Raw genomic sequence first — 57,671 nt, forward strand, 5'->3', positions numbered from 1 at the left:
CAGCGCTGCGTAGCCGGACTGCAATCGCAGCTTGCCTGCCTTGTCGACCTCGCCAGCCAGAACCTCCAAGGGCTGGAGGGAACGCCCAAGGTCAGGAGGACAGTCGTAGTCAGCCATGATTCTGCGAAGCTCAGGTAGGCAGGCCGATATTCGGTCCGTAGCACTTGGTGAATCAGTAGCGATGCCAAGGACCACAGCTGGGTCGACTTTCAACGCCTCCGAGACGGCCACGGCCAAATCCCAGGTACCCCGACGCTGTCCCGTCTCCACCTTGCTCAGCAGTGATTTCGAAACGCCAGCAGCAGCGGCAAGCTCGCGCTGCGTCAGGTCATTCAGCCGGCGCAGGATGCGCAACCGATCACCAAGATCATCGAGCGACACCACGTCAGGCTCCCCTGTCCGCCGAGGGTCAGCGGCCATCGTATCCTGCACTAGACGTGTTCTACTGTGCACCTTCTGCGACATGGTCCACTGGAGGTATGTATGCCGATCAGGTCTGTCGTCTTCGACGTGGGCGAGACCCTCATGGACGACTCGACGTTCTGGAGCTCCTGGGCAGAGTGGATCGGCGTTCCTCATCACACCCTCGCCGCGCTCGTCGGCGCGGTGACTGCGCTAGGCCATGACAACGCGTATGCCTTGACACTCATCCGGCCCGATTTCGACCTGAAGGCCGAGCGGGCCGCGCGCGAGGCTGCCGGCCATGGCGAATCCATCTCCGAGCAGGATCTCTACCCCGACGTACGGCCGTCGTTAGCCTCCCTCCGCAAGGCAGGCTTCTGGGTCGGCGTCGCGGGCAACCAGACGGTCCGGGCCGCTGAACTGTTGCGGGCACTTGACCTCCCCGTCGATGCCATCGCCACCTCAGGAGAGTGGGATGTTGCAAAACCCGCCCTTGAGTTCTTCACGCGACTCATCGACTGGGCCCCTGGCCAGCCCGACGAGATCGTGTACGTAGGCGACCACCCCGCCAACGACATCATTCCCGCGAAGGCCGCTGGCCTGCGCACGGCCCACCTTCGCCGCGGACCCTGGGGCTACCTTTGGGCGGAAGACCCAATGGTCACGAACCACGCCGACTGGCGAATCGACTCCCTTAGCCAACTGAGCGAAGTCCTGTCACCTTTAGAACCCGCCTAGGACCGCCGAATCCATAGGCTGCGAACAGCTCAGCAAGTCCGTTCGGCCTGCCACTCAGCCAGCCGTTGTCGCGAGGTACATACCGAGTGCAGTCAGGCTCGGGCCATCGGGGACCTGGCCCTTGGCGAGAAGTGCTCGAGCCTCGGCTGGGGTAAACCAGGCAACGCGGTCAGCCTCATCAACCTCGGGCTCACCGATCTTCGTGACCTCTGTAGCGTGGAAGACGGTGTAGGTCATGGTGCTAATACCACTGAGGGGATGGTAGACAGTGAGCTTCGTAAGGTGCTCAGCGTCATAGCCAGTCTCCTCCAGGACCTCGCGCCGCGCTGCCTCAGCCAGGTCTTCGTCCGGCTCAGCCCAGCCGGCGGGGATCTCCCAGCCCGAAGCGTCGGTGATGTGACGATGCCGCCACAACAGAAGGATGCGATCGTCGGTATCCGTAACTACAGCACCGACGGACGCCTTGGGGAACTCGATGACGTGATGGTCGATCCGCAGTCCGGACGGCAGCGTAACGTCGTCAAGTCGGAGCCGCACCCACGCGCTGTCGTAGATCTCGCGAGTGCCGTGGACCTTCCAGCGCATAGCTATGCCTTTCCGACGGGTAGCGTCGACGCCGTGAGCAGTCCTTCGAGTCCCATGACTGCGGCCGTCTGTGACCATCGTGCCAGCTGGCGGCACAGGATCGTGAGACGTGCGCGGATCGGAGCGACCATCTGTTTCTCTGACAGCTCGACAGCAGCAGTGATCCGTGCAACGGCAGATTCGGGGTCGCCGATGTGGATCTGGCATTCAGCTTGGTCGAGCATGAGAAGAGCGATGCCCTTCACGTCCTCGCGATCGCGCCTCGAAATCGCAGCGTCGATTGTTCGCACCGCGTCAGCAGGCCGGCCAAGGAGCAGTTGGGTAGTCCCGGCCATTCCTTCCAGCCGTGCCTCGTCGAAGAATGCCAGCGCGGTAGGCTCCTCCGCCGCTTCGAGTTCGGCATACGCGCGTTCCAAGGCAGACAGTGCGACGTGCTCCTCCCCAGCGCCTGCATAGGCACGGGCCCGCAGGGCGTTTAGCCACGCTTGCTGCCTGCGGGACTGGACTGGCAACGCTGCCGCCTCTTCCGACATTCGGACGGATCGATCAAAGTCCGCGTCAATTAACGAGTCGATGACCCCCATCCCCAACGACCACGCGAGAAGCCCGGGATCCTCCAAGTCCCGTCCTGCCTCGTGGCTAAGCTCCAGGTAACGCCGCCCGTTGGGACGATCGTCAAGGTCCATTAGAAGGTGGGCCGCCGTCCCCGCGAGAATTGCGACTCCGCCCAGCAATGCTCGGTGTGCTCGAAGGCTCGAAGGTCCACGCAGGAGCTTCGTGGCTGCCTGGAGGTCGCGCTGGGTCTCGAACCACAAGCTTGTCGGAGCGTGGTTCGGGTACTCGGCGATACGCATCGTCGCTCGCTCGAGGATCTCTGCGGCCTCGCCGACGTCCAACCTGACCAGCGAACCGAGTTCAGTCACAGGGTCCAGCGGGTTGGCGCGCCGTGACGCGGCGGAACGGACAGGTGATCGCTGCAGAACCGCCTGGACAAGCACACCATCGGTTTCGAGCACGCCGTCCAGTTCGACGGCAAGCTCGGCTGACAGGCGCCGTTCCGCCCGCTCGATCCGTCCTATCAGTTCTGCGCTGACGTGCACACGAGCCGCGATTTGTTTGTGGGAGAGGCCGTGCTGCGTGCGGAAGCGGCGTAGCTCTGCGCCGATGAAGTGTTCTAGCGAGACGTGGGGTGAGAGCTGCCGAGGCTGCTTTCCCATTTTGGCGCCGCCCCTCAAGCCGTCTGGTCCGCAAGACCCGAATGGTCCCTGACGGATCCAGAATGTCAGAGTCCTGCTTTTCGGGGGCGAGTAGAGGCCCGTGCGGCATGCGGACACCTCAAGTGTCCGCGTGCCGGGGTTAGCCAACATGGACCGCCAGGCAGCGCTATTGGTCGCGCAGCCGGGCGCCGAGTTCCTTTCCGAGGGCATCGAGGACGGCCGATCGAGACGAAGAGATGATCTGCGCAGTGAGCGTTTCATCCTGTGGGCGGAGCCTGGCGCGCAGAGTCAGGGAGCGGTGGCCTTCGGGGACCCACGAGCCGCGGAACTCGTCAACGTATTCGACGTCGTGAACGTACCGAGAGGCGCCGCGTACGACCGTGAAGACCTGCGTCCACAGAACGTCATCGGCGAGCAGGACCGAGAGGTCGAACTCGGAATCGGGCAGCTCGGAGAGCTTCTCATAGCGGTTGTCGCGTGAAGCGTGTGCCGACAGCAACGCTAGGTTCAACTCAAAACAACCGACCTGCTGCTCAGCCGCGATTCCAGCCAAACGGCGCGTGCGCTTGGACACAAGTGCCAGCGCGCCGACGGCGCCCCCATGAGCCGTGATTGTCAGGCTGGTGGCGCGATCGGCCCACGCGGCATCCGCACTGGGGGCGAAGTCGAGGTCGACCAAGTGTGCGTAGCGGCGCAAGGATTCCACGATGCCTTTTAGCTGTCGGAAAACCACGACGCCGTCGGCGCCGACCAAGACGCCGGCGGCTCGCTTGCCCTGTGGAGGCATGTCCTCGAAGTTTCCGAGATAGGGAGTGGGTTTCCCACCGGGGAAGACCGTGCCGACCTCGAAGATGCTGAAGGAGCTGCTGTATCGCAGGTTGGAGACAAGGGCGTCAAGGAGGTTCGGGACGAGCGACGGGCGCAGTGTGTCGTGGTCGGGCGCTGGAGCGCCGTCGAACTGGACAAGCCCGGCCTTGTCCCAACCCGTCGCAGCGAGCATGCCGTCACCGCTCCATGGGTACGTGACGACTTCCTGCATGCCGCAGCGGACGGCGAGTTGCTCGCGCACTCGCCTGTCGATGCCACGCTGGTGGAGGCTGCGACTGGTGTTGAGCGAGACAGTCAGCGGCGCGACCGGGAGGTTGTCGTAGCCGTGGATGCGCGCAACCTCTTCCACAATGTCGTGCGGCAGTGAGATGTCGCCTGTGGAGCGCCAAGTGGGCGCGATAACACGGAGACGACCGCTATCCGAGGTGACGGCGAAACCGAGCCGGGAAAGACTGTTGCGGACTTCGTCATCTGGCAGGCGCGTGCCGATGCGGGCCGCGAGGAAGCCTTCGGTGACATCTACGATGGCCGCAGCGGTGGCTTCGAGTTCCACGTCCTGCGCTCCGAGCAGTTGCGTGGTCGGCGCGATAGTGGTGATCAGTGCGAGGAACAGGGCAAGCGCCTGATCGACGCGCTTGGTGTCGAGGCCCTTCTCAAAGCGGGCCGAGGCTTCGCTACGGATGCCAAGTTGCTGGGAGGCCCGGCGGATCGGCTGGGGGCGGAATGTCGCAGCCTCGATGAGGAAGCGGCGGCTTGCCGGAGTCACGGCTGAGTTGGCGCCTCCCATGATGCCGGCGACGCCGACCGGGCCGGTCTGATCGGCGATCACCGGCGTCGAAGCGATGAGCTCCGCCGGGCCGGACAGCAGTTTCGTTTGAGAAGTCGCACCGTTGGCCCGAGCCGAAAGCGGAAGTGTGATGGCGTCCGAGTCGTAGACGTGGTTCGGCTGACCGGTTGTGAACATGACGTAGTTGCTGATGTCGACCAGGAGCCCGACGGAGGCTTCGCCGATGCGTTCCAGCCGCTCGCGCATCCAGTTCGGCGCGTCTGCCGGCATGGCAGGAACGGCGAGGTTCACTGCGGCCATCCGCTGGCACAGCGCCGGGTCGACATCGGCCACGAGCCCGTCGACCGGGTTGGGAAGTGGAGCGCTAGGCAGCGCTCGGAGAGGGACGTCGTAGATCGTCGCGAGCTCGCGGGCGATGCCGTAGTGACCCCAAAGGTCTGGGCGGTTGGTCAGCGACTTGTTGTCGATCTCGAGGATGTGGTCAGTGAGATCACCTGCGGGTGTTGCGACGACGTCCTCGACTTCGACCGTCTTCAGCGTCAGATCGTGGGCGATCTGCTCGGCAGACAGTCCGGCAGGGAGATCGACGTAATCGGAGATCCACTCAAGAGAGATCTTCATCGTGGTGTCCCTGTCTATACGAACTGGCTCAGAAAGCGGAGATCGGCGCTGTGCATATGCCGGACGTCGTCGATGCCGTAGCGCATCATGACCAGCCGGTCCAGGCCGACGTTGACGTAAAAGCCGGTCCACTTTTCGGGGTCCAAGCCGCCGGCACGGAGCACGTTGGGGTGAGGGCTCCCGCCGGGCATGACCTCCAGCCAGCCGACGCCACGGCAGGTACGACAGCCGTCGCCGCCGCAGACCTGGCATTGCATGTCGATCTCGAAGCCTGGTTCGACGAATGGGAAGAAGCCGGTGCGCATGCGAGTCTTGACGGGATGTCCGAAGACTGTGTCCAGGATCGTGTCGACGAGAAACTTCCCGGCGGTCAGCGGTACGTCCTTGTCCACAAGCAGTACCTCGTACTGGAAGAACGCGCGTTCGTGGCGAGCGTCCGTGCTCTCGTTGCGGTAGACCCGGCCCGGGTAGACGAACCGGAACGGCGGGGTGTGTGTGCGCATGTACCGGACGCTCGCGCCCGTCAGGTGGGGTCGCAGGCACAGCCGCTCGGTGCCGTGCTTGCCTTCGGAACTGGCGAGCCAGTAGGTATCCATGCTTTCGCGGGCCGGGTGGTCGGCGGGGAAGTTCATCGCGTCGAACTCCAGCGCCTCCGAGCTGATCTCGGGGCCTTCGTAGATCTCGAAGTTCAGTTCGGCGAACGCGTCGTTGAGGTCGTACATCAGCTGAATCGTGGGGTGCAGACTCCCGTTGGACGGCGGCAGGCCCGGGAGGGTGACGTCCAGTGGCACATCCAGCGCCGGTTCTGAGTCGAGCAGTTCCTCCTCGCGCACCATCAACAGGTCGCTGACCTGGCGCTGGGCGTGGTTCAGCGCCTCGCCTACGGTGCGCCGGGCGTCGGGGTCCAGGCCGCCGATCGCCCGACGGAGCAGCATGAGTGATCCGGTCTTCCCTACGGCACCTCGACGGGCGGCATCCAGGTCGGCCAAGGAGGCGGCGCCGTGGATGCCGGATTCGGCTTCGGTGACGGCGACGGCGATTTGGGACAAGAGATCGGCCCCGGTTGGGGAGGCAGCCATGAGTGTCCGTTCTGCAGAAGGAGGTGGGTGAAGTGGCGAGACAGCAGAACGCCCCCGGACGGAGCCGGGGGCGTCGACTTCACCGCGCTCTTAGCGCTGGAGAGACTTCAGAGCGACACGAGTTGCCCGCCGGCCATCCGGGGGCTGGTAAATCGGAGCTCGCGCGACTGCATACGCAGATCGTGCCATCTGGTTGCGCAGCGTGCAAGCCAGACGCGCCGGGCCTGGTCAGGTAGCGGATCAGCCCCCGAGCGCCGGTATGCGAAGTAGCGCAGTTGCGGAAGCCGTGCCGCTCGTAGAAGCGCTGGGCGCGCAGGTTGTCTCCATGGACTTCGAGGTCCACGACGACACCGGCCAGTTCGGCAAGCGCCACGGTTATCAAGCGGCAAGCGACGCCGCTACCCCAGTAGCTGGGATCGACGTAACAAGACCAGATGCGGTGCGCAGAGGAGCGTCCGCCAGGCCCGCGGCCCCAGGTCAGATGGCCAACGATTGCATCCCCGACCTCGGCGACGAGGGTCGTGGGCCCATCGATTCCGGCAAGTCGGATCCGGCGTTGCTGGATCCAGTCCTTCTCGTCGACGCACATGACTCGAGCCCCGTCCGATTCGACGCTCGCCAGCCATGCGGCGATGTGCGCCGCGGCGATCCCCGGCTCGTCGCCGGCACGTTCCGAACGGATCGTCACATGATCCATGCCTTCGCCTCCCGCCAGGCAAGTTCACCACGCGCCCCCTTTCCCCACCTGTGGTCTCGATGCGGACAGTTCTGTTGTCCGCATCCAACCACTTCGCAGCGTGGCAGCGATGTGGCGCTATGGAGTCGAGGCAATCCGAGCCGAGGAGGTAGGTAGTGGCCACCATAGACATCGCCCTGGAGAAGTTCGACACCTCGAAGGACAAGGTCCGGAGGGAGATCCGGGAGGGGTTCTTCCACCCCGACGGGTCCCTGCGTGTCAGCGAGAGCGAACTGCGCGCCTGGATCGGCGACCGTGCCGTCGACGAGCTCAAGCTCGTTCTGCAGCTGTCGGCCGTGGTTGCCAAGGCCGGGCACCTTCTGCCCGCCCGCATCCTCGCGCAGGTCACCAACCAGATCGCCGACGAGGCCCGGCACTTCGTCATCCTGCGCGGCCTGGTGCCGGTCGAGCTCCAGTCGCAGATCGACCAGAAGGTCAGCGAGCTGCCGGCCACGCTGGCCGAGGAACGCGGCTGGCAGCAGCTGCTGGCCGCTGTCGAGGCCGGGAACCCGTTCGGGGCGCTGCTGGACGTGAACATCGTCCACGAGGGGTACTCGGCCGCGGCGATCGAGGAGCTGGCCGGCGTCCCATTCGACGACATACGCCAGGCCTACGCGAAGATCGGCGCCGACGAGGAGCGACACCACGAGACCGGCCGCGAACTGCTGGTCTGGCTCGCCGGCGCGGACGAGCACGCCGGAATGGCGGCGGCGACGCTGGAACAGACACAGGACCGGGCTGGAGATGGCACTGCGATGAGCTGGAGCTGGCCCGCCGCGAAGCGGGCGTAGCAGAGCACCGACCGCGCCGAGGCATGCCGTGTTGACCGACGCCCAGCGGCGCTCCTTCTGGTCAAGCGGCTACCTGCCCTTAGGGCAGGTAGCCGCACCGCACCAGGCCAGAGCGCTCAGACGCGAGTTCGAGAACCTGACGAACCCCGCCCGCCCTGCTGTCCCCGAGGATCACTTGATGCGTTCCCCGGACGGCGGCCACATCCGGGTCGGGCTCCATCTCTGCCACCTGAGCAGCCTGTTTCGCGCCCTTGCGATTGGCCCCGTCGTCATGGACATGATCGGGAGGCTGTTCGGCGAGGAGCCAGTCGCTCTCACCAGCCTGGTGTTTAACAAGCCGCCGAGGATCGGCGAGGAGCTGCTGGCCCACCAGGACCTGGCGTACTACCCGTACCTCGGCGCCGACGACCTGATCACCTGCTGGATCGCCTTGGACGACGTCGACCTCGCCAACGGCGCCGTGCAGTATCTGCCGGGCACTCACCGCACTGCAATCAAGCACGAGACGACTGGACGGCAGCAAGCCCTCGCGATCAACCCTGCGTCGATCGATGAAGCTAACGCGGTGTCAGTGCCGCTCACCGTTGGGGAGGCGGTCGCGCACCATGGGCTGACAGTGCATCGCAGCGCCCCGAACACCAGCTCGCGGCCTCGGCTGGGTGCGGCGATCCTCTATATCCGAGCCAGCACGACGGTGAGCGCGGCGGACTTCCCGTATCCGGCACTCACACGCGAGGCGGAGGACCGAGCGTGAGCGCAGTGCTCGAACTACTGGACAGCACGGCGCTGATCCCTTTTTGGGCCAGAGCACATGACGCAGCACTTGAAGAGCCCATCCTCGGCGACACGACGGCTTTGGACATGGCCGCCATGGTCCGGCAGCGTTTCGCCGAGCCGCCGGTGCCCACGATCACCCGAGTCGGCTGCTGCCTGCGGAATTTGGCCATGGACTGGTGGCTGTGCCAGCTCGTCGAGCGGCAGCAAGTCGAGACGACCGTCGTCATCGGGGCCGGACTCGATACCCGCCGCCAACGGCTTCCCGAACTCAACAGCAGGTTTGTCGAGGTCGACAGCGCGGCGATCATCGAGCTGCGGGACCGGTGGATCCCGGCGGCTGGTGCCACGCGGCTCGCTGGCGACGGTCTCCACGTCGACACATGGCTGCGCACGACCAACGCAGCCGAACCGGCCAGCGTCGCGATCGTCCTTGAAGGAGTGCTCGCCTACCAGCAGCCCGAACGGGTCGCACGATTCCTCGGCGACATCCGCGAGCACCTGCCCGGCGCGTATCTGCTCTTCGACAGCCCCTCCCCCATCTCCGCACGCAGCGCCAACCGGCCGCAGCCCGGCCGGGAGGCACGCCCCGCGTACAACTGGGCGCCCTGGAGCACGAGCCGCCTGGGCGACCGCAAGGACCGGCTAATGATCATCGAGGAGAAGGGATTCATGGACTTTCCGCGCGCAATGACAAGCTGCTTCAGCAGGCGCGACCGCATCATCCACACGCTGCCCTTGCTCCGGCGCTCCTACCGTATGACTCTGGCCCGAGTCCCGGGCGGTGCCGGAGCATGACCATTCGGGCCGCGATCGCCGAAGCAGAGCGGTTACTCGGGCTTGGCCACGCCGGCAGCGCCATCGAGGTCTTGACTACTGCCCGCGCGATAGCCGCGCCGAACGTAGACCGTTACGCCCTCGGGGAGGCGCTACTGCGTGCCTCGAACTGTCAGGCCGGCTGGGACTTGTACGATCTGCACCCCTCCAGGACCGTGGACCGGCTTCCCATCGGCCAGCGGTGGGACGGCAAGCCTTGTGCCAAGTTGGTGCTCATCGCCGAGCAGGGGTTTGGCGACGCGATCCAGTTCCTGCGCTTCGTCCCGTACGCCGCCGCGCACGTGGACCAGGTCGTTCTGGCAGTCCACGACGAATTGCTCTCGGCGATCCGGACATCACCGCTACTCACCGGGATCGAGATCATCGCAAAGTCGCATGCACGAACAGTCACCTGGCCGCCGAATGCCCGGTGGGAGAGGTTGATGTCGTTGCCAAAGCACATGGACAAGCTGGCGGTCGCGATGCCGATCGCCGGCTACCTCAACGGTTCGACATCGCCACTCTCAGTCTCCTCCGCACCACAGGGGATGTGGAATGTGGGAGTCGCATGGCGAAGTACCCCACGTCATGGGTTCTCGAACCGCTCCATCCCGCGCAAGGTCGCCACACAGCTCGCCGCGACTGGCCGTCTGCGCCCCATCGTCCTGCATCGGGACCAAGACCTAGGCAGCCTGCCGTGGGGCGCCGTCAGCGTCGGCATCCGTGACTTCGCGGACACCGCCGCGGTCATCGCTCAGTGCCGCTACGTCGTGACCTCGGACACCGTCACGGCGCACCTAGCGCCTGCGCTCGGAGTCCCGACAATCATCTGCCTGCGGCATCTGCCCGACTGGCGCTGGGGTGCGCCTGCATCCCCGACGAACTGGTACGACAGCGCTCGCCTCATGTTCCAGAAGGGAGATGAACAGTGGCCACCAGTCTTGGAGGAAGCGGTCCGCGCCGTGCTGACCGCGATGGAGAAACAGTGACTGACCCAGACAGGCCTCTGGAGTTGGCCCTGCGCCTCGCCGACGCTGCCGGCTGTGCAGCCGAGCAAGTCCACGCTTTGCACGCGCTGCATGCCCGCCAGTGGACGTTGGAGGACCTGACGCGGGGAGAAGACAAGTCGATCGGCCAGATCGCGTCGGCCAAGCGTGAAATCGACGCCAGCAACAGCCGCCGGCATCGGCTCATCGATCAGATCGATGGGCACGGTCTGAACGCGGCGTCGGCTCACCGCTTGTACTCCGAGACCGTCGGTGAGCTGATCGACCGTCTTCTCATCCTGGAACTGAAGCAACACGCCCTGCGTAGACGCGAGGACACGGCGGCAGTTGATGAGTCGGCGGAGCTCAATCGACACCTGGCTGAACTAGTCAACGAACTCGTCGCGGATCTCGCCGCAGGCCGAGCGAAGCTGCCGCCCAGGTTCGGGGTGAAGGTATACCAACAGCAACGCGACGTCGGCGCCGCAGCATGACTCTCACACCGGAGACCGGACTACGTCCCGCCATGGACTCCTTTCATGAGCACGGATTTGTCGTCCTGCGGAACATCATCGACAGCGTTCACGTCAGCAACGTGCGTAGTCGGCTCGAAGCGCTCCTCGGCCCCGTTTCTGCCCCCCAACCAGCGCAAGAAATTCTTCCGCGCATCGTCGAACTCGACCCGGGTTTCATTGACCTGGCGGTGAGCAGCGAGTTGTTGACCATGGCGTCGGGCCTTCTCAGGACGTCTCCGCTACTCGCCTGCTCGTACGGACATCGCAAGGCGCCCCAGACGCCAGCGCACACGGGCCCACACTCAGATGTCGCCCATCTGCAGGGGATTCCGCATCACGCCTCTCTGGTGATGATCAAGGCTGTGGTTGCCCTGACGACGGTCGGTCCGGACAGCGGCCCTACCGAAGTACTCCCGGGTTCGCATCGGGGAGATGGCGCTGAGGAGCCGATCCGGGTGACGCTGGACGCTGGCGACGTACTGCTGTTCCACGCCAACCTCCAACACACTGCCACCGCCAACGCATCCTCCGAGAGCCGGTTGGGCCTGTGGTTCGTCTTCGCGCAGCCTTGGATGCGGATCTTCCCGGGCTACGAGTTCGGTGCCGACTTCCTCGCCGCCCAACGTCCACGGATCGCCGCCGATCCGCAGCTTCGTCACCTGTTCGGACTCGCGGATCCCTACGCGACCTGAAGCATGCACAACCCCTCGGAGGCAATCCATGCCGTTTGGCAGCGAAGTCACCACCATCGCGTTCCACCTGCCACAGTTCCATCCGACTCCGGAGAACGATCGGTGGTGGGAACCCGGCTTCACCGAATGGACGCTGACCTCACGAGCAAAGCGGCTGTTCCGCGGCCACGCGCAACCGCGACATCCAGGAAGGCTCGGCTTCTACGACCTCCGCCTCGCCGAGGCCCGTGACGCACAAGGTCGACTCGCAGCTCAGTACGGCGTCGACGTGTTCTGCTATTGGCACTACTGGTTCGGCGACGGTGTCCGGTTCCTCGCCGAGGTGGTGGACGCCGTTGTCGAAACCGGCCACCCATCGAACGGATTCTGCCTCGGCTGGGCGAACGAGGATCTGACGGCAACGTGGCGGGGCCTGCCCGGTTCTGTTTTGCAGAAACAGACGTACCCGAGCGCCGACGACGACCTGAAGCACTTCGATGCAGTCGAGGCTGCGTTCCACAACCCGCGCTACCTTCGCGTCGACGGTAAGCCGCTGTTCTACATTTACCGCCCCGTCGACCATCCGGACCTTGCTGGCTTCATCGAACGGTGGCGCGAGCGGGCAAAATCCTCGGGCCTCGCTGGCATCTACTTTGTCGCAGAAGCAACCGAGGGCAACCTGACGCAGCTGAGCTGCGATATCGACTCTGTTGTCGTGGTCGACTGGACACGAGCGTTCCGGTCCGGCGACCGTATCCGCCGGCCACGACGAGGCCCGCTGCGCGAGTCGTACGCACGGGCCGCAACGCGCTTCCCCGGCCTGGTCGGCCCGGTGAGCAAAACCACGTTCCCCTGCGTCCTCACTGGATGGGACAACACTCCACGCCACGGCCGGGCCGGCGTCGTGCTGACCGGCCGCACTCCTACGTTGTTCGCAGATCAAGTGCGGTCAGCACTCAAGCTCGTCTCCGAACCACCGCTGCTATTCATCAAGTCATGGAACGAGTGGTCGGAAGGGAACTACCTGGAGCCAGACGATGAGAATGACACGCAGTACCTGGAAATGCTCGCATCGGCCTTTCTGGAACCATGAGCCCAATGGTCTCCTGCTGATTGCACCGGTTTGAAGTGGCTCTGGCCCACATTCCGCGAAGAGGCAGGCGCAGTCGAGCGGCCTTTTCTCTCGAGCAGGGCTCCAGCCTCGCGCCGGCTCGCCTTGATGACGGTACCTTTATGGAAAGTGGACCAGAACCGCGTAAGACCGCTACAAACGACGGATACGAGGACCGCAGGTATGGACTTCATCTCCGCCGAGCGATTTCCTCCTTCGTGAGCCATTCGGCGGTCAGGTCCCGGCACACCACGCGTACTGAGCTGTCCCAGAATGCGATCTCGTGCGAGCAGCCATATGGATCCGGCAGGATTTCGTCCAGGGCGAGGCTCTCGAAGCGGGCGCCGTGTTCTGTGCTCGGCGGGGCGACGTCGAGTGCCAGGTTGCTGACGTCCGAGTATCGGAGCACCAGCCATTCGTCGTGCTTCAGCCCGCTGGAGGCCAGGATGATCTGGACGTCCACCGCCTCGTACTCGATCTTGTGTGTGATCGGGCCGAGGGTTAGGTCCTTGACGCAGCGGCGGCTGTAGAAGTCGTAGTGGGCTGGGTCGGTGGCGAAGACGCGTGCCCCTGGCGGTAGTTCCTCGGCCAGCTGCGGGAGCGCGGCAAGGTAGGCATCGGCGGACAGGACGCCGCCTTCGACGCTGACGTATTTCATCCGGGGTAGGTCCCGGGTGCGATTCGCGGTCGTCGCCAGTTGTCGCCGGTGACGTCGTCGACGCCCTTGGGGCCGATGCGCCCCTGGGTTCGCATGGTATCGATGGCGATGCCTTTCAGGTGATTCTCGATGTTCTGTGGCACGGTGATGTCGTCGCCCAGGCTGTGCTTGGCGAACCAGCCGTCGCTGCCGAAGGCGCCAAGTTCGGTCCCGCCGCCCTTCTTACCCTTCCATACGTGGATCTCGAAGTCCTGCTCGCCGGCGGTCTCGAAGCGGTCCAGGTGGAAGGTCCAGCCGTCTGGGTGGTAGAACGTCTTCCGCTTTTGCGCGCCCATCAGGCCGAGCGGGTCGGCGAGGATCAGCGGGTTCCGGACGTATGTGTAGGGGTTCGGTGCCGGTGCCAGGCCCAGTGGATCGGGTGAGGCGAAAGTGCCAGTCCCGCTGTCGTAGTAGCGGAAGTGGCTGTACTCCATCCCGGTTTCCGGGTCGTGGTACTGGCCGGGGAACCGCAGGGGGAAAACGCTATCGGCGGCGTCGGAACCGGAGGGGGCGGCTTCGGCCGGAGCGCCCCATAGCGTGCTCTTCCGCCGCCAGGCTATCCGGCCGTCCGGGGCGATCAGCTCGGTCGGGGTGCCGACGCTGTCGGTGATGATGGCGTGGAAGGCACGATCCACCTCGGCTGTAGACGCGCCGTCTACCCAGGTACGCCGGGTCTGGGCTGCGACGGCGAAGGTGTCGGGTTCGAAGTCCCAGGTTAGGGCGGTCCAGCTGCCGTCCGCGGCGCGTGCGGACTGCTCGGCGAGGTCGCTGCCGTCCCAGCTGAAGAACAGCTGCTCCGTCGGTATGCCGTCGGTACTGAGCCGGGTCTTGGACACCCGACGGCCCAGCGCGTCGTAGGCGTAGTGCCAGACTGCCCCGTCCGGTGTCTCGGCTTGGACCAGACGGTCCTCGGCGTCCCAGGTGTATGACCATTGCCGTACCTGCCCGGACAGCAGATGCCGCCGGACCCGGATCAGTCGTCCCTGGCTGTCGCGTTCGTAGTGGGTGCGCCCGGCCCGGCGGACGCCGAGTCCGGCGAGCTCGCGGTCGCCGGCCGTGGCCGCCACGTCCGAGTCCTGCGGCCCGGCTTGCCCGGACCACGAGGCGTTCACGACAGCCCCAGCCGTGTCATAGGCGTACTCCTCGCGCCAGGACCCGGCGTCCACGCCCGTGACCCGGCCCACCGGGTCCAGACGGAACCGGCGAGTGCCTTGACGTTCATCGGCGATATGCAGCGGGTAGCCGTCGGCGCGGTAGCCGAACTCGCGGCCGAGGATGCGGACGTCGAAGCTGGCGGGCGCAGCCGCACCGTCTCCGGTGCCGGTTCGGACTTCCTGGCCGATCAGCCGGTCCACCGTGTCCCAGGTCTGCGTGAGCACCGCGGCCGGGCCGAGCCGGCGCGTCGTCTCACGTCCGGCAGCGTCGTGGCCGAACGCCAGTCGTCCGCCGACCGTGGCCAGTTCGCGGGGTCGGCCGACGGTGTCGTAGGACCACTCGCTGACCGCCCCGGTCGGCGTGGTCCGCCGGATCCGGCGGCCGGCGGCGTCGTATTCGGTCGCGGTGGTGCGGCCGTTCACGGCCTCGGCGACGATCCGGCCGCACGCGTCGCGGACGATCGCTACGTCGGCGCCAGGGCTGGTGGCCCGGGTCAGTCTCCCGGCCAGGTCGAAGGCGTAGTCGGCGAGCACCTCCCCGTCGGCGCTGGTCTGGACGATCCGCCCCGCGGCGTCGCGCCTGTACCGGAGTTCCTGACCGGCGCCGTTGACCCGGCTGATCAGGCGTCGGGTCGGGTCCGGGGTGTAGGCCAGAGTCCTGCCGTCGAAGTCGGTCTCGCCGACCAGCCGACCGGCCGCGTCGTACACATAGCTCCAGCGCCGGCCGTCGGCCGCGCCGGCGCGCCCCAGTCCGGTGACAGCGGTGAGCCGCAGCTCGGTGTCGAACGCGAAGGCGTAGCGCACGCCGTCCTGCCCGGTACGGGCCACCGGCTTGGCGAAGGGCCCGTACTCGGTACTGACCACGCCGCCGGCTGCGTCGATCTCGCGGACCAGGTTGCCGGCGGCGTCGTACGCGCGCTCCTCACGGGTGCCGTCCGGCAGCTCCCGCCACAGCAGTGCGCCCTCGGTGGACCAGCTGGTACGGGTCCGGTTGCCGAGCGGGTCTAGAGACTCGACGACGCGGCCGAACACGTCGCGGCGTACTTGGGTGACGGCTCCCAGCGGGTCGGTCACGGCAATAGGCAGACCGGCCGCGTCGGTCTCGTATCGGGTGGCGGCGCCGAGCTCGTCTACCACGGCGGCCAATCGGCCCCGCTCGTCGTATTCGTAGCGGGTCTGGGCTCCCAGCGGATCGACGACTGCGACGACGTTCCCATGGTCGTCGTATCGTCGCTGCCACACCGCACCATCAGGGAGGACGGCGCGAGTCGGCAGATGGTGCTCGTTGTATTCGAACATGACCGTGCCGCCGTCCGGCCGCGCTATGCGAACCAGGTCGCCGCGCTCATCAAGGTCGTAGCGGTAGGCGTTCCCAAGCTGGTCGGCCTCGTGCAGAAGCCGGCCGTACCGGTCGTAGGCGAAGATCTCGGCGTGGCCGAGCGGGTCGCTAATCCGGGTGATGTGGGCGTCCTCGTCGTACTCGTAGATCGTCGCGTTGCCGAGCGAGTCGGTGACGGTGGTGGCGTGGCCGGCCTCGTCATAGGCGAACCGGGCGGACAGAACTCCCCCGACCCCGACGCTGTACAGCACCCGGCACCACTCGTCGTACTCGTACTCGTAGCGGAATCCGACCCGGTCGGTCCAAGCGGTGATCTGGTGCAGCGTGTCGTACTCGTAGCGGTACGGGACGCCGCTGGAGTCGATGATCTCCTTCAGCCGACCGAGTTCGTCGTATCTGAACGTCTTGATCGAGATCCCGGCGTCGGATCCGTCGTCGCCGAGCAGACGCAGCGCGACCACCCTGGTGCCGGCCGTCGAGACCGCGGTGTCGACGGCTATCCGATAGCCGTCCGTGGTGATCGCGGTCGGTGTGCCCTCGGTATCGCGATGGAAAACGATCCGGTTGCCGTTGCGGTCGGAGAGCGACGTCAGGTCCCTGATCTGGCCGCGGTCGTCGGTGTGGTGCACGATCGGGAAGTGCCGCACGTGGCCGGTCTCGGGATCGGTGATCCGGATCTCGTCGGTGGCGCGGTCCCAGACCAGCGGCCATCGCACGCCGTCCTCGGGCAGGACTTCGTCGGTACCGGTGGGCAGCGGATAGCGCAGTGTCCTGGCGTCATCGCCGGCGAAGTGGATTCCGGTCTCGGTGACGGCGACCCGCTGGTCCAGGCTCGACGACCAGCCGGGCCCGAACAGCCGGCCGGTCGCGTAGCTGGAGGCGTAGGCACGCTCCAGGACCAGCGGGAGCACCCCCGGAAGGCTCACGTCGACCGCGTCGGCGATCATCTGCCCGCACACCACGTCTACCGGGTCGCCGGCCTTGGTGGCGGCACCATCGCCGCGGGCCGCGATGCGATCCATCAGTTTGCCGCCGAACTTCTGCAGCAGCTTCCCGCCGACCATGGTGCCGACCAGTAGGCCGCCGTCCAGCAGTGCGTCGCCCCAGTGGCCCTGCATCACGTCGCCGCCGACCTGGATCACCGCTCCGGCGGTGGCGACACCGGCCAGCACGTTGGCCCCGATCGCCAGGCCGGCGGTGATGACGTCCAGGCCGGGGACCCACGATGTCGCGAACGCGACCACATCGAGGACCACCGCCACCTCACCGGCGTACTGCGCGATCTCCCCACCCCACTTGGACAGGTCCTCACCGACGTGGTCCCACCAGGACTTGTTGTGGATCCCGTCGGATTGCGCATGGCCTATCGCCTTGGCGCACTCCTTAGCCGCAGCGATTCGGTCGTCATGGGCCTGGTGGGCCTGCGCGGTCAACGTGGCCATGCGGTCTTTGGCGTTGGTCAGGTTGGTCTGTGCGGTGTCGTGCGTCGTCTGGGCGTCGGTGACAGCCTGCGGGTTGGGGTTGACGGCGTGGTTCTGCTGCGCCGTCTTGAGATCTGCGGCGGCGGTGTTGGCGTTGGTGGTGGCACGTTGTAGGTCGGCGTTCGCATCCTGGGCCTGCCGCAGCGCCGCATCAGCCTTGGCCTGCGCCGCCTGGAGTTTGGGGGCGTAGGCGGACAGCGCGTCGGAGGCTTCGCTGTAGGACGTGTACAACTTCTGCAACCGACCCGGCAACGGGCCGTAGTTCGACTTGAAAGCATCAGCAGTCTGACCCACCCACTGCAGCGCCGCAGCATCGGAGCCGAAGGAGTTCAAGCTTCGATACGCCGACTCCACATCGTGCGCGAAGTCCCCGAACTCCTTCGCCAAAGCCTGCACCGACTCCACCACACCCGGTGTTGGATCGCCATCCAAACCCAGAATGTCCCAGCCAGTCGGACGTGCCATCAGCAAAGCCCCCCGTGCTCTCTCGGCCCATAAGCGTGTGAGGAAGCTTGTAAGCGGGGTCAGTACCCGAACTCGTCGCTTTACTGAACGCTTGTTGAGCGGCGAAGAAGCCTTGTGCCACTGCTCGACGTCTCCCCCGCCCCCACACAAGGCATAGATTCTACAAGCGGAGCCCGAACTCAGTAACCAAGAGTGCTGACATTCGCGCGGGCCACCGCCGAACGCAGCCGAGGACAGGCCCGGTGGCTGACCATTCTCCTGGCGTGAGCACTCCGCGTGGCTGCAGTTCGTTCCCGCCGACGGGAGGAGCTATGCAAACAGGTGCTGCTGCAACGCTTTCTCGGCCGGCCACGATGGGCGTCGTCGCAGGAATGAGGTAGTTGGCAGAGTCGCTCTGGGCACCGCTGCAAGCGCCCCGGTTGAGGTCGGTGCGGGCGCATCGTGCCACCATCAGCCCACGCCGACCGCGGAACGATGCGCGCGGCGGTCCGGGTTCGGCGGAAGCTGCGGGATGCCCGCATGGTGGATCTTTCGCATTAGAAGGTCGTGCTCTTCATGAGAGACGGCTGCGGCCGCGGACTGCGGGATGATCAGATCTAATCTTGCGGCTGGCACGCCTGTTTCGACCATCAGGATTTTGGCTTGGCCGGCGTGTGCCGCGTCATCAGTGGTGAACCGCAGGTCTACCCTCGCGGGTTCCCGACCGGCGGATCGCAATACCACCTGGCGGTAGCCGCGATCGTTGGTCATCGAGTGGTCCAGTCCTAGTCCTAGTCCTGTGCGCGCGTCGCACAGTGCCTGAATGAACTCCTCGTCGCGACGTTCCACACCTGGGGCGAAGTACATGTCAAGGGACCAGTCACTGGCACGGTGACCGAGGTCGCGGCGGCACCAGCCGTTGCCTGCGTAGAAGGCGAGTTTGTTCAACAATCCGATCCGGCGCAGCATCCCGCTGGCCGGCCAAGCTCCGTCCGCTGGGTAGGCACGCCTGCCGTAGAGCGCGTCAAGGTACTTCCGCTCGTCTGCGTGCAGGCTCGCCGTGTTCCACAGTGGAAGCATCTCCTCTGACCGTACGTATTGATCGATATGTTTGACGTAACGGCGCCACACCGAAGTGGTCGCCCCGGTAATGGTCAGCCCGGCTTGCCCCGCGAGCCAACGCAGGTGCAGACGATTCCGGCCGATCCCGGCGATCCGCAGTCCGGGGATGCCCCACTCGACATGCTCTCCGGGCCGACACGCCGGCAGCAGGTTATAGAGGAGCGCTCCGGCCAGTCCCGGATAGCCGACGACCAGCTCCAACGCTCCGCCAAGCGGGCGCACTGCCCCCAACATGCCCGGGTAGCCGTAGTAGTCTCCCCGCCGGATCAGTTCATAGAACGCCAGCTCCTCCAGAGCACACTGGTCGCCGACAGCCGCAGGGATGAGCACCGTGCCGCCGCGTGCGATCGACTGCTGATAGCACTCACCGGTGTACGACGAACGCAGAAGTGCGGGAGCCTTGTGGCCTTTTCGGGCGGTCATGGGTCTTTCCTCCAGGGTGGTGCCGACCTCACGTCCGTAGAGGAACTGCTGGTGGATGCTGCGATGGTGTGGCACAGCGGGCTGAGACAACTTCGTCGATCTTCGGCTGACCGGCACGTTGGTCGGTAACATGCCCAGCCCGGCCCCGCCCCGAGGCCAGAAGGAAGGGAATCAGGACCACGACCCAGCCGTCAAGGTGCCTACCCTCAATTGGGTGACAGGGTAGGAGAGCTACGCCGCTACACCGACCAGAAGCCCGGGTTCCCGGGCACCAGCCGACCAGTGCCTCCCCGCCGGTCCGCTTCGCGGAAGAACCCGCCTAGGACAGTATCGAAATCCGACGCAGAGAGCGTGCGTGCGTCGTCACCGCCCAGGATCGGCTCCGTTGGCTGGGCCGAAATACGGTGGTTTCGTTGGTGGGAGTCCGTATCCTTGTCGGCAACGCGTTGACGGAGACAAGTAGCGGCCTGATCCGCGAGTTCAGAGAGCTGCCGGTGGCTGTGAAGGCAGACTCGCTCTCGCCGTGAATCCACTCCCGAGCGCGGGGAGGAACGGCCCGCATCGCGGGCCCGATGCCCCGCCGACTGGCCACCGTCACCTGGCCTGTTGAGGCCGCCGCCTGCGGGTTGCGGCGAAGGCGTGGTGGTACCGCGAGCACCCTTCTCGCCCACGCCCCCAAGGGATCATGCCGGACCCCGGCTGATCGACAAGGAGCCCAGCGGCATGCTGGACATCAAAACCATCCGTGAAGAGCCCGACCGAGTCCAGGAAGGGCTGGCCAAACGCGGCCTGACAGTAGACCTGCGCGCGTTCCTGGAGCTGGACGACGCCTACCGCACGGCGCTGACGAACACCGAGTTGCTTCGCGCCCGCCGCCGACGCCTGTCGACGAACGTAGGCACCGCCTTGGCCAGCCGCGACGGCGACGCCGAAGCACTCCGCCAGCAGGCCGCCGAAGTCAGCGATCAAGTAGCCGCTGCCGAGAAGCAGCTGGAGAGACTGCGGCAACAACGCCAGGATTTCCTCGACGGACTGCCGAACCTTCCTGACGACGGTGTCGCCGCAGGAGGCAAGGAAAACAACGAGGTAGTGCGGACCGTCGGCGAGCCACCGATCTTCGACTTCCCCGCGCTGGACCACGTCGAGCTCGCCGAACGGCTGAAGCTGATCGACTACCGCCTCGGGGCGAAGCTGGGTGGCACGGGCTTCTGGGCGTACCGAGGCGACGGGGCGCTCGCGGAGTGGGCGCTGCTGAACTATTTTGTCGAGACACACCGGCGAGACGGTTACGAGTTCATTCTGCCGCCGCACCTGCTCACCTACGACGTCGGATACGCCGCCGGGCAGTTCCCGAAGTTTGTCGATGACGTCTTCACCATCCCCGGTGAAGAGCAGGGCCAGTTCCTGTTGCCGACCGCGGAGACCGCGCTGGCCGGGATGCATCGCGGCGAAGTGCTCCAAGCGGCCGGCCTGCCGTTGCGCTATTTCGCGTTCTCGCCGTGCTACCGCCGGGAGATCGGCGGGTACCGCACCACCGAGCGCGGCACGTTGCGCGGTCATCAGTTCCACAAGGTGGAGCTGTTCGCGCTCACCGCGCCCGACGACTCGGACGACGTCCACGCCGAGCTGCTCGCGAAGGCCGAGGAACTGGTGGCGGGGCTCGGCCTGCACTATCGGGTGTCGCGACTGGCCGCCGGCGATACCAGCGCCGCTATGGCGGTCACTTACGACGTGGAAGTCTGGCTTCCGAGCCTGGGTGACTATGTCGAGGTCAGTTCGGTGTCCAACGCTCGCGACTATCAGGCACGGCGAGGGGATATTCGGTTCCAGAACGCCGGTGTCAAAGCCGGGTTCGTCCACACACTCAACGCCTCAGGCTTGGCTACCAGCCGCCTACTGCCAGCGATCCTGGAGCAGCACCAGCGGGCCGACGGAGGCGTCGCCGTCCCCGCTGTAATGCGGCGATGGCTACCGGAAGTACTCAGCGTCGAGCAGCCGAGCTGACGCGCATCCGGTGCGGAACTGAGCTTGCCCGGTTCCGCACCGGTCGCCCCGCGGGGAGGTCACGGCATCTGTCGGAGTCGACGGACTTGTTGGTCGGCGTTCGCCATGAGTGCGGCGGCGGCGTCAAGGTCAGCGGTGAGCCCTGCGTCGTCGACTTGGAGCCATTCGTCACGGTCGTACAGCCACCAGTGCTCTTGGTGGCGAGCGATGTCAGTGATGGTTCGGCTCAGTGTTTGTGCCGTGCCTGCGGCGATCGCGGCGATCATCTCGGTGTGCGTGATCCGGCCGGCTTCCGAGATCGCGGACGTGCGCGGGGAACTCGCGGTCAGCGGCCCAGAATGCTTTCCGGTGGGGGCGGGTCGGTGCATGTTCGTCCCTCCCTACGGCCGGATGTCGGGCTGGTTGTCGGTGACGGCCGGCGTTGGTGGGGGCGCCAATAGCGGCGCCGAACTCTGCGCTATAGGCCCGGGTTGGGTTGCCGGCATTGCTTGCAGCTTGACCGTCGCGGTCGCCTCGGTTGCTGGCGCAGGTTCAGCACCACTGGCAAGCATCTTGGCCGCCTCGGCGGCGAGGCTGATGCGCAGGCTGTCTTCAAACAGGCGGCTACCGAGCTCGACGGCGGCGCCGACAGCAACGGCGGTAACAGCGAGACTCGCGACGTAAGTCGCGCTCGTCGCCGGGTCGTTCCGGTCAGGTTCAGGCTGGTCTTGTTGTCTGGCTTCGTTGCGTCGGCGGTCCAGTTCCCATTCGACGGTGAGTTCGCTGATGGGCTCGCCGTAGGAGTCAACGGTAATGATCGTCTCGTAGATCTCGCGGCGCGGCCCCGGGGCAAACACCTCAGGGGACAGCCACTCAATCTCGGCGACCCGTCCGCGGTGCTGGAGCACGTCAGCCAGAATGAGTTCTTCCTGTTGAGCGCGAGTCAGAGTCTGCGGCTCTGCGATCGGTGCAGCGATGGCTGTGTTGGCGTACGGCTCGGGTGCCGGGTTGCTTCTTTCTGAGATGTCGGGTTCTAGCTCGGCTTGGCGGCGCAGGGCCTGAGCAAGCCGATGCAGGTGGTCAGGTCCGGAATCCTGGCCGGGCCCGGTTTCCGGGACGTCGATACGGTCGGCGTGAGCAGCCAGGGTTCTGCGGACCTGAGCTTCGGCGACCATACGGGCGTAGATCGCGATACCCCCTGGCTCCGGGCACGCACGTGCCAGGCCGTGAAGGTAGTCGGCATCCACTCCCGGCAGGTCCAGGCGTGTGGCGATCCGATCGATGAGGCGGGCTGGGTCGTCCAGAGCTCCTGGGTAGATCGATGCGGCTTTGATCTCCAGGGCAACGGCCTGGTGAGTGGGGTGCTTCAGGAAGTCGGTGCCGTTCAGTGGATCCCGGATACGACCGGGATCGGTCAGCAGAGCGCCGATCAGGGCCTGTTCGGCGCGAAGGGCGAGCTGGGGGTCAGTCATCGTGGTCAGTCCCTTGATCCTTGCTTGCCGGCCGGAGTATTTCTGTCGGACTGGTCGGCGCGGGCCTGTTCCAGGCGCCGGGCGGCTTCGGCGGCTTGCGCCATCCTGGCGGCGGATTCGTCGAGGCTGGCGGCGAAGTCGTCGTGGGTGACTCGAATCCAGCTACCGGTCCCGTCGACGAGCCACCAGGTGCCGTCATGGTGGGCGTACTCGGGGATGCTCGGGCTCAGCAGCTTCGCGTTGCCCCGGCTGATAGCAGTGGCCATTGTCTTTGCGCTGATACGCAGTGAGGTGTCGGCCGCTTCATCGCTCAGCAGGCCCTGAGGAATCCCTGCCATGGCGTCGGCCCGCGCCCAGCTTTCCTGAAGCGACGTTGCGTTCGTGGTCAGGGGCTCCGCGGTGCGGTGACCGGCTCGGCATCCGGCGGCGTAGAAGCTAGCTGCGGCGGCGACCAGGTTGCGCATCTCAGTGTGCCAGTACCTGGCGGCTTGGCCTTGCGCGCCGGGCTGCCCGTTGGTGTAGATCTCCTCGCGCCAGGCCATCAGGGCCCAGAGCTCTTCGATGAGCCCAGGATGCTCCACCCAGCAGTGCGGCAGGCGACTCTCAGTGGACAGTTCATAGCGGTCGTGTAGCCATGTGACCCAATCGCGCAAAGTGGACCAGGCTCGGACGCGTTCTTCGGCCGACATGGCGTGCCACTCGACCAGTACCGCCTTCTGTGGCGGGGCCGTCGGTGCGGCGGGTTGCGGTGCGCTTGCTGGCTGGTCGGCACCGGGATTGTCAGCGGACGGTCTTGGGATGCGCACGGCGCGGCTGCGGAAGGTGGCGGGCCGGCCCTTGATCGGGCGGTAGCGGATCGACGTCTGTGACGAGTCCGGTGCGGGGTCGGTCATGGTGGTCCTAGCGAAGCGGTGGGGTACGTAGTGCAGAACTGGGCGCTTCAGAGTGAAGGGCAACGGAATACACGTGGTTGGACTAGAAAGGAGGCTCGATGGTCAGCTGCGACGTATCGGCTGGTTGAGGCGGGGGCCATAGCTGTTGTCGGCCTGGCAGCACCTTGACGAAGTCCACGGGGCTAACTGGTGTGGCGACTTGGATCGGCCGTGGCTGGAGCCGCGCATAGTCGTTTTTGGCCAGGTATGTTGCTGATTTACTTGCCAGCGAAACTCGAATGTCGGCGTCAACTAGATATTGAGCGGCCGTCAGTACATCATTCGGATTTATCTTGGTGTGGGCGATCCGTTCCAAATACGCGTGCGGTGCGCTTCGCGACTCGATGGTCTGGCGGTGCCAGTCCGACAGCGCTGAGATTTGGCGGTCCACACCAGCTGCCACCGCGGCGACGGAGACGCCTTGACCGCTCTCGTACAGATGGCGCATCGTAGTGATGTAGACGTGGCGGAGGTCGGCAGAGAACGCGTCGTCGGGCAGCCAGCGAACGATGTCGAGGTCGCTGGGGTTTGCCAGCAGGTGAGCTAGCACCGTCTCTTCCTGGTGCAGCCGCGATAGCGTGAGCGAGGCGGCCGGAAGGATCGGTCGCGGTGTCAGATCAGCGCGGTCGTCGAGCCACCTTCGGATTGCGCCGTCGCCTCGGCTGGATTCCGGTACCTCCGCCCGGTTGAAGGTAAGGCGGTCGACCCACCCGGGGTAGTCGACGATCACGCGGTAAATGTTGTCAGACGGGTTGTCAAGGATGTAGGCGGTATATAAGCCGCCGTCAATGCCGTAGACCGGAGTGCTGGGTACCACAAGTCCGTCGAAGGACCATGCGTCCCGCCATGCATGGATGTCCTCGTTGCGGACACGCTGTTCGTAGCGGGTAAGCCATACCACGTCAGCTTCGTTGGCCCTGAGAGTGTCGGGAGAAATACCACCCTGCTCGAGGTTCGTGAGTTCTCTCATTGCGATTCCTGGCGTTCCGGTGAGTGTGCGGGCTCGGGCAGGTCGGATGGACGTTGGCTAGAACGGCGCCTGCATCGCCTGCCGGATCGCGTCGTCGGTTGTCTGCGGTGAAGCCGAGATCTGCTGGCAGTCTGGTGCGGTCGCGGCGATAACAGGGGCGGGTTCACGTCGAAGGCGTGGTACATGGGGCGCGGCTGGAGCCGCATGTCGTAGGCGCGATCAAATACGGACGTACCGTCCGGCTCCCCTGTCAGCGTGCTTGTGTCGGCACCGTACTTTGAGTCCAAGAATCAGCCTGCAATTGGTTGGTGCTCCTGCTCATAGCTCTTCCTTGGGGCCAGCTCCGCAGCGCGAATATCGGTCGGCCCAGGCAGCAGCAGCCTCGAAGTCCTTGGCATATGCGCTCTCGTAGTGACGCTGCATATGGACCTTGATCGCCGGGGTGGTGGCGTGAACAACAAGGGCCTCTCGCCGGGCCTCCGACAGGGTCCGGACCTCTCCCGGAGTGATCGTCTGGCGATCCTGGAGGGTGGTCTGCATGGTGGTGCCGTGGCTGCCGCGCTGGTAGGTGGTCAAGGTTTCCCGGTAGCTGCTGGCCAGTTCAGAGAAGTCCTCGATGTCTTTCCCGGAAAGACCACCGAGTGCGATCTTGACCGTGGCCGAGCCCCACATCATTTCGGCGCCGTCGGTACCCCAGCGCGCCCGGATCTGGGCCATGTTCTGGGCAACGGCGACGATGAAGATGCCGGAACCTCCGCCATAACTCATCAGCGCTGGAAGGTGCGGGAGGGGGCTGACGTTGGGTACTTCGTCCAGGAACAGACCTACGGTCGGGTCGTGCCGGCCGCGCGGCGAGCGGTCCCCGATGGCCTTGACGGTGTCGGTGTAGTCGTCGACGAAGGCGGAGATCAGCGGTGCTAGAGCAGTGGCCTCCTTCTCGGAGACCATCAGGTATATGGTGCCGCGCTTGCGTAGGAAGGTCTCGATGTCGATACCCTCTCCGTCTGCGGGGCAGAAAGTATCGCGTGCGGTGCGCGACAGCAGCGGGGTGATCGCGGTCATCGCGGTGGTGAACATGTTGGATCTGGTCTCGGCCGGCGATCTGTAGATCCCGTCCAGGACGGAGGCGATCCTCGGGTCTGCGCCGGGGTGCTCGGCCAGGATGGTGATGGGTTCGGCAATGCGCGGGTCCAGTGCCCAGCGCAGAACGTCGTCCATGCTCTTGCCGCTCACGGCGGCGGCGTGCAGCCAGGCGGCGAGCATGGTGGTGGCGGTCGTGCCGAAGAACCCGGCACCGGTTGAGTCAGAGGTCGCACTCGATTTGCCGACCTGCACCATGACGTCGGCACGCTGGTAGGCCTTGCCGAAATCACGGCAGCCGCGGGTCGGGGACCACTGGACTCTATCCGGCCAGTCGATCATGCCTGTAGGGGCCATGACGGCGACCGGACCGAGCTCCTTGCGCAGGAACGCGGTGTTCTCCAGGACGTCTGCACGCACGCTGGTGACCAGGGCTGGGCCGGGCCAGCTGTGCAGCCAGGGGATGATGATCTGGGAGCTCTTGCCCTGCCGGGGCGCAGCCAAGACAAACACGCTGTTCTCGATCGAGCACCACAAGTGGAACGAGGTGGGTGTGACGCCGAGGCTGACACCGACATCGACGGCTGCGATCTTTACACCTTTCAGCGAAGGACGAACGATCGGTCCGCGTTGGACGACGGCCTTCTCACTCAGCGCTGCGGAGAGCTGCTTGTGTGAGGCGAAGCCGCGGCGGGACCGGCCTCTGCCGACGCTGCGCACGCCGATGACGATGCCGGTCGACATCGCGGCCAGGACCAGGGTGGCGGCGACAGCGAAGCCGGCCGGTCCGGGAAGATCTCTGCGCGCGGTCTGAGGCCATGCCTCCTTAGGATCGGCGAGGTGGTGCGGGAGTTTGGGGAGAACAGCAGCTCCCTGACCCAAACTGGCGTGGGGCCAGGCGGCGTGGGTCAACAGCCCGGCCAGCTGTCCGGTAGCCCACACCCCTAACACCGCCACCGCAGCAGCGGCCAGCACTCCAACGACTGCGTAGTCGCTGGGGCTGTCCAGCATGCCGCGCCGGGCGATCGTGGAATCGGTGGCCATGTTAGACCGCCATACGCTCGTTCGTGTAGTACAGCCTCGTCTCCAACGGAGTCAGGACGGTCTGAACCACGTGGCTGCTGGTACGGCCGATTTTCCAGATGGCGCGGCCGATCTGCTCGCCGGACCACGAGGCAATGTGTGCACACTCCACATCCGTCAACCCGATGACGTCCCTGGTCATCGCCAGCGGCGCGGTGTCCTGGCGGAGGCAGATCCGCACGTCGCAGCTGGATATCAGGTTCTTCGCGATCGTGACTTCCTCAGAGCCGGCTGCGCCGACCGCCTCGAAGTCGGCGAGTCGGTGCGTGGACAGCAGCTTGATGGTTCCCTGGCTACGCGAGAGCCGTAGGTCGCTGTCCAGCTTGCGGATCATGCTGGGGATTCGCATGGCCCGCCACAGCTCGTCCTGGATGACCAGGCGCACCGGCCCACCTGGAGTTGAGATGGCGGCCTCGCCCCAGGTGCTGACACAGGCCAAGGTCATGGCCACCGTCTCGTCGCCGCGACCATCGATACGGCTGAGGTCGACAGTCTGGATCGGTGCGTCGAAGTCCAAGCCGACGGTGGTCGGGCCGTCGAACAACCCGCTCAATGATCCCTGGACCATGTTTCCCAAGGCGTCGACAGCCGGGCGAATCATCTCGCGCAGTTCGCGGATATCGCCGTCTCGCACTCGCAGCTCGTCGACCATTTCCGGAGTGGGATCCCGCAGGATCGCCCACACCTGCGGGATGGTCGGGTCCACGAGCCGGTTACCGGTCGCCTCACCGGATGCCGCCTTGATCGCCAAGGAGACCGCTGCCTCCTCGGTCGGTGTCAGGTCACGGCCCAGGCGCATGGTCAGCAACGAGGACAGCAGGGAGATACGGCGGCGGTGGACGTCGTCCAGGCGCTCACGCAGTTGTTCGGGGTCCGTTGGCAGGTTTCTGCCAAGCGGGCCGGAGTCCAACGGGTTGAGACGATGGCCAAGTCCCGGCCCGAGCTCCAACGGCTCGACACCTAACGCCCTGGCAAGTGGGGCATATTCGTTTTTGATGTCGCCGAGCACGAAGCTGCGGATGCCGCACGCCATCAGCCGCATGGCCATGGCTTTGATCGTCGCGGACTTGCCGGTGCCTGGGACTCCAGTGACCAGGAAGTTCGGGTTGGTGACGTGCTGCCGGTGTAGCCACTCGATCGGGTGACAGCTGAAGGCGCCGCCTGTGAGGCAGTCGTAGCCCATGTAGATACCGACCGGCGGCATCGAGGCACCATACAGCCACGGGTACAGGCCTTGTAGTTGGCCGGTGGAGCCGCGGTGCACCGGGACCGACGGAGCTTTTGGCGCCCTGCCGGCGAACGGGCGGGCGTAGCCACGGCGCGGTGGGACCGGTTCGACTGGTTCGCGTCGGCTACGAGCCACCTTGGTCTGCGGAGGCGTCGTCGACGTGGGACTGGCGGAGTGCCCGAGTACAGAGGCGAGATCGAACTCCGGGAGCGAGGCGGTGTTCTTGCGCAAGAGTGCCATGGTTCTACCAGCGCTTCCGAGGCAGGCCCATACCAACCGGCAGGGCGGACAGGGCAAAACCAACGTCTTGTGCCAACCACATGCGGCGGACTTCGATGCGCGCGGCAGCCGCGTCTGCTTCTAGGCCGGCGCAGGCATCCTCCAGCTCCGCGGGGTCGGTCACGGTAACCGTGACGTAGGCGGAGAACCGCCCTAGTCCATGGCCGGCGGCACGCTCGGCGTCCTGAGCTTCAGCTCGGCGCAGCGCCTCCTTCTCAGCTTCAGGGACGATCTGTCCGGTTCGGCGACGCATACTGATCGCGACATGTCGGGCTGTGCGTTCTCTCATGACCTCACGCTCAGCCACGCGGGGACCGAGCGGCTCCATGTGCAGGCTGAAGGCACGCCTGTGTGTTCCCTCGCCGAGCAGGGGCCCAAGGCACGTGCTGTAGACCTGGTTTCGCGGCCAGGAGTGGACCCAGTACGTCACCGACAGCGCGCCATCGTGGGCGTAAGATCCCGCCGCGGTCTGGGCGGCGGCGGGTCCTGCCAGTGCCGGGTCGACGCCCGGCAGTGCGGGCGTGAGGTTGCTGATCATGTTCGTTGCGGCACGCCGGTCGGCCAGGTGTCGGGAGGAGTGAGGATCAAACGCAGTGCGAATCACCTCAGCCAGCTCCCGGCCATCCAGCCAGCGGTCGACGGTCAGGTCTGCCGCGCTGATCGAGGAGGTCAGGGCCCGCAGATGCCGAACCAGCACGGCCGCAGCGCCCGCGGTGCCACCACCGGCGCCCCTAATCGCAGATCCGGCCTTGCGCTCGTCCAGGGTGAAGGCCAAGAAGCTTTCCCGCTGGGAGGTGGCCAAGGTGGCGCTGTCCAGCAACGTCGAAGCGATCTCCTTCGCAGCATCCGGGGCGTCCGGAGACAGGTGGTCTGTGTGCCAGCGGCGCAGTGCAGCGCCGGACTCCGGGACGATCCTCTGAAGCGCCTGCACGCGGATGATGGGGTTGCCCTCGCTGCACAACCCGGACAGCAACTGACCCCAGCCGGCGACGCGCTGATCCCGGCGGCTGGAGTCGACCAGCCCGATCCCGGGGTAGCGGATGCGCGCGACCGCGGTGTAGCTGCGGTCGTGTCGGTGATGGATCACCGCCATGGAGCTGCCGTTACCGGTTCCGCTGTCCGCCTCGAGAACCTTCAGCGGTGCCAGAACACCGGGCAGGTCCATCGGCACGGGGCCAGCGGGGTCGGTCTTGGCCCGCGGAGCGAACGCCCCGCTGATGAACTTGTGCTGGCCGCGCACGCGCAGAATTGAGAACGACACGAAGGCCACCAGCCACTCATCCACGGTCCGGCCGGCGATCCGCGCGAACGCCATGGCCGTCAGGAGCACAGCGATCGGCCAGGTGACCACAGCATCAGCCATGTGTGAAACGGCCAGCGGCATGATCGCAGCTAGCACACCGGCGGCGAGCATCGTCGCACGCTGCCCGGACATGCCGAACATGAACGACACGCGCTCAGGCTGCCATCCGTAGTACGTCCGGCTACCGGGCGCTGCGGAATCAGTCGTGGTCATCAGGTGGCCTCCGTGAAGTCGTCCTTGGTCGGTTCGTCAGGCCGCCGTTTGTTGATCGGCTGCTGCACCACCGCGGGCATCTCGACGGTGGGCGGGTCGCTGCGGGACGCGGCGGCCGGCGGGACTGCTTCCTCCTGCGCTGGCATGGAGCTGGGCGAGGCCAGTGGCGGTACAGGCGCATCCTGCCTGAGTTCGGGTTCGGGCATGGTCGGCGGCGGTGCGCCGCGGTCCACCTCGGACGGCAAATCACCGGACCCGAAATCATGGATTTGCGAGCGCTCACCTGTCGGCATGGCCGGGGCCCCGCTACCCGCAGCAGCCGAATCGGCGTCAGTCGAACTTGAAGAGACGCGAGCGTTCGAAGGCTGGGCCTTCCACAGCGCGCCGTGGTGCCCGGCACGGCCGGCGGGTTGGGCGTACGGGTTTGCTCCGGCAATGCCGGCATGCCCGGCCATCTGCTCCATCCGGCCCGTGAGGGAGTTGACGCCCTTTTGCGCCATGCTCATAGCGGCCAGCGCAATGCCACCTGCGCCCGTGGCTGCCGCTACGCCCTTAGCCGCTCCGGAGGAGCCGGCTGCGGCCGATCCCGCACTTCCGGTGGCGGCGTAGGTAGCTGCGCCTTCCTGCCTGCGGGCCATCGCGGCGCTGGTGCGAGCTTCCGCCTCCTGACCGAACCGGTCCGGCGAGCTGCCGGTGGGAGCCCCGACCGTTCCTGAAGCCATCTGGCCAGCGGCGAAGCCGAGTAGCGCACCCAAACCTGCTCCCCCGCCGACTTGCACGCTGGCGAAGGAGAAGAATCGGGCGACCGCCGGCCACGCGACTGCCGCCATCAGCAGCACCAGCATGCCGACAAGCATCGTTTCGATGTCCTTGGAGTCACCCGTCATCGAGAGCCCGAGGGCGAAGACCAGCGCGATGATCGGCTTGAGGACGAGCAACTGGATGGCGGCTGCGACCATCTTCGACCACCAGGCCCTGGTGGCCTCAGAGACCTGTCCGGAGGCGGCGATTGGGGAGCTGGCAACCAGCACAGCGAACGCGGCGTTGCGTAGCAGCAGCTCGAACCACAGCACGACGACCAGCAGGATCCCGAGGATCGCGAAGATCAGCAGGAGGGATGCCGACATGCCGTCGTTCCAGGTCACCAGGTGCGAGATCTTGTCGCTGAGGGCCTGGGTGGAGCCGAAAGACTGTTTGACGATGAACGCGGAGAGCTCATCGGCGGCGGTCAGGGCGGTCCCGGCGATGGTGAGCGTGAGTAGGAACGCCATCGCTGCCTTGCCGACACCGACGATGCCTTGAGCCAGCGCATTGCCGTCGTGCGTGACAGCGGTACGGATGATCTGGACGAAGAGCAGCAGGGCAGCGATGACCGCGGCCAGACCCATGGAGATGCCATAGACGCTCTTGACGCCGCCGCTGGCGAGGTCGACGTTCGGGATCGCGACGAACGCCTTGGCGAACGCCCCGAGTAGCTGTGCTGCGGACTTGGCAAAGTCCTTGCAGATCGCGTCCCAGGCACTGGAGGCCGCGCCCCCGACCACGCTGCCGATCGCATCTCCGACGCAGGCTGCCGGGTCAAGCAGAGAGCACGCCATGACGGCCGCCTCCTTGGTGTGTATGTGTCTTCGCGTCGTTCATCGGGTGAAGTCCTGCCAGCCATTGGCGGTGGCCTGGGCCGAGCCGGGTGTTGCCGACAGCGAGGAGTAGTCAGTGGTGTCAGCGGTGGTGTCGGTGACCTTCCAGTCCGCGGCCGCCCAGTGCAGGGTGATCGGGAAGACGCCGATCCGGGTCTGAGTGCCGGCGTCAGGAGTGGAGGTGGTGTAGTCGCACAGCAGCAGGACGCTGTCCTCGTCGGTGCCCTGGCTCCGGACCTGGTACTGGACTGGACTCAGCACGACCGAGGAACCGGACGGGACCTGGCCGCTGGCCGGCAGACCGAGCGCCTTGCGGGTGGCGATCGGCCCTTTCGCCAGGTCCGCCGGGGCGGTAGTCCAAGCGGGATCCGCGGTCAGGCGGCCGACAGCAGCAGCGCGGTCGGGGTCCAGGGTGGAGCCGATTTGGGTCCAGAACTCCACCGCCGCGGACACCGCACCGACCGCGGTGTGCGGATAGCCGACGTACATGCCGTTGACCAGGTTCGCGCCACGCACCAGCGCCACTGGCCCTTTCAGACCGGGGGCTGACGTGCTGATGGCTGGAGGGCTTGGGGTTGTGACAGCGCCGGGCGCGGCGACCGCCGCCAGCGGGTGGGAGTTCGCTGGCTTCTTATGCGCTGACGCAGCTTGCACGCACAGCCCGACCGTGGCGAAGGCGAGCAGACCAAGCGCTGCGGCGATCAGGTAGTAGCGCGCACGGCGAGGTTGATCGAGGAACTGGTTGTTCATGAAGATCGGCTCTCGTACCGGCCGCTACGCCGCTGCGCCGAACACCTGGTTAACCAGCGGGATGGCTATCGCGCAGGTCAGGACGCCGCCCAGGCTCCAGATCAGGGCACGCTTGCCCTTGTCCACCGAGTCCGGCCTGTTGGACAGCGAACCGACGCCCATGATTCCGCCGGAGACCACGGCGCTGATCGCGCAGGCGATCAAAGCACCCCACTTGGCATAGCTGAGCAGCAGATTGACCCCTTTCGCGCCGCCGGTGGGGTCGGCGGGCGCGGGGTTGCTGATCGGATCGGCCAAGATCGTGGTGGCCTGGTGAAAGGCCGCCATCACATGCACGTACGACATTGGGGTAGCTCCTTGCTGGCGGAGACCACGCCGGACGGGCCGGTCGACGACCGGATGAGGTCTGGGGGGTCCGAGATGACTCAGGGCGTTAGCCACAGCTAACGGCGAAGGAGCATCATCGTAAGCGACAGCAAATGCATGACGTCAACTACAGCTAACGTGATCTAGGTCACCTTGATTACTTTGCGTCAACCACAGCTGATGAGGCATGCTCAGCAGTAACGGAAAGTAGGCGCGAGTAATGACGCGGAAGGAGTTGATATCGAGATGACACCGCAGGCCGGCGAGAACAAAGCACCCAGCACGCTGGCAGAGCGGCTGGACCACCTGTTCAACACGGTCCACCCCAAGGACCGTGGCCCGTTCTCCTACAAGGAGGTCGAGGTCGCGATCAACGAAGCTGCGGGCGAGAAGGTGATCTCCTCCGCCTACATCTGGCAGCTGCGCAAGGGCGAGCGCACCAACCCCTCGGCGGTCCACCTGGCAGCACTGGCCAAGTTCTTCGGGGTCAGAGTCGACTACTTCACCAGCGACGAGGTGGCGACGCGCACTGATGAGCAGTTCAAGATCCTCCAGGCCATGCGTGACCAGGGCGTAAAGCACGTGGCTCTGCGCGCAGAGGGGATGTCCCCCCAGGCCATCGCCTCGATCCTCGCCGTGATGGACACCTACCGTCAGGCCGAAGGGCTCCCGCAGATCGAGGATGATCCCGACCGCTGAGCACAGAGCGATCTGCTGGCCTGTGATCCCGATCACGACCATTTCGTGATCTCCGAGAAGGTCAGCTAACCTCCCTAAAGCCGGGAGTGAGCAGGATGTCCGTTTCCTGCGGCACGGGTCCATCTGACGTGATCGTTCCTCCCGTTCAACGGGAGGATCACCAGTGAACGACCTGAAGCGGCTTCGCGCCGCCTGCAAAGCACGGCTGCGTGACATCGAGATACCCAGGCCCTTCGACCTGGACGAGTTCGCCAGGAACGTGCAGGCCCACCGTAATCGGCCGCTGCTTATTCTGCCTGCACCGGATCCGACCAGCGACGACATGCCCTACGGCTCGTGGTGGGCCACAGATCACGGAGACTTCATCTTCTACGAGCCGCACACCACGGAGCTTCACCGCACACAGATCGTCCTGCATGAACTGGCCCACATGCTGTGGGGTGACGAGGCTGCCGGCGTAGCGGACTCTCCGGCCGCCAACACTGGCCTGCCCGATATCGAGCCGGCGGCCATCCGCACCATGATGACGCGTCACAACTACAGCACGCCTGAGGAACGCCGAGCCGAGTTGCTCGCCTCTCTCATCCTGGAAGAGACGGGCATGGCGCCTGCCCCAGCTGCCGAAGACGGTCTGGCGGCACGTCTCTCTGACGTGCTGGGCAACCCCCGCAGAAAGCGCAGCCTCCGATGACCGCCCTGGTGACGATCCTGTGGGTCGCGGTGATCTGGCGTGCCACGCCGATCCGACAGGAGCGGTGGAAGAGGGCACTCTGGGTGGCGTTCGCCGCCCTTGCCGTCGCGCTCACCGCCGAGCTTGCGCCCGTCTCTCGCTTCCTGGACCAGACTGGCGGAGTCACAGACCTGGGCACGCTGATCAAGCACCTGGCCGGAATCGTGGCGTGCGCTGCACTTCTGGACTGGGTCATCGCCCTGAACTCGCCCACGACACCGCCGGTTCCCGCTCGTCGCGTGGCGGTACGCCACGCGATCGCTCTCGCGGCGATGGCCGCTATGACCGTCTTGTTCTTCCAGATCGATCGTCGCGAAACCACGAACTTCGCCGAGACGCAGGCAGGCAGTGGAATCGCCACCGCCTACCTGCTCACCTTCGAGGTCTACCTCGGCGTGGCCATGGGCATCGCGACCTGGATGTTCCTAACCGTCCTAAGAGATCCGAAAACGCCGCGCGGCCTCCTGGCCACCGGGGTCTGGACCTTGGCTGCGGGCACCAGCCTGGGCGTGGTGTACGCAGCCCTACGTAGCGAGGTGCTGACTGACCAGCTGGTTGGAGGCCACGGTCCAGGCGGCGATCGGACTGCGATGTCCGCGACGGACGCCATCCAGGCCGCAGCAATCCTGCTGATAATCGTCGGCACATTTGTCCCGCCGGTCGCCAGAGCGAAGGCAGCTCTCGCGGACTACCGAGCGCTATACCGACTGCATCCGCTGTGGTGGGATCTCACCGCAGCCACGCCAAAGATCGTGTTGGGTTCACGCCGGTCTCGCACACAGGATCTGCTCACGGTGCGGGACCGTCGTAGCCGGCTGATCCGTCGGACCGTCGAGATCCGCGACAGCGCTCTTCTGCTACGGGGACTGGTCGACGAAGGCCACTACGCAAGCGCCCGAGGCCGGCTTGCCGACAGTGGGCTGTCCGGCGAGCAGTTGGAAGCAGCGTGTGAGGCCATGTGGCTGCGCGCGTCCCTCGACGCGAAAAGCGCCTCACGCAAGCCCGTTGGATCGGCACGCAATCCGGCACCCCATCCGAGTCTTGATCTGGCCGAAGAAGTCCGATGGCTGTGCAAGGTCGCCAACGCCTACCGTGACCCCGCCGTGCGCACCACGGCCACCCGTCTCGTACTGGAGCCCAAATGACCACGCCCACTACCACTACCGGCCTGGACCGGACCTTCGCTCGGCGGGTCACTGACGGCCTAGAGCCCAAGAACTGGATACTCCTGGTCACCGTACTGATCGGCTGGCACGCCGACCGCCTTGCCGGAATCGGCTGGGGCCTGCTCGGCGCGACCTTCGCAGCCGTCCTTCCCGTGCTGTTCATCAAGGTCGGCATGAAGCGAGGTAAATGGGCTGACCGGCACGTGGGCGTCAAGGCTCACCGACTGATCGTGATGAGTTTCATCATCGCCTCGGTGACAGTAGGCATTGCTCTCATGGCGTCGCTTGGCGCGCCGCGCATCATGATCGCCTTGATCGCGGCGATGCTCGTGACGCTGGCAGTTCTCATGTCGATCACCACCGTCTGGAAGGTCAGCGTTCACGCCGCGGTGTCCTCCGGCGCTGTCGCGATGCTTGCCATCGCGTCCGGACCGGTCATGCTCGTGGGGTATGCGCTAGTCGGCCTCGTCGGTTGGTCGCGGGTCGAGCTGAAGGACCACACTCGCGGCCAGGTCTTTGCCGGCGCCGCGCTAGGTGCTGCCGTAGCCGCCGCAACCTTCCTGGCGATCAAGTAGCACCCCAGTCCATGCAGTGGAGATCGTCGCGGACATCCCTCGTGCGACATCAGCCACAGCGTACGGCTCGAACCTGTCACGCCATTAGCTACAGTTGACAGAGGCCATTAGCTACAGCGTACGCTGTGCCAACCACTCATTCGCTGTAGCGAATGTTCAATGGCGCGTCGTCGTTGGTCCAGCCCTCTTCAAGGTTCCGGCGCATCCGGCGCCGCGTCCTGCCATCGAGGGGGCGCCATGCCGCATCCGCAGTCCATGCCGGCGACGCGATGAAGAAGGCCATTCCGATAGCGGGGGCCACCGCTGCAAGCCCGTTCGCGCTCGTACTCGCCATCGCAATGAGCGTCGGAGGATCAGGTGTCATCGACGCCAGTACAGCCGCTGCCACAGCCGTCGCGTGCCAGGCCCCGGTGACCACGGGCTCGGCGGCCGGGGACGGTACAAACTTGTCCACTAGCCAAGTCGGCAACGCCCAGATCATCTACAACGTCTCGGTGGCGATGGCGCTGCCAAGCCGAGCTGCGACGATCGCCATCGCCACCGCGATGCAGGAGTCACGGCTGGAGAACTTGACCGTGGCGGTAGACCACGACAGCCTCGGTCTCTTCCAACAGCGGCCGTCGGCTGGCTGGGGCACACCCGCGCAGGTCACTGATCCGGTATACGCATCTAAGGCCTTCTACGATCACCTCGTCCTGGTCCCCAACTGGCAGACGCTCCCCCTGACGCAGGCTGCACAAGCCGTACAGATCAGCGGCTTTCCTGACGCCTATGCACAGTGGGAGACTCTGGCTTCCGGACTAGTTGCCACCTTCAGCGGGGCCGCTACCGCCTGCGCGAGCGACAACGGCGGCGCCGGAGAGACCTCCGGGGGCGGCACGAGTACAACGCTTCCTGCCGGTTTCACATTGCCGCCGGGAACTCCGGTGAAGGTCCAAATCGCGGTCGCCTTCGCCTTGGCACAGCTGGGCAAGCCCTACGTCTGGGGCGGAGTGGGCCCCAGCGGCTGGGACTGCTCAGGCCTGGTCATGATGGCCTACCAGAAAGCCGGCGTAAGCATCCCGCGCACCAGCTCCGAGCAAGCCCTAGTCGGCACACCGATCTACAATCCCAAGGACATCCAACCCGGAGACCTGCTGTTCATCGCCGGCACGGACGGCACCCCCCAGGCTCCGGGACACGTGGGTATGGCAATTGGCAATGGCTTAATTGTGGAAGCCCCCCACACAGGGCTTGACGTGCTAGTCGGCCCGATTGCCGGCTACTGGATGCAGAACCTCGCGTCCATCCGTCGCTACGTGCAGTAGCACCGAGTCCGCGCCCTACCCGGTCGTGTTCGCCGAGACACTGAGGCGAAGGCCACGGACCAGCGCCACAGGCGTAAACACCAGGTACTGTCTCCAATAGCGCCAATCCGATCAAGAGGTCAGTGTGTCCCAAGAGCCCATACCGCTGTCGTTCGCCCCTGAGGTTCCTGAAGCAGACAGAGCTCTAATCAACTTGCTGAGCCGGGCGGATTTGACCGAGGCCACCTCTGAGGAGTTCGACGCCTACCCGGGACAGGGGTGGGGGGCCACGGCTGTCGCCGCGGCTGTCACGACCGGTGTCTTCCTGTTGATCTGGCTCATCGGCGGCGCCCCATATCTTGCAGCAGCCCTGGGTTTCGCCGCAGTGATGGCGGGCCTTGGGTGGCAGGTCTTCGGGAAGGACAACGGACCATCCATCAGCCGCGCCCAAGCCGCTGCGCACAAGTGGCGCAACCACTTCGTGAGCACCGACACCCTCACCCCCGAAGCTGTTGCTCTCTTTAAGAGCCTACAAACCACAGTCTCGCAGATCTCGGCCTGCGAATCTGCCGCCGAACTACTCGACGGTGCCGTGGCCCTCGATGACCTCGCCGACCAGGCTTGGCAGGTCGTTCTAGATCTGTCCGAGTACAGCAGGCTGCGCCGGACGACAGCGCGCGGTAGCAAGGCTCAGGCTGGTGAGGCAGCCGCGCTACGCACTCTGCTCGACGAGAAGTTCGCTTCGACCCGTAGCCACGTGGCGACGCTCCAAGAAGTCGCCAAGGCCATGGGCGAGGCAGACAAACGTCTGCGCGCGGAGCAAGGGCGATCCAAGACAGACGAACGCCAGGATAGAGCGCTGGAAGCCAGCCGCGACTCGGTGGTGGACCTGGCCGCCAGCACCGCGCGCGACGCCATCGCCATCAGCGATGCTGAACAACTGCTCCGCAGATTGGCTGATTCGGGCCCTGGCCGCGAATCACAGCAGTAGCCGCGCCAGCCGATCTTCCAACACTGCGCAAAGAGCAAGCGAGTGTCTAAGCAAAACTGCCCATAGCGTGTGGCAGGCCGCGCAACATACGTCGTGGCGGCGCGGGGCCGTCCTTCCAGGCGCATGGACCGAAGGGTCAAAATGCAGATGAAGCCGAGGAAGCACAGGAGGAGCAATAACCGCCTATCGTTGGACCAATGGTTCTCCTTAACAAGCGTGCTCCTGAAGCTACTGGTCGAGATCTTTAAAGACTGAGATCAATGTAGGCTGACCCTCCCCGGAAGGCCAGCCTACATATGAGTCGTAGATTGAACGGCAACGCCGACAAGCCACTGATCAACATGTCCGCGGCGTGCGTGATCTGTCGGTGGCCGGTTACCCCTGGGAACCCTCGACTACCAGTCCGGGCAGGGCTGGCTGGGCGAAGGCGACGTGAGCGGACGGCGGACGGCCCAGCCGGGGAGCGGGCGGAGGGTCGTCGATCGCTGACGGGATCAGCGGGATACAGGACTCCTGTCCGAGGCCGTAGTCCTGGAGCAGGCCGAGCGTGGCGATGTGGCCGGTGATGAACTCGCCGTAAGCCTTCTGGAGCTCAGGATTGTTGTTGGCCATCCAGCGCACGTCCTCAGCACGCCGGTACAGGGCCTGCAGCGACGCGTTGTCGAGCACTATCAGCACCTCAGGAAAGCGGAGGCCGTAGGCCGATCGTCAGTGCGCTCGGTTGATCCGCTGATAGCGGGCGTAGGCGGCCAGCTTCTCGGCCACACGTGCAACCGTCATCGTGGCACGGTCCATCTCCGCCAGGATGACCCGGTCGCTCCGCTGCCCCCCCGGCGTCGACTGTGGTTATGCGGAAGACGGCGTCGGTCACCAAGTGTGGGCTGCCGAATGCGGCGTAGCCGCCGGGACCGGTCGGATGGACGATCTCCTGGGTCCAGTCCAGATAGGTCATCTCGTGCCCAGCCCGCCGGGCGGATGTCAGGATGGCGGTGCCGAGGTCATTGACGGCCAGGGTATGCGAGGGATCAAGGGTCGTAATCCTGGCCGGGTCTAGGCGCCAGATGCGCGGCACGACCCGTCGGGAGTCCTCTGCGACCGCCGCGCCGGCGGTGGTGACGTACCAGAGCAGCTCCCGCTTGCCCCGGCGACCGAGGTTACCTATCAGCCCCTGGTCACGCAGAAAACTGAGGGCGCGACGCAGATAACTACTGCTGGTGGCCGTCGGTGTGAGCCAGGCGTGCAGGTGCGCGGTAGAGACGACGCGGTGGGCATAGATCGCGGCGATGGCTTCGGCTTCCAACGGGGACAACTTGCCAGTGCGCGGCGCGGCGGTCACCACGGCAAGGTTCCGGTCGTCCCGGCCGCCCAAGGCACGAACGGAGATGATCTGATGAGCATGGGGCGAACTCTATCCAGCGATGATCTTCGCCTTCGGGGCCGGTGCGCCGCGCGACTGCGCGGGTGCTACGGAGACTGCGAGCGCACCGACAAGTCCAACCCGCAGATCATCGAACGCGATCTGGCGCCCTGTTCGAACTGAAGAACACCGCCCACGCCCACGAGCCGATCGGGCACAGCACGCCTGGCAACCTCGACCCCGACTTCCCTCTCCCCGGGTGCCGCCGCAGTCCGAGGTGGTCAGCTCCGACGCTGGCGTGATCACCGGGAGATCAGAAGCGCCCCGCGGTCCAGACGATCCTCTGGAAAACAGGCAGCGGCAACAACTCGTCTTTGGGGACCTCCAGCGGAGTACCGCCCGGGAAGAAGACACCACCACACCGGTGGCAGTACCACCCGTGACGCCACACTAATGAGGCCGCTGGCCGACCACCCCGTATGCGGCTGTTGGCCCGAACGCGCTCAAGAAGCAACGCCGCGATGAGGAGCAAGGGAAGTCCCGCAAGCACGGGGATCATCCACGCCCCGGCACCGACGTTCGGCAACTGCGAGCCACCGGGTGACCCGGCGCGCGTCGCAACTCTCACGATCAGGATGCCAACGCCCACAAGCGCAGCAAAGAAGACCCCCGCAGCCACCAGTCCCCCGGTTCGCCGCTCAAGCGGCGACGGGGCCAGCGCGCCGGCGACCGACGAGACAGACATGCCGCTGTGTGCGCTGTATCCGTAAGCAGCGTAGCCTCCGACCACGCCTACCGACCTTGCGCTACCGCCGTAGGACGCGATCCCATCTCGATAGACGGCCGGCACATGCTGAACGCGCTCGACCTGTCCACAACCAGGGCAAGATAACTGCAACTCCCCCGGCCGCAACACAACCCCCATGACTACCTCCTGAATCACTCTACTCTGGTCAGAGACCTAGATCGGCAACCCTATCTCGTTTCCACCGCGTTCCCTATACCTCCATACAGAGTCGTTGCCGGCCGTTGGGTAGAACGCAATATGGGCGCGACCCATGACGGGTCGCGCCTACATTCGTCATTCACATAACTTCATCAAGGATCCCCGCTCCAGCGCCTCCCAACTGTCGGGCGGCGCGCAACAGTGCGACCATTTTACTCTGACGGCACCAGGCCGAACGTCCGTGATAAGTCCCGTGAGGTAACACCCACACTTCGCCTTTCGGGTCGATTGCCACCGGCGACCGATCCAGGCCTCATCGAAAGACGAACTGTAGCGATCATAGATATTGATGTTCTGCATAACGACGCCTCCATTTCGAGCGAGTGAATCGGATTTACGTACGAGCAAAATGCCGCTAGGGCGCTGCGGGTCGGAAAGCTTCTGCAGACAGCGCACTTTCTTCGCCTTCGTCGCCCGGCGGAAGCCCCGCATAAAATGCGTCAGCTCGTTCATCGAGCTCCTGGTACAGCTCGGCCATCGACTGCCAGTCCTCGCGGTACTGCTCAGGAAGATCCTCGGCGGTGAGACCCCAGCAGAGAGCGCCCCAAACGCCCCCCTCCCAATCGATCTTATTTCGGACGTCATCCCCCGAGCCCAGCGGGAAGATGGGCATAGTGCCTCCATCAGAGCTTATTGTTTCGTTGCTCGGCGCAGCCGAACGCGGATACTCAGCGGCCCGCCGAAAGTCGACGAACCGATGAACGTTTGCGGACCGCCCATGCGCGACCACTGAAGGGCGAACGCCGACCAGGGGCGGCCAGGTGTAGATGGGGTCGGCAACGGCCCCGAAACGGTGCGCAGACAAGGCGCTGCGCGGAGGTTACCAGCCCGCCCCGGAGACCTGCGCCTTATCCCGTATGCGATGACCCATCATCGCTTTCGTCCTTGTAGCCATTCGCGAACATCCTCCACGTCGTACCGACAGCTTCTGCCGACCTTGTAGCGAGGAGGACCGGTACCAGCCCAGTTCATTTGATAGAGAGTCTTAGGCTCAATCTTCAGAGCCGCAGCCAGCTCGGCATGACTCAGATAGTCCCCGATAAACTTCGTCGTCTTCACGCCTCGCCTCAATTCCAGAGATGGTAACTGCCTTCCCGTGATACACCGATCCTCAATTCGGCTAGCGGTGGTCGAGCCGGCCTCTAGGCCTCTATCGGCGCCATTGGGCTACGGCACCTGGGCTCGGGCTGACGGTCGAGCCCGGGTGCCGACCAAAGGCCTTCCTGCGTAAGGCGCCGCTGGCAGCCACTCGGCGTATGCCAGATCGCTATCGCCACGTGCTGGGTCGTGCGATGCGACCTTGATGACGACGCTTCTCGCATGGGGAGCAGCGTGGAGTGAATCCACAGCTGAGGGAGGTTGAACACAGACACTCCAGTGTCGATTCGACATCGAGTGAGGTCGTTACGACCTCGTTGGTCAACTGTCTCAACCGCAGTAGATGGATGTCAACATGGATGCTAAAGTTGTCGATATGACATCACCCGTTGGCGAAGGCATCCCAGGCGCGAGCCGGCTCGAAACCACCCCCAGCTCCGCAGTGGCGGAACGCATCCGAGAGGCCCGTAGGCGTCGCGGCTGGTCAGCAAGCGAGCTTGCAGACCAGTGCAGCCAGGCAGGTTTTCCCATTACCAAGGCCGTTCTCGCGAACATCGAGAGCGGTAGGCCGAACCCCGATGGGACCCGCCGCCGTGATGTCACCGTGGACGAGCTCTTGGCATTCGCTGCGGTCCTGGACGTCGCCCCCGTCTACCTCATGGGCCTACCCGACGGCAGTCACGGCGTGAGGATCACGGAGTCGACCGTCGTAACCAATCGGGACGAGCTGTTGATGTGGATCCGCGGCGACCAGCCACTGCCCGGTGCGGATGCGCGGCTGTACCTCACCGCAGCTCTTGAACAGTTGCCGGCGGTCGATTCAGCACAGGTCATCGACCAGCTTCGCCGAGCAGTCCTTCAGGACCGCGCAAGAGAGCTCACTGCGCAGTTCAATGCGACCGCAGCCAGCATCGCCGCGGACGCGAACACTGAAGTTGAGAAGGTGATTGCCAACGTTGGGGCAGCCCTCGCGAAGGGTGCCACAGTGGAGGACGTTCTAGGGCTCTTGCGCACAGCTAGCGCTCAGCTTGAAGCTCGCGCCGCCTCCCTGGTCGATGTCGATACGACATCATAGTGAGCCGTATTGACATAGAGTTGCCAACCGCCTCATCATGGTCGACGGAGTAGTGATGGCTTCCCTCGAAGGCGGCGTTATGTCAGGCCTTGAACACTTGCCCGAAACCACCGGAGCCAGCCTTCCCGTCGAGCCTGCCATACCGCTCACGCGCGGAATGGTGGCTATCACGGTCCCGCCCGCATCCCAGCCGGACATTTCAAATATCGGAAACATCGTGCGATTTATCGCCGAATGGCAGCCGGACAGACTTTTGCTGACGGCCCCGGGGCTGGCGTGGGGTTGCCGCCAGGACCTCATCGAGCTGTTGAAAGAGATCCGCCGCGTCTACCAGCTTCCAGTCGTCATCCAAACAAACGCTCTTACGGTGCCTGGCGTACCCCAATGGAAGAATCAATGCCTGGAAACGTTTGCCGCACTCAACATGACACCCCATGCAGGCATCTACGCGCCAGCCCCGGGCTGGTATAGCGTGTGTTCGAGCGAACCCCCTATGTCGACTTACGCGGGCGCCATTGCAATCCTTCTCGCCCGAGCGTTACGCGCTTCCGTCCTATGTGCGGGAGCAGATCGCATGGGAATCATTGAGGAAACGGTAGGAAAAACCCATAGCGATGGCAAGACGCTGTGGGGAATCGAACTCGCCGAGAAGGCAAGGCAAGGTTTCCTCATACTTGAGTCAACACCGCTGGAGACCAAGCCGACGGTCGTTCCGATACACCGTGACGGATCTTTTACCGTTGCCGGCGTGACCTACAACTAGGAACCTGTTCGACTACCTAGAGTCTCACGACACTGTCCATCGATCGAACACCATCGAAATACCGTCTACGGCATTTGCGCTAGTCGACTTCTCAGGTCTTCAGGAATAAAAGCCTCGATCCTACCCTGCCACGCATTTACTCTTATGCCAGAATCAAGAAGTAGCTGCCGTCGAACCTCGGAATCGGGTGCATTCGTCCATGCATCAGCATAGGTTTCGCCTGTCTCCTCCGTAACCCACTCCGCCTTGCGCTGCGGCAGTTCCATCAGGCGCTTACGGGTCGAGGCAAGATTTCCGATCCGCTCCCTATATTCCTCTTCACCGTCCGGATAGTCGTAAAGGCCTTCGTCGTACTCTTCACGCACGCCAGCCATCGCCCGGACGACTTGCTCTAACTCCATGGAATGATCCTCGCCTGGCACGTAAACCTTGCGTACTACCGAAACCTTTCCCAGGTAGTGAGTCGCCATCTGTTCCACATACGCAGAGAGGTCAGCTCCACGAAAGGTCGCATCAGAGCAAGCCTCGACCCGGATTTCGACACCATTCTCATCAAGCCGTTTTTTGGGCGTGCATCGGTAATATTCGTACACCTTCTTTGCCGACTTATTGACCACTCGGTAAAGCCTGCTCTGACACTGACCGCAGTGAACAATTCCGAGCAGAGGAGCGGTCCCTTCTGCACTGCGTTCCATTGTTTTTGCCCGCTTGGCCAGTGAGAGCTTTAGCGCAGCCCACTCTTCTGCCGTAAACAGTGGTTCTGCGACGACGATGGGGAGCCCAGCTCGATCCCGCAGCGGCTTACGTTCCCTGACACTCGGACCGGTTAGCTTGATGCCCATACACGCGTCAGAGTTGAGAATCTTTCCCACCGAAGAGGGGTTCCACACATCTGAAATCGCCCTTCTCCTTGGTTTGGCTGGGTTCTGCGGCGCATAGTAGCGTGCGGGAGTCACAGCTTTTTCCGCTGTAAGAATCTTTGCTATCTCTAACTGACTCTTGCCAGCAGTTGCCAAAGCTCCCATTCGGCGCACTATCTTTGACGTGACCGGATCTGGTGCGAGGCTTTTGCCCTGGCCATCAGGAGCATCGACGATCATATAGCCGAAAGGTGGCTGCCCTCCCGGCCAGCGCGGAGTCCGCCGCAGATACGCATGGGCATCCTTTGCGCGATTCTTGATCCGCTTGAGCTCCATCTCCGCAAACAACGCCGCGAGCATCAAGAAGATCTTGGCCATCATCGTGGCCATCGAGTCTGCCTCGCTGCGAAAGTCGAGGGTTATGTTGTCGTCTGTGAAGATCAAGATCTTTTTGTGCGCCTCGGCCCAGCGCGCCACGTCGACGCAGTCAAAGATCGACCTGAACGCCCGATCCACCTTGGCAAAGATCATCGCGTCCCAGGCGTCGGCCATACCGTCAGCCGAGTCGTCAAGCCACGGCCCTAGGTCAGGTCGGTCGAACGGAGCTACAGTTGCCGATACGTCAAGATCCTCGAAGAACCCGACGACCTCCATGTCCCGCTGCTCGGCGTGACGAACGCCGGCCTCACGCTGGGTCAAGTGAGAGGTCTTCTCGTTCCCCTTCACAACTGAGACTCGCGCGCCCACGACTGCTCTGATCATCAAGCCATACTCCCTGGTCAGCTGCGATTCCGCCAGTTGTAATTCCGCGTAGATGCGGTGGCGCATCGACTACCAGATGGCGTCGGCCAACCTCGCGGCGCTCGCATCCTCCGCGGTGACGGAGCGCGCCGCGAGTTATGGGGAACGCTGGTCGGACCACGCTCCGGTGACGTGCGCTTACGACTGGGACCTCGCGGCGGTGCCGGCTCCTCGGCATCCCGCAGACGGAGAGCTCCTCTCCGACGCCGCCGACCACGTCCAGGGCGTCACGCATCCTCGGGCCGCAGCAGGATCACCACCGACTGGGTGAAACCGGTCGTGATCGCGAGTTCGCGGCTCACGCGATCGACTCGGCCAGCGCGAGCAGCCCTGACAACCGCGCGGTGCGGGAAGGACCCGACAGTAGACCCGGGTGCCGGCTCCGCGGCACCTCCGCCAAAGAGATCTCCGGACCCGGCCCGCCTGAGTCGACGCGGAACTACCCCGGATAGTCACCGTTCGCCAAGTCATCGAGGAACGCGCCCCAAAAACCATCCGGGTCGAGCGTGGCAACACGATCGATTCCGTCGATGACATCTCGAACACTTCTGGCCACATCAATGGACACGCGCATGTCAACGCCTTGCGGATAGAATGGCGCCATCCCCAGCACCGCGTCGAGACAATCCACGAAGGAAGTCAGACTGTCATTCACCGCGATAGCGGCATCGGGCCTCCAGGTAGCCAGCAACAAGACCCGGTGAGACGCGCGGTCCAGGCACAACTCGTCATCTTCCCGCGAATATCCGATCACCCATCCGTCCACGTCGTAATCAAGATCGGCGGTCGACGGTCCGCGGAGTTGATCGACAGCCCGGAAGATCGTGAGAACATGCTCGGGCAGCCCTCGACCTTGGAGCGTCGCCACTGCCGAAGCATCCATGCCATCCGCGGGAGGAATATAAAGGCGCCTGTCAGCCATGGCGGGAGCCTACCACAGTCAATTGAACAATTGACCGATATAGGTCGCCAGAGAATCCCTCGATGAATCCCGCACGGCCGGGTCCGACCACGGCAAGGAGTAGGTGATCTGAAGGTTCGGGTTCGTCAGAAGCGGAAGTACCGCACTCTTACCATTGGGTCCCTGACATCGCGGACACATACCATATTCCGTATAGATTTCGGTGATGTCAGAGGGGTCAAGCCCCGCGGCGACAACCTGGTTGACCAGCGCCTCCTCCGCATGACCCGTGGAGTCAGAATGTGCGACGAATATCCTGCCTCCGGCACGAGCCGCGCCGTAGAGGTTGCCCCGGTTGTCGTCGATGAGCCGCTGCCATGCGGTGTGCTTCGCGAGGTCGGTGGAATAGAACCCGACCGGCGAACCCGGATCGCACACGTTGTGGACCAGGACGGCCGCGTCGCCGGCGACGACGAAATAGGTGTGCAAGCCGTCGATGGTGAGGTCGTAGGTGGTCATCGACGACGCGTAGTTGCGGACGTCGGCCACGGTGACGGCACCGTTCGCGCCCGTGGTCTGCAGGCGGTCGCCGGGTTTGAGGTCCGAGGCGTCGACGAACGCGCCGGCCGTCAGGTCGAAGTACGGGTGGTTCTGCGTACCGGTGATGGTTTTGCGGCCGGCCGATGTGGCGACCGTCAGATCGGTGAAGTCTTTGTCGGTGCGCGTGACGTGTATCCGGTCGACGCGGTGTTTCTCGACCTGCCCGTTCGGTGGGGCGTTTTCGACGACGTCGCCGACCTTGACGTCTTGGATGGGTCGGGTCGATCCGTCGGCCATGAGGACCGGGGTGTCGCCCTTGAAACTGTGAGCTCCGGGGGTGTCGCAGAGGTCGCCGACCAAGTTGCCGGCTCGGCTGGCGATGGCGTCGGCCTCGTCGGAGGCTCGCAGAAGCTTGCCGATCTTGGCGAGCTTGGTGAGTTTGCCCATCGGTAGATCGCCCACCACCGCCATGACGCATCCGGCGTCCACGCTCTGCGGGCAGTCTTCGATACGGCGGTAGTCGGTGGCGATGTTCAGGACGGTGAGGAAGTCGTCCAGATTGCTGTCCGAGCCGCCGCCGAGGCCGGCTTCGTAGGCGTTGACCGCGTTCTGCGTCTTCGAGAGTGTGGGATCGCCGCCGGTCAGAAGCATCATGTTCCGGGACGCCGGGTCCTGGCCGGTGTACTGGGCCTCCGCCATCAGCCCGATCTGACATCGCGCGTCGCAGGTGAAGGTCGCGGCCGGCCTTTCGTCGACCTGTTCCTGGTCGCACAGGCGCTTGGCGTATCCCGTCTGGTTGTCGCAGGGGTTGGCCGCGCCGAGGGAGACCTGGGTGTCGTGGCTGCAGATGCCGGGATCGGCGTCGCACTTTGTCAGGCCGGTCGGGTCCGAGGAGTTGACCGGGTCGTTTCCGGCATAGGCGTATCCGCCGATCGTCTGCGGATTGCTCGGCTGCAGGACGGGATCGGCCGATATGAAGCGTCCGGTGCTCGGGTCGTACTTACGGGCTCCGACGTCGACCAAACCGGTGCTGGTGTCGGTGGTCTTGCCCAGGAAGGTGTGGTCGTCGGGGAAGGTGCCGAAGGTGGCGGGTGTGGTGCCGCGGGTTTCGCCGAAGGGTTTGGTGTAGCGGCGGGCGGTGACGTGGCCTTGGTTTTCGTGGCTGGGGCTGTTGTCGATAGTGGTGTCGGCGCTGCCGTGGGCGTCGCCGGTTTCGATCGAGACGGTGCTGTCGGAGTTGATGATCGTGGTGGCGGCGCCGGAGAAGGAGTAGTAGCGCTGGGCGGCCACGGCTCCGGCGGTGAGGTGGATTTCGGTGGCGCCCAGGAACAGGGTGGTGGTGGTCTGGCCGGTGCCGGTACTGGTGTCGCGGCGGATGAGTTGGGTGCCGCCGGCGTCGTAGAGGTAGGACGCGGTGTGGCCGGCTGCGGGGTCGGTGACGGTGGCGAGGTGGCCTTCGGGATCCCAGGTGAGGGTCTGGTCGGCGGCGGTGGTGCCGGGACCGGCGGGGAACTTCCGGCTGGTGGTGTTGCCGGCGCCGTCGGAGGCGAAGGTGGCGGCGCTGGTGGTGCCGCCGGTGGCGTTGGTGACGGTGCCGAGCAGGTGCGGGCCGGGCCCGGTGCCGGGGGTGCTGCTGCTCCCTGACGGCAAGGTGTTGCGGGTGCCGGGGGCGGCGTAGCCGCTGTAGGTGTGGGTCGTGTCGGCACCGGTACCGCCCGTGGTGGCATGGTCGGTTACGGTGACCCGGTTGCCCATCGCGTCGGTGGCCATTCCCGGGGTGGTTCCGGTGAAGTCCTGCCAGTAGGGCGCGGGCCCGGAGCCGGCGGTGGAAGAGGACGTGGGCGCCGTCGTGGTGCAGCCGCCGATACCGCCGGCGGCGGGTCCGGTGCCGAGGGTGGCGCTGGGAGCGGGGGTGGTGCCGGCGTTGTCGGTCCAGGCGTGCAGGAGGCGGCCGAGCGGGTCGTAGCCGTAGCACTGCAAGTCGACGGTGCCGGGGCTGCTGGTGCCGGGGCTTTGGTCGTCGTTGGTCGAGGTGAGTTGGCCGGCGGCGTTGTAGGTGTAGGTCTCATGGGCGACGCCGTAGCCGACGGTCGCGCCCGAGGTGTCGGTGCCGACCGAGGCGTCGGTGAAGGACTGCACGACGCGCCGCGCCGCCTGGTCGTACACGTTCTGCGTGATCACCTGGTACGGCGCCGCACCGACGGTGCGGGAGGTGGTTTCGCCGAACGGGGAGACTTCGGAATCGTCCAGCAGGTCCTGGTAGTTGCCGGTGCTGCCGCGGGCGGAGGTGAGAGCGCCGGTGCGGCTGTACTTGTTGGTGACTGTGTTCGCCGCCAGCCCGGCGGCGGGCACGGCGGGCATGGTGTAGTGGTCGACCTGGCCGGTGACGGTGTACGCGGTCGTACTCTGATACACCCCGCCCAACGCGGCATCAGGCCCGGTGGTGGGGATCGACACCTGGTTGGCCGTCGGCCGGTTCATCACGTCATAGCTGGTGGTCGAACTGGTGTAGGCGAGCCCTGAGGCGGTGGAGCCGCCGACGTAGCGGGTGGAGGAAGAAGGCAGGCCTTTCGACACCGTGTCATAGGTCCAGCCGACGAGCTGATCGGGCTGGTCGGTGGCCGCCACCCCGGTGACCGGCGCGGAGTATTCGCCGGTCTTGCGGCCCAGGTGGTCCCAGGAGTTGTAGAGCGAGATGCCGCGGCCGTCGGTGGAGGACAACTGAAGCCCGGCGTTGTCGAAGGTGGCGGTGGTGACACCGGAATCGGGATCGTCGGTGCGGACGGTGCGACCCAACAGATCGGTGGTGGTGCTCCACGTGTTCTTGGCCGGGTCGGTGACCGTGACGGTGGCCGTGTCGTCGGCGTTGAAGGCGAACGCGTAGCCGGTGACCTCGGCGAGTGACTTGTCGGCGTCGGTGCCGGTCACGGCCGGCGGGTTGGCGTGGTACTGCCACAAACCGGTGGTGCGGCCCCGGGCATCGGTGATCGTGGAGCTGGCGACGCCGCCGGACGGCGGGATGGTGTCGGTGCGGTCGGCACCCCAGGTGTGGGTGAGCGTGGACCACAGCGGCTGGTTGTGGCCCAGCACCGTGGAGGTCACGGTGTGGGCAGGCAGGTTGTATTCGGTACTGGTGACCGACGGGATCTGCGCCGGATCGCTGTACTGGACGAACGCACCCGATGGCGCGTTGGTCCCGTCGTAGAACGCCGCACTGGCACGGTGTGGCCGGCCCAAAGCGTCGTACGAGGTCTGAGTCACCACCTGACCGGCGCTGCCGTCGGCGGGAGTGGCCTGGGTCTGCTGGGTGCGGCCCAACCCGTCGACGATCGTGTACGCCGTGGTGGTGTCTCCGGCGGCGTCGGTGAGCGTGTCGGTGTCGACGAACGACGGCTCGGTACCGCCGGGTCCGGCCAGGAAGTAGGAGTAGGAGACGTTCGGGCTGGCCGATCTCGCTCGATTCGGCTGCCACACCCCGGTGGTGCGGCCCAAACCGTCGTGACTGATGGTCGTGGTGTGCCCGTTGGTGTCGGTGACGGTCACCGGCTGCGCACGCCCCGGATCCAACGTGGTCACCGCCGGAGCCCAGGATCCGACAGCGCCGGTGGCCGGATCCGGGGCTGTGACCGCCACCGAGGTGGGCAGGGCGTGGTCGGCCGGGGTGTAGGCGGTGGCGGCGATGTTGCCGTCGGCGTCAATGGCCTGCAACAGTCGGCCGTAGGCATCGAACGCCGAGGCGGGGGTGGAGGATTTGGTGATCCAGGTGGCGTTGTTGGTGCCGTCGTTGGCCGATTCGACCTCGGTGCGGGTGACGTTTCCCGGTCCTGACGCGTCACCGAGCGGCTTGTCGTCGAAGAAGGTGCGGGTCCCGGAAATCTCCGCCTCGGCGGAGCCGACAGCAGGCGGGGTCGGGGTCCAGGTGCAGGAGCCGCCGTTCGGGATGACAGTGGTGGTGACCAAATCAGCCAGTCCGGAGCGCTGCGCGATGTCGGTGGTCGCGGCCGCGCCGGTGTTGGCGTACCAGGTGCGGGTGCACAACTGCGGCACCTTCCCGTCGCCCTGATCGAACCCGGAGGTTTGGCGGCCGTTGCCGCCAGAGGCGATGGCGCCGGTGAACACCGGCAGAGAGTCGTCGTAGGTGTAGTCGGTCCGGGTGCGCCGCATCCCGGTGGTGATCTGTGTGTAGGTGACGGTGGTGCCGGTGTGCTGGAACCTGGCCCGCTGCTTCGGCAGGGTGTCCGTCCGGTTGTGGACCGCGGTCGGGGCCGAGAGCACCGGATGGTCGATGGCGTCGGATTGCACCGGTGCCGAGGCGTCGGCGGATTCGAAGGTCTGCGTTTCGAAGACGCGGCCGGCCAGGGCGTTGTCGTCCACCGTGTTCGGGAACTCACCGCGGGAATCGGTGATGGTGACCGGCGCCGAGACTCCGGCCAGGTTCGGGTCCTGATCCATCCCGCGCAGGTAGGTGGTGACGGTCTTGGTGTTGAGGGTGTTGTAGATCCCCTTCGCCGGAGCGTTCGGGTCGATCTGGTCACCGGTGACCGCCACCATGGTGCCGAAGCCGCGGAACTGGTCGAAGGTGCGGTTCTCTTTCGGCGTCTGTTCCGAGTCGTTGGAGTGCCAGGCCGGCGATGAAGGATAGGCGTAGGTGGTGACCACCGAGGAGCCAGAGCCTTGGCCTGCCGAGGTGGAAAGCTTGGTGTTGTCGTCGGTCTGGACCTTGGTGACCACCCACTTGTTGAACCAGTCCAACGACGGGGCGGTGTCACCGGGTTTGGTCCAGTACTCCGGAAAGCACAAGGTGTGGTTCGCGTCCACCGTCGGGGCACCGCTGCTGCACGGGTACGCGGAGGTGTCGTAGGTGGCGCGGATGTCGCCGCCGAGCTCGTCGTCCACGCGCACCAGACGCGGCGTCGACTCAGGGCCTTGAGACGGGTAGGCAGGAGAGATCCCGGCGCGGTTGTCGAACTGCTGGTAGCCGAATGTCACATCGGGCATCTGCGTGTGCTGACCCCCCGACAGGCCGGTGTGGGTAACGGCGTCGGTCTCCAACGCCGTCCCGCCGGCCCCGGTGGCCGGAGTGACCCAGTGCTGCTCCAACTCCCAGGAGTCCACCGGCGTGAACGCGCTGTCGACCCGCACCTGCGTGGTCACCGTGGCCAGCCGCGCGGTCTGGAAGAACGTCGGCGCGACGTTGCCGCACGGGCCGGACGACGAGCAGATCTGATCGGCCGGCACATCCTGGAACGCCGCATCGTTCGCATCAGTGATCCCGGCCGACACCAGACCGGGACCAGGCGAGGTCAGCGTGGTCGGACAGGCGATCGGGCCACCGTCATGGATACACCGCGGCACCAACCCGAACACGACCTGCGCCGCCGGCCGCAAGCCCGCCACCACATCCGGGGCCCGGAACCCGTAGTCGATCCCGGACAAGTACCCGGCCGAGGTGTACTGCACCAGAGCACCGGTCGCGGCATGCGTATAGAAATTGAACTCGCGCAGGTAGTTGTATCGGACCACATTCCCGTGCGGATCGACGACGAAGTCCAGATTCCACCGCCACCCGGCCCGACAGGTGTTCGGATCGACAGTCGACGTCGGATCGTTGCAGGCCGTTCCGGCACCGGTGCCGAACACCGGCTCACCCCACGCCGAATACGTCGGCGAATCGCTGCCGTTGCCGCCCAGCGCGGCAGGCAGCCGGTTGGAACCGAAGTAATACTGCGTGCCGTCGGTGGTGGTCAGCCGCCAATAGGCGTTGTCGTCCGCGGGATCGCCGTTGCCGGCACCGGTGAGCTCCTCCACCCGGGACCCGTCGTCCCCCGATATCCGCCACATGCCGGTCGCGTCGTCCCGCACCAACTCCCCGGAATGCCCGGCCAGCGAGACCGTCGCGTTCGGGATACCCAAGCACACGTCGCCGACCGTCTTCCACGACGACGGAGCACCCGGCACCTTCGCACACGGCGTGAACGACCGCTCGATGTACCCGGCCCCGGCGTCCCAGCCGTCGCCGATCTGCGAACCCTGCGAGTTCGCGTTCGCGGTCTGGCCGTCCAGAGTCGACGACGAGTAACTGAGCCCCAACGGCGGCGCCGACCCGCCGAGCGAGGGCGGTGCGGTCATCGGATAGGAGTAGGAGAACGACCCGGAGTTCGACACCGTCCAGGTATCAGAGGCCTTCAATGGAGTCGCGCGGTAGTCACCGTTTCCACCGGCGGGCGCCGAACCCACGGCCAGGACCACCGGTGCGGTGGTCGAAGCCGCGGCGGGCAGGGACACCGTCGCGTCCAGGGTTCGGCCGCCACGGTTGTTCACGAAACCGACCGGCGTCTGGATCCGACAGCCGGCCCGCTCCGGTGTGGTCAAGGCACACGCCGGAAGCGCGACCAGACGGAGCCGATCGGCGAAGGAACCGCCGAAGGCGCTGCGGAAACCGCTGTAATCCAGGCTCAACGCCACCGACGCGGCAGCACCGCCGGCATCTGTACGCGACGCGGAAACGATCGTACCCGCCACCCCCGCACGCTGCGCCGCCGCATGATCCGCAACGCCGACACGCACGGCGACCGGCGAGGATGCGGGGCTGTTCGTCGATCGCACCGCGCCGGCGGTCGGAAGCGACAACGACACCGGCGTCCCGGTCGCATGCACCGCCGCGCCACCGGGCACCGTCAACGTCACATCAGCCACCGCCGACGACGGCCACACCGGAGCCGACACAGGAGTCACCGGCGCGGCAGCAGGGCGTGCCGCCGGTTTACCGACCGTCTTGTGCCCCGGCACCGACGGCTCCGCCACCGGCTTGTGCGGACGCCACTTCCCGGTCGAGGCAGCCGCACCCGTGCCGGGCAGCGTCCCCGCCACTGTCGTCACCGCCACCGCGGCGACCAGGACCCAAGCAGTCAACGGCCGACGGCCGCCGCGCCTGGAAGATGAGATCGAAGAAGAACGACGTGTCACCATAAGACACCCCCCGTGTCCACAAAGCGGCGGCAAACCCCATTCGCCGACTTGTCAGCAGGCTAACAGCGAGCGACCACTCGGACACAAGTCAGAGCTCTGATACTTTGCTCACCCTTTACGCCCCACGCGCGCCGCCGCGTCGGCCGAGTGCGCCGACAACCTCTGCAACCTGGGAGGATGCCGACTCGCGGGGGTTGAGGCTGATCCATCTGACCGTCGGCCGGTTGTTCACGTGTCCGATGCCGGCCAGGGCTGTGCCGGCGGCGACGCGCCAGAGCCGAGTATCGGCATCGCCACGACGCAGCGCGGGCCGCGGCATCGGAATCACCGTGCCGGCCCGCAAGATGCAGGCCCATCTGCGCTGGCGCAACGCCAACGCCCGGCACCCCGACGACTTGGCCCCTCGCGGCGGTGCCGGCTCAGCGGAGTCCGATCGAGGGCGTCGCCGCCACCGCCGCCGACTGACCGACTGACTGACTGACCGACTACATCAGCCCGATCCGTCGCTGGCATCCCCGCCAACCCCGAGATGCCGCCCCGCCAGCCACACCACGGACCGGGCCCCGACCGTCACCCGCGCCGACACCCCCTCGCCCGACGACGGGTCGGCGGCCGCCACGACCGCGCCGAGGTTGCCCGAGCCTGAGCCGCCGTAGATGGTCGCGTCGGTGTTGAGGACCTCGCGCCAGGTCCCAGGCCAGGGCATAGCGATCCGGTGGTCGCGGAGCTGGCCTCCGGAGAAGTTGGCGACGCACACCAGCGCGGAGCCGTCGTCGTAGTTCCCGAACCTGGCGAAGGCCAGGAGGTTCGCGCCGGCGTCCGATGTCAGCCAGTACGTTGCGTGCGGGTCGGCGTCGCGGGTCCACAGGGCCGGGGTTTCGCGGTAGCGGGCGTTGACGTCGGCCAGCAGCCGGGTGAGACCGCCGTCCTCCGAATCGTCGGCCGGCCAGTCCAACCCGCGCTCCTCGCTCCACTCGGCTCGCTGCCCGAACTCGCCGCCCATGAACAGCAGCTTCTTGCCGGGGAACGCCCACTGGTACGCCAGCAGCCCGCGCAGGCCGCCGACCTGGTCCTCGCGCGTGCCGGGCTGCTTGCTCGCCAGCGACTGCTTGCCGTGCACCACCTCGTCGTGCGACAGCGGCAACAAGTAGTTCTCGCTGAACGCGTACGTCGAAGGCTGTGTCAGGTCACTGTGATGATGACTGCGGTGCACAGGGTCACGCACCACATAGCGCAGCGTGTCGTTCATCCACCCCATGTTCCACTTCAGGTCGAACCCGAGCCCGCCCTCGCTCGTCGGCCGCGTCACCCCCGGCCACGCCGCCGACTCCTCGGCGATCGTCACCACGCCGGGGTGCCGGCTGTGGATCGCCTCGTTGAGGCTCCGCAGCAACGAGGTGGCGTCCAGGTTCTCCGTGCCGCCGAACATGTTCGGCTCCCACTGCCCCGGACCCCGCGAGTAGTCCAGGTGCAGCATCGAGGAGACCGCGTCCACGCGGAGCCCGTCGGCGTGGAACTCCTCGATCCAGTACAGCGCAGAGGCGATGAGGAAGTCACGCACCTCCCACCGCGCGAAGTCGAAGACCAGGCTGCCCCAGTCGGGATGCTCGCCGCGCCGGGGATCAGGGTGCTCATACATCGCGGTGCCGTCGAAGCGTGCCAGGGCCCACTCGTCCCGGGCGAAGTGCGCCGGGACCCAGTCGAACAGCACCCCGATCCCCGCCTGGTGCAGCCGGTCCACCAGGTACCGCAGGTCGTCGGGATGCCCCAGCCGCGAGGTCGCGGCGAAGAAGCCGGTCGTCTGGTAGCCCCAGGACCCGCCGTAGGGGTGCTCCATCACCGGCAGGAACTCCACGTGCGTGAACCCGTGCCGCTGCACGTGGTCCACCAGTTCCGACGCCAGGTCCCAGTAGGTCCGTCCACGCCGCCACGACGGCAGGTGCACCTCGTAGACCGACATCGGCTGCGACGCGGGCCCACCGGAAGCCTCACGCCGTACTTTCAGCCAATCAGCGTCCTGCCACTCATATGACGACGCGAAGATCCGCGAAGCACTCGCCGGCGCCGTCTCGCTATGAAAGGCCACCGGATCAGCCTTCAGCCGCCACACACCGTCGGCGCCCAGCACCCGGTACTTGTACCGGTCCCACTGCCCGGCGCCCTCGGCGAAGCCGTACCAGCAGCCGGTCCAGTCGTCGCGGTTCAGCTCCGCCGCACGGTTCGGGTCCCAGTCGTTGAAGTCCCCTGCCACCTGCACCCGCCGCGCGTTCGGCGCCCACACCGCGAAGCGGGTCCCACCCGACTCCGGGTGGGCGCCGAATGTGTCCCAGTACCGAGGCTCCCCGCTCAAGCCGCCAACCCCGCCGACGCCAGCAGGTTTCCGTCCGGTATCACAATCTGCCGCTCCCGCGAGCGCCACAGCTCCTCCGGCTCGGCCGGAACCGACGGCGCCGCGTCAACGGCCCGCGAGTACGCCGCCGCGGTCTGCTCGCCGACCGTCGGCCAGCCGTAGCGCTGACGCACCATCGCCTTGGCCGTGGCCACCATCCGCCGCGCGCCGGGCCGGTCCTCCAGCAGCGTGGACACCGAGCGCGCCAGCGCGTCCTCGTCGCGCGCCGGGAACGTCACGCCGGTGACCCCGGGCTCGACGATCTCGGCCAGTCCGCCGGTCGCCGACACCGCCAGCGGGGCACCGGCTGCGGCGGCTTCCAGGGCCACCATGCCGAACGGCTCGTACAGGCTCGGCACGACCATCGCATCGGTGGCCGCCATCGTCGCCGACAGGTGCGAGCCGACGAAGCCGCCGAAGCTGACCGCGTGCTGGAGCCCGAGGCGGTGCGTCAGGTCCTCCAACTCGCCACGGTTCGGGCCGTCGCCGCAGATGACGGCGCGCAGCCCGGGGTGCGCGCGGCGCAGTTCGGGCAGCGCGTGCAGCAGGTGCTGGACGCCCTTCTCGTGGACCAGGCGCCCGGCGAAGCCGACCAGCGGCCCGCTGCCGGCGTACTTCGCGCGGGCCAGGCCGACCTGCTTGGGCTCGGCCCGCCAGCGGGGCATGTCCACGCCGTTGGGGATGGCGTCGATCTTGGCGGCCGGCACGTCCAACAGCACCGAGACCTCCCGCCGCATGTACTGGGAGCAGACCAGCACCCGGGAGGCCTCCTGGGCCAGCCAGCACTCGATGGAGTGGATGCCGCGGTTCAGATCGCCGGGCAGCCAGCCCTGGTGCCGCCCGGCCTCGGTGGCGTGGATGGTGGCGACCAGCGGGATGCCCAGGTGGTCCTTGACCGTGACGGCGGCATGGGTGACGAGCCAGTCGTGGGCGTGGACGAGTTCGTAGTCCTGGCCGCGGGCGGCGTGCAGGGCGGTGCGGGTCAAGGTGTGGTTGAAGGCGACGGCCCAGGCCAGCAGGTGATCGGTGTCCAGGGGTATGACCGGCGGGTCCTGCGGGGCCCGCACCACGCGGACCCCGTCCACGATCTCGTCCAGCGGTGCGCCGGGGGCGTGGCGGGTGGCGACGGTCACGTCGTGCCCGGCCCGGGCCAGGGTGGTGGCCAGGGCGTGCACATGCCGTCCGAGGCCGCCGACCATGACCGGCGGGTACTCCCAGGAAAGCATGAGGAGCTTCCTTTTGCGGAACGCGGTCGTAGCGGTCATCGTCGCCTCCTCGTCAGGGATCACGGATGCCGTCCGCTCAAGGCGTGTTTCGGCGGTGCGACAAGCATCGCCGCAGGACATTGCGCGCACGTTGCGGCCGTGAGGCCATCGTGTTCGCGTTCGGCGCCCATGGGATTTCCGGAAACAGACCGAAACCATCAGGGTCCACACTGGCCCCATGGAAGACGCCGAGCGGATCCGCCTGAACGCCGCCGACGCCGAGGGGGACGCGCACGTGCCCTGGCGCAAATGGGGCCCCTACCTAGCCGAGCGCGCGTGGGGCACGGTCCGCGAGGACTATTCCGAGGGCGGCACGGCCTGGGACTACTTCCCGCACGACCACGCGAGATCTCGCGCGTACCGCTGGAACGAGGACGGGCTCGGCGGGATCTGCGACGACCAGCAGCGGTTCTGTTTCGCGCTCGCCTTCTGGAACGGCGCGGACCCGATCCTGAAGGAGCGGTTGTTCGGCGTCGGCGGCCACGAGGGCAACCACGGCGAGGACGTCAAGGAATACTGGTGGTTCCTGGACTCCACCCCCACGCACTCGTGGATGCGCTGGCGGTACCACTACCCGCAGCAGGAGT

The 57,671-nt window shown here is 65.7% G+C and carries 47 protein-coding genes and 1 pseudogene (2 of these 48 cut by a window edge); 19 read left to right on the forward strand and 29 right to left on the reverse strand.

Features of this window, described 5'->3' with window-relative positions:
- Positions 1 to 384 carry the beginning of a helix-turn-helix domain-containing protein gene (locus GWK61_RS03280; RefSeq protein WP_194904737.1) on the reverse strand. 813 nt of this gene lie to the left of the window's left edge, so the window shows 384 of its 1,197 coding nt (coding positions 1-384); it begins with the start codon at positions 382 to 384; the stop codon falls past the left edge of the window.
- 99 nt (positions 385 to 483) lie between these two features.
- Here GWK61_RS03280 and GWK61_RS03285 point away from each other — a divergent pair, with 99 nt between their 5' ends.
- Positions 484 to 1,140 carry an HAD family hydrolase gene (locus tag GWK61_RS03285; protein ID WP_194904739.1) on the forward strand — a complete coding sequence of 219 codons (657 nt, stop codon included), beginning with the start codon at positions 484 to 486 and terminating at the stop codon, positions 1,138 to 1,140.
- A gap of 54 nt (positions 1,141 to 1,194) precedes the next feature.
- Here GWK61_RS03285 and GWK61_RS03290 read toward each other — a convergent pair whose 3' ends face one another.
- The 5 genes from GWK61_RS03290 to GWK61_RS03310 all read right to left on the reverse strand — a co-directional run bounded on the left by GWK61_RS03290 (position 1,195) and on the right by GWK61_RS03310 (position 6,954).
- The gene (locus GWK61_RS03290; protein ID WP_194904741.1) at positions 1,195 to 1,725 is read right to left on the reverse strand and encodes an NUDIX hydrolase; all 531 of its coding nucleotides are present in this window, start codon (positions 1,723 to 1,725) and stop codon (positions 1,195 to 1,197) included.
- Positions 1,726 to 1,727: 2 nt separating this feature from the next.
- On the reverse strand, positions 1,728 to 2,942 hold the full coding sequence (locus GWK61_RS03295; protein WP_194904743.1) for a helix-turn-helix domain-containing protein: 1,215 nt from the start codon (positions 2,940 to 2,942) through the stop codon (positions 1,728 to 1,730).
- 166 nt (positions 2,943 to 3,108) lie between these two features.
- Positions 3,109 to 5,178 carry a phenylalanine--tRNA ligase subunit beta gene (locus GWK61_RS03300; protein ID WP_194904746.1) on the reverse strand — a complete coding sequence of 690 codons (2,070 nt, stop codon included), beginning with the start codon at positions 5,176 to 5,178 and terminating at the stop codon, positions 3,109 to 3,111.
- A 14-nt stretch (positions 5,179 to 5,192) separates the two neighbouring features.
- Positions 5,193 to 6,257 carry a phenylalanine--tRNA ligase subunit alpha gene (locus GWK61_RS03305; RefSeq protein ID WP_194904749.1) on the reverse strand — a complete coding sequence of 355 codons (1,065 nt, stop codon included), beginning with the start codon at positions 6,255 to 6,257 and terminating at the stop codon, positions 5,193 to 5,195.
- 79 nt (positions 6,258 to 6,336) lie between these two features.
- Complete coding sequence (locus tag GWK61_RS03310; RefSeq protein WP_194904751.1) at positions 6,337 to 6,954, reverse strand: GNAT family N-acetyltransferase; 618 nt, start codon at positions 6,952 to 6,954, stop codon at positions 6,337 to 6,339.
- 155 nt (positions 6,955 to 7,109) lie between these two features.
- Here GWK61_RS03310 and GWK61_RS03315 point away from each other — a divergent pair, with 155 nt between their 5' ends.
- From GWK61_RS03315 to GWK61_RS03345, 7 genes are read left to right on the forward strand one after another with little or no spacing between them, the layout of a single operon-like run.
- Positions 7,110 to 7,784 carry a hypothetical protein gene (locus tag GWK61_RS03315; RefSeq protein WP_194904753.1) on the forward strand — a complete coding sequence of 225 codons (675 nt, stop codon included), beginning with the start codon at positions 7,110 to 7,112 and terminating at the stop codon, positions 7,782 to 7,784.
- A gap of 31 nt (positions 7,785 to 7,815) precedes the next feature.
- Entirely contained in the window at positions 7,816 to 8,538 is a 723-nt protein-coding gene (locus GWK61_RS03320; protein WP_194904755.1) for a phytanoyl-CoA dioxygenase family protein, read from the forward strand.
- The gene (locus GWK61_RS03325; protein ID WP_194904757.1) at positions 8,535 to 9,356 is read left to right on the forward strand and encodes a class I SAM-dependent methyltransferase; all 822 of its coding nucleotides are present in this window, start codon (positions 8,535 to 8,537) and stop codon (positions 9,354 to 9,356) included. The genes GWK61_RS03320 and GWK61_RS03325 overlap by 4 nt, the downstream gene beginning before the upstream one ends.
- A complete protein-coding gene (locus GWK61_RS03330) occupies positions 9,353 to 10,363 on the forward strand; it encodes a glycosyltransferase family protein (protein ID WP_194904759.1) in 1,011 nt (336 codons plus the stop codon). Before GWK61_RS03325 ends, GWK61_RS03330 begins: the two co-directional genes overlap by 4 nt.
- Entirely contained in the window at positions 10,360 to 10,854 is a 495-nt protein-coding gene (locus GWK61_RS03335; RefSeq protein ID WP_194904761.1) for a DUF4254 domain-containing protein, read from the forward strand. Before GWK61_RS03330 ends, GWK61_RS03335 begins: the two co-directional genes overlap by 4 nt.
- A gap of 32 nt (positions 10,855 to 10,886) precedes the next feature.
- Positions 10,887 to 11,567 carry a phytanoyl-CoA dioxygenase family protein gene (locus GWK61_RS03340; protein WP_194904763.1) on the forward strand — a complete coding sequence of 227 codons (681 nt, stop codon included), beginning with the start codon at positions 10,887 to 10,889 and terminating at the stop codon, positions 11,565 to 11,567.
- A gap of 28 nt (positions 11,568 to 11,595) precedes the next feature.
- On the forward strand, positions 11,596 to 12,639 hold the full coding sequence (locus tag GWK61_RS03345) for a glycosyltransferase WbsX family protein (protein ID WP_194904765.1): 1,044 nt from the start codon (positions 11,596 to 11,598) through the stop codon (positions 12,637 to 12,639).
- Between the two features lie 208 nt (positions 12,640 to 12,847).
- On the opposite strand, the gene GWK61_RS03350 is transcribed toward GWK61_RS03345, so the two are convergent.
- The 3 genes from GWK61_RS03350 to GWK61_RS03360 form a co-directional block, all read right to left on the reverse strand.
- A complete protein-coding gene (locus GWK61_RS03350; RefSeq protein ID WP_194904768.1) occupies positions 12,848 to 13,315 on the reverse strand; it encodes a hypothetical protein in 468 nt (155 codons plus the stop codon).
- Positions 13,312 to 17,793 carry a DUF6531 domain-containing protein gene (locus tag GWK61_RS03355; protein WP_194904770.1) on the reverse strand — a complete coding sequence of 1,494 codons (4,482 nt, stop codon included), beginning with the start codon at positions 17,791 to 17,793 and terminating at the stop codon, positions 13,312 to 13,314. Before GWK61_RS03355 ends, GWK61_RS03350 begins: the two co-directional genes overlap by 4 nt.
- A 450-nt stretch (positions 17,794 to 18,243) precedes the next feature.
- Positions 18,244 to 19,317, reverse strand: coding sequence for a hypothetical protein (locus GWK61_RS03360; protein WP_194904772.1), 1,074 nt, complete (start codon positions 19,315 to 19,317; stop codon positions 18,244 to 18,246).
- Positions 19,318 to 20,040: 723 nt separating this feature from the next.
- Between GWK61_RS03360 and serS the strand changes: the two genes are divergently transcribed.
- The gene (gene serS / locus GWK61_RS03365; RefSeq protein ID WP_194904774.1) at positions 20,041 to 21,321 is read left to right on the forward strand and encodes a serine--tRNA ligase; all 1,281 of its coding nucleotides are present in this window, start codon (positions 20,041 to 20,043) and stop codon (positions 21,319 to 21,321) included.
- A 59-nt stretch (positions 21,322 to 21,380) separates the two neighbouring features.
- Here serS and GWK61_RS03370 read toward each other — a convergent pair whose 3' ends face one another.
- The 10 genes from GWK61_RS03370 to GWK61_RS03415 all read right to left on the reverse strand — a co-directional run bounded on the left by GWK61_RS03370 (position 21,381) and on the right by GWK61_RS03415 (position 32,592).
- On the reverse strand, positions 21,381 to 21,689 hold the full coding sequence (locus GWK61_RS03370) for a hypothetical protein (RefSeq protein ID WP_194904776.1): 309 nt from the start codon (positions 21,687 to 21,689) through the stop codon (positions 21,381 to 21,383).
- A gap of 12 nt (positions 21,690 to 21,701) precedes the next feature.
- Positions 21,702 to 22,772 carry a DnaB-like helicase N-terminal domain-containing protein gene (locus tag GWK61_RS03375; protein ID WP_194904777.1) on the reverse strand — a complete coding sequence of 357 codons (1,071 nt, stop codon included), beginning with the start codon at positions 22,770 to 22,772 and terminating at the stop codon, positions 21,702 to 21,704.
- 5 nt (positions 22,773 to 22,777) lie between these two features.
- Positions 22,778 to 23,665 (reverse strand): hypothetical protein, encoded by an 888-nt coding sequence (locus GWK61_RS03380; RefSeq protein WP_194904779.1) that lies wholly within the window; start codon positions 23,663 to 23,665, stop codon positions 22,778 to 22,780.
- 82 nt (positions 23,666 to 23,747) lie between these two features.
- Positions 23,748 to 24,674 carry a hypothetical protein gene (locus GWK61_RS03385; RefSeq protein ID WP_194904782.1) on the reverse strand — a complete coding sequence of 309 codons (927 nt, stop codon included), beginning with the start codon at positions 24,672 to 24,674 and terminating at the stop codon, positions 23,748 to 23,750.
- Between the two features lie 318 nt (positions 24,675 to 24,992).
- Complete coding sequence (locus tag GWK61_RS03390) at positions 24,993 to 26,798, reverse strand: type IV secretory system conjugative DNA transfer family protein (RefSeq protein WP_194904784.1); 1,806 nt, start codon at positions 26,796 to 26,798, stop codon at positions 24,993 to 24,995.
- Position 26,799: 1 nt separating this feature from the next.
- Positions 26,800 to 28,041, reverse strand: a complete 1,242-nt coding sequence (locus GWK61_RS03395) for a VirB4 family type IV secretion system protein (RefSeq protein WP_228561672.1) — start codon at positions 28,039 to 28,041, stop codon at positions 26,800 to 26,802.
- A 268-nt stretch (positions 28,042 to 28,309) separates the two neighbouring features.
- Positions 28,310 to 29,788: an SCO6880 family protein gene (locus GWK61_RS03400; RefSeq protein ID WP_228561679.1), complete on the reverse strand. Its 1,479-nt coding sequence runs from the start codon at positions 29,786 to 29,788 to the stop codon at positions 28,310 to 28,312.
- Positions 29,789 to 29,859: 71 nt separating this feature from the next.
- Positions 29,860 to 31,458, reverse strand: coding sequence for a hypothetical protein (locus tag GWK61_RS03405; RefSeq protein WP_194904787.1), 1,599 nt, complete (start codon positions 31,456 to 31,458; stop codon positions 29,860 to 29,862).
- 39 nt (positions 31,459 to 31,497) lie between these two features.
- Positions 31,498 to 32,013 (reverse strand): DUF8175 domain-containg protein, encoded by a 516-nt coding sequence (locus tag GWK61_RS03410; RefSeq protein WP_194904789.1) that lies wholly within the window; start codon positions 32,011 to 32,013, stop codon positions 31,498 to 31,500.
- Positions 32,014 to 32,271: 258 nt separating this feature from the next.
- Positions 32,272 to 32,592, reverse strand: coding sequence for a hypothetical protein (locus GWK61_RS03415; RefSeq protein WP_194904791.1), 321 nt, complete (start codon positions 32,590 to 32,592; stop codon positions 32,272 to 32,274).
- A gap of 267 nt (positions 32,593 to 32,859) precedes the next feature.
- On the opposite strand from GWK61_RS03415, the gene GWK61_RS03420 reads away from it, so the two are divergent.
- The 4 genes from GWK61_RS03420 (at position 32,860) to GWK61_RS03435 (ending at position 35,783) form a co-directional block, all read left to right on the forward strand.
- Positions 32,860 to 33,312: a helix-turn-helix domain-containing protein gene (locus GWK61_RS03420; RefSeq protein ID WP_194904793.1), complete on the forward strand. Its 453-nt coding sequence runs from the start codon at positions 32,860 to 32,862 to the stop codon at positions 33,310 to 33,312.
- Positions 33,313 to 33,475: 163 nt separating this feature from the next.
- Positions 33,476 to 34,003 carry a hypothetical protein gene (locus tag GWK61_RS03425; RefSeq protein ID WP_194904797.1) on the forward strand — a complete coding sequence of 176 codons (528 nt, stop codon included), beginning with the start codon at positions 33,476 to 33,478 and terminating at the stop codon, positions 34,001 to 34,003.
- The gene (locus GWK61_RS03430) at positions 34,000 to 35,187 is read left to right on the forward strand and encodes an MAB_1171c family putative transporter (protein WP_194904799.1); all 1,188 of its coding nucleotides are present in this window, start codon (positions 34,000 to 34,002) and stop codon (positions 35,185 to 35,187) included. Before GWK61_RS03425 ends, GWK61_RS03430 begins: the two co-directional genes overlap by 4 nt.
- A complete protein-coding gene (locus tag GWK61_RS03435) occupies positions 35,184 to 35,783 on the forward strand; it encodes a hypothetical protein (protein ID WP_194904801.1) in 600 nt (199 codons plus the stop codon). The genes GWK61_RS03430 and GWK61_RS03435 overlap by 4 nt, the downstream gene beginning before the upstream one ends.
- A gap of 136 nt (positions 35,784 to 35,919) precedes the next feature.
- On the opposite strand, the gene GWK61_RS03440 is transcribed toward GWK61_RS03435, so the two are convergent.
- Positions 35,920 to 36,117, reverse strand: a complete 198-nt coding sequence (locus GWK61_RS03440) for a hypothetical protein (protein ID WP_194904803.1) — start codon at positions 36,115 to 36,117, stop codon at positions 35,920 to 35,922.
- 112 nt (positions 36,118 to 36,229) lie between these two features.
- On the opposite strand from GWK61_RS03440, the gene GWK61_RS03445 reads away from it, so the two are divergent.
- Positions 36,230 to 37,090 (forward strand): C40 family peptidase, encoded by an 861-nt coding sequence (locus GWK61_RS03445; RefSeq protein ID WP_194904804.1) that lies wholly within the window; start codon positions 36,230 to 36,232, stop codon positions 37,088 to 37,090.
- 211 nt (positions 37,091 to 37,301) lie between these two features.
- A complete protein-coding gene (locus GWK61_RS03450) occupies positions 37,302 to 38,060 on the forward strand; it encodes a hypothetical protein (RefSeq protein ID WP_194904807.1) in 759 nt (252 codons plus the stop codon).
- Positions 38,061 to 38,435: 375 nt separating this feature from the next.
- On the opposite strand, the gene GWK61_RS03455 is transcribed toward GWK61_RS03450, so the two are convergent.
- The 4 genes from GWK61_RS03455 to GWK61_RS60555 form a co-directional block, all read right to left on the reverse strand.
- A complete protein-coding gene (locus GWK61_RS03455) occupies positions 38,436 to 38,729 on the reverse strand; it encodes a hypothetical protein (RefSeq protein ID WP_194904809.1) in 294 nt (97 codons plus the stop codon).
- Positions 38,730 to 38,739: 10 nt separating this feature from the next.
- On the reverse strand, positions 38,740 to 39,396 hold the full coding sequence (locus GWK61_RS03460; protein WP_194904810.1) for a replication-relaxation family protein: 657 nt from the start codon (positions 39,394 to 39,396) through the stop codon (positions 38,740 to 38,742).
- 1,382 nt (positions 39,397 to 40,778) lie between these two features.
- Positions 40,779 to 41,036 carry a hypothetical protein gene (locus tag GWK61_RS03465; RefSeq protein WP_194904812.1) on the reverse strand — a complete coding sequence of 86 codons (258 nt, stop codon included), beginning with the start codon at positions 41,034 to 41,036 and terminating at the stop codon, positions 40,779 to 40,781.
- Between the two features lie 257 nt (positions 41,037 to 41,293).
- Positions 41,294 to 41,482, reverse strand: a complete 189-nt coding sequence (locus tag GWK61_RS60555) for a helix-turn-helix transcriptional regulator (RefSeq protein WP_369125546.1) — start codon at positions 41,480 to 41,482, stop codon at positions 41,294 to 41,296.
- Positions 41,483 to 41,864: 382 nt separating this feature from the next.
- Here GWK61_RS60555 and GWK61_RS03475 point away from each other — a divergent pair, with 382 nt between their 5' ends.
- The gene (locus tag GWK61_RS03475) at positions 41,865 to 42,596 is read left to right on the forward strand and encodes a helix-turn-helix domain-containing protein (RefSeq protein WP_194904814.1); all 732 of its coding nucleotides are present in this window, start codon (positions 41,865 to 41,867) and stop codon (positions 42,594 to 42,596) included.
- Between the two features lie 55 nt (positions 42,597 to 42,651).
- Entirely contained in the window at positions 42,652 to 43,359 is a 708-nt protein-coding gene (locus GWK61_RS03480; protein ID WP_194904817.1) for a hypothetical protein, read from the forward strand.
- A 65-nt stretch (positions 43,360 to 43,424) separates the two neighbouring features.
- On the opposite strand, the gene GWK61_RS03485 is transcribed toward GWK61_RS03480, so the two are convergent.
- Positions 43,425 to 45,047: a recombinase family protein gene (locus GWK61_RS03485; protein WP_194904819.1), complete on the reverse strand. Its 1,623-nt coding sequence runs from the start codon at positions 45,045 to 45,047 to the stop codon at positions 43,425 to 43,427.
- Between GWK61_RS03485 and GWK61_RS55965 the strand changes: the two are divergent.
- Positions 45,040 to 45,291, forward strand: a pseudogene (locus tag GWK61_RS55965) (hypothetical protein); the annotation flags it as partial. The gene GWK61_RS03485 and the pseudogene GWK61_RS55965 sit on opposite strands and share 8 nt — an antisense overlap.
- 168 nt (positions 45,292 to 45,459) lie before the next feature.
- Here GWK61_RS55965 and GWK61_RS03495 read toward each other — a convergent pair.
- The 4 genes from GWK61_RS03495 to GWK61_RS03510 form a co-directional block, all read right to left on the reverse strand.
- Complete coding sequence (locus GWK61_RS03495; protein WP_194904821.1) at positions 45,460 to 45,942, reverse strand: SUKH-4 family immunity protein; 483 nt, start codon at positions 45,940 to 45,942, stop codon at positions 45,460 to 45,462.
- Between the two features lie 18 nt (positions 45,943 to 45,960).
- Entirely contained in the window at positions 45,961 to 53,373 is a 7,413-nt protein-coding gene (locus GWK61_RS03500; protein WP_194904823.1) for an RHS repeat-associated core domain-containing protein, read from the reverse strand.
- 547 nt (positions 53,374 to 53,920) lie between these two features.
- Entirely contained in the window at positions 53,921 to 55,780 is a 1,860-nt protein-coding gene (glgB, locus tag GWK61_RS03505) for a 1,4-alpha-glucan branching protein GlgB (protein WP_194904825.1), read from the reverse strand.
- Positions 55,777 to 57,084 carry a glycosyltransferase family 4 protein gene (locus GWK61_RS03510; protein ID WP_194904827.1) on the reverse strand — a complete coding sequence of 436 codons (1,308 nt, stop codon included), beginning with the start codon at positions 57,082 to 57,084 and terminating at the stop codon, positions 55,777 to 55,779. The genes glgB and GWK61_RS03510 overlap by 4 nt, the downstream gene beginning before the upstream one ends.
- Before the next feature lie 178 nt (positions 57,085 to 57,262).
- Here GWK61_RS03510 and GWK61_RS03515 point away from each other — a divergent pair, with 178 nt between their 5' ends.
- A protein-coding gene (locus GWK61_RS03515; protein WP_194904829.1) for an MGH1-like glycoside hydrolase domain-containing protein crosses the window boundary here: on the forward strand, positions 57,263 to 57,671 show its start. 2,240 nt of this gene lie beyond the right edge of the window; 409 of the gene's 2,649 nt are visible here — the first part of the coding sequence; it begins with the start codon at positions 57,263 to 57,265; the stop codon falls past the right edge of the window.

It is taken from the genome of Catenulispora rubra (assembly GCF_015356825.1).
In the GTDB taxonomy this organism is placed as follows: domain Bacteria; phylum Actinomycetota; class Actinomycetes; order Streptomycetales; family Catenulisporaceae; genus Catenulispora; species Catenulispora rubra.

Coding starts and splice junctions, on each gene's coding strand:
- GWK61_RS03285 (WP_194904739.1), top strand. CDS start 484: ATGCCGATCAGGTCTGTCGTCTTCGACGTGGGCGAGACCCTCATGGAC.
- GWK61_RS03290 (WP_194904741.1), bottom strand. CDS start 1,725: ATGCGCTGGAAGGTCCACGGCACTCGCGAGATCTACGACAGCGCGTGG.
- GWK61_RS03295 (WP_194904743.1), bottom strand. CDS start 2,942: ATGGGAAAGCAGCCTCGGCAGCTCTCACCCCACGTCTCGCTAGAACAC.
- GWK61_RS03300 (WP_194904746.1), bottom strand. CDS start 5,178: ATGAAGATCTCTCTTGAGTGGATCTCCGATTACGTCGATCTCCCTGCC.
- GWK61_RS03305 (WP_194904749.1), bottom strand. CDS start 6,257: ATGGCTGCCTCCCCAACCGGGGCCGATCTCTTGTCCCAAATCGCCGTC.
- GWK61_RS03310 (WP_194904751.1), bottom strand. CDS start 6,954: ATGGATCATGTGACGATCCGTTCGGAACGTGCCGGCGACGAGCCGGGG.
- GWK61_RS03330 (WP_194904759.1), top strand. CDS start 9,353: ATGACCATTCGGGCCGCGATCGCCGAAGCAGAGCGGTTACTCGGGCTT.
- GWK61_RS03340 (WP_194904763.1), top strand. CDS start 10,887: ATGGACTCCTTTCATGAGCACGGATTTGTCGTCCTGCGGAACATCATC.
- GWK61_RS03345 (WP_194904765.1), top strand. CDS start 11,596: ATGCCGTTTGGCAGCGAAGTCACCACCATCGCGTTCCACCTGCCACAG.
- GWK61_RS03350 (WP_194904768.1), bottom strand. CDS start 13,315: ATGAAATACGTCAGCGTCGAAGGCGGCGTCCTGTCCGCCGATGCCTAC.
- GWK61_RS03355 (WP_194904770.1), bottom strand. CDS start 17,793: ATGGCACGTCCGACTGGCTGGGACATTCTGGGTTTGGATGGCGATCCA.
- GWK61_RS03360 (WP_194904772.1), bottom strand. CDS start 19,317: ATGACCGCCCGAAAAGGCCACAAGGCTCCCGCACTTCTGCGTTCGTCG.
- serS (WP_194904774.1), top strand. CDS start 20,041: ATGCTGGACATCAAAACCATCCGTGAAGAGCCCGACCGAGTCCAGGAA.
- GWK61_RS03370 (WP_194904776.1), bottom strand. CDS start 21,689: ATGCACCGACCCGCCCCCACCGGAAAGCATTCTGGGCCGCTGACCGCG.
- GWK61_RS03375 (WP_194904777.1), bottom strand. CDS start 22,772: ATGACTGACCCCCAGCTCGCCCTTCGCGCCGAACAGGCCCTGATCGGC.
- GWK61_RS03380 (WP_194904779.1), bottom strand. CDS start 23,665: ATGACCGACCCCGCACCGGACTCGTCACAGACGTCGATCCGCTACCGC.
- GWK61_RS03385 (WP_194904782.1), bottom strand. CDS start 24,674: ATGAGAGAACTCACGAACCTCGAGCAGGGTGGTATTTCTCCCGACACT.
- GWK61_RS03390 (WP_194904784.1), bottom strand. CDS start 26,798: ATGGCCACCGATTCCACGATCGCCCGGCGCGGCATGCTGGACAGCCCC.
- GWK61_RS03395 (WP_228561672.1), bottom strand. CDS start 28,041: ATGCCGCCGGTCGGTATCTACATGGGCTACGACTGCCTCACAGGCGGC.
- GWK61_RS03400 (WP_228561679.1), bottom strand. CDS start 29,788: ATGTTCGGCATGTCCGGGCAGCGTGCGACGATGCTCGCCGCCGGTGTG.
- GWK61_RS03405 (WP_194904787.1), bottom strand. CDS start 31,458: ATGGCGTGCTCTCTGCTTGACCCGGCAGCCTGCGTCGGAGATGCGATC.
- GWK61_RS03415 (WP_194904791.1), bottom strand. CDS start 32,592: ATGTCGTACGTGCATGTGATGGCGGCCTTTCACCAGGCCACCACGATC.
- GWK61_RS03420 (WP_194904793.1), top strand. CDS start 32,860: ATGACACCGCAGGCCGGCGAGAACAAAGCACCCAGCACGCTGGCAGAG.
- GWK61_RS03430 (WP_194904799.1), top strand. CDS start 34,000: ATGACCGCCCTGGTGACGATCCTGTGGGTCGCGGTGATCTGGCGTGCC.
- GWK61_RS03435 (WP_194904801.1), top strand. CDS start 35,184: ATGACCACGCCCACTACCACTACCGGCCTGGACCGGACCTTCGCTCGG.
- GWK61_RS03440 (WP_194904803.1), bottom strand. CDS start 36,117: ATGGCGAGTACGAGCGCGAACGGGCTTGCAGCGGTGGCCCCCGCTATC.
- GWK61_RS03465 (WP_194904812.1), bottom strand. CDS start 41,036: ATGCCCATCTTCCCGCTGGGCTCGGGGGATGACGTCCGAAATAAGATC.
- GWK61_RS03475 (WP_194904814.1), top strand. CDS start 41,865: ATGGATGTCAACATGGATGCTAAAGTTGTCGATATGACATCACCCGTT.
- GWK61_RS03480 (WP_194904817.1), top strand. CDS start 42,652: ATGGCTTCCCTCGAAGGCGGCGTTATGTCAGGCCTTGAACACTTGCCC.
- GWK61_RS03485 (WP_194904819.1), bottom strand. CDS start 45,047: ATGCGCCACCGCATCTACGCGGAATTACAACTGGCGGAATCGCAGCTG.
- GWK61_RS03495 (WP_194904821.1), bottom strand. CDS start 45,942: ATGGCTGACAGGCGCCTTTATATTCCTCCCGCGGATGGCATGGATGCT.
- GWK61_RS03510 (WP_194904827.1), bottom strand. CDS start 57,084: ATGACCGCTACGACCGCGTTCCGCAAAAGGAAGCTCCTCATGCTTTCC.